This is a genomic window from Kitasatospora albolonga (assembly GCF_039535905.1).
Classification (GTDB): domain Bacteria; phylum Actinomycetota; class Actinomycetes; order Streptomycetales; family Streptomycetaceae; genus Kitasatospora; species Kitasatospora albolonga.
The window spans coordinates 1-55,287 of the sequence record NZ_BAAAYB010000036.1 but is presented as its reverse complement, the minus strand read 5'-3'; the positions used below and the strand labels follow the sequence as shown (position 1 = coordinate 55,287).

The window sequence follows — 55,287 nt, the reverse complement described above, 5'->3', positions numbered from 1 at the left end:
GGGCAGCGCCGACCACCGTGCGGTCCACGACCAGCCCCGGGCGCGGTGCGGCGGTGAAGTCCCCCGGCACGACGGGCTCGGTCCGGCCGCCCCGGGGCAGCTCCGCCGCCTCCCAGGCCGGCAGACCGCCGTCCAGCACCGCGACCCGGTCGAAGCCCATCGCCCGGAACATCCACCAGGCCCGGGCACTGGAGTAGATGCCGACACCGTCGTAGACCACCACCGTCGAGCGGTCGTTGACCCCCAACTCCCGCACTGCCGACGTGAACTGCTCCACCGACGGCATGGTGTGCGGCAGCGTGCCGGTGTGGTCGGAGAGCGCCCCCTCCAGGTCGAACTCCCCGGCCCCGCGGATCGGCCGGACCCCGTCCACCCGCTCGCCGACCGGCACGTCCAGCACCACCAGGTCCGGGTGGTCCAGGTGCCCGGCGAGCCAGTGCGCGTCGACCAGCGGTCCGGGCAGCGGGAGCGAAGTCATCGGCGTCGTCCTAACGTTCCGTTCGTGAGCGGGGGCCGCACGGCCCACCGCCCCGATTCTGGCCCACTCCCCGTCGCCCGCGCGCCTCACCCCTCCTTCGGTGCGTACCGCAGCAGCACCACGTCGCCGACCGTGCTCACCCCGAGCAGCCGCAGCCGCCGGGCGCTCCCGCCGGGGAAGCGCGCCGGGTACACGAACCGCGGTGCCTCCGCCTCCCCCACCAGCAGCGGCGCCACCGCCCACTGCACCTCGTCGGCGAGCCCCTCCGCGAGGAACTGCGTGTGGATCCGGCCCCCGCCCTCCACCATCAACCGCCGCACCCCACGGGCCCCGAGGTCGTCGAGCATCCGCCCGAAGTCCACCGTCCCGCCGAGCCCGACCACCTCGGCCAACCCCTCCAGCTCCCCCCGCAGCCGCGCCGCCCCGGCATCCGTCGTGTAGACCACCTTCCCGCCCCCGGTGTGCCAGAACTTCAGCTCCCGGTCCAGCTCCCCGCTCGCCGTGACCGCCACCTTCAACGGGTACGCGGGCTTCCCGGCCGCCACCCGGGCGGCCCGGCGCTCCTCGCTGTTGACGAGCAGGCGGGGGTTGTCGGTGCGGATGGTGTTGCCCCCGATCAGGATCGCGTCCGACTCCGCCCGCACCTGGTCCACCCGGTCGAAGTCCGCCGCGTTCGACAGCATCAGCCGCTGCGGCGAGGTGTCGTCGATGCATCCGTCGATCGACGTCGCGACGCTCAGCAGGACGTGGGGGCGCTCGGCCATCACGGGCTCCGTTCTTCCATGGGCGTAGGCTCTCGGCTGATCATCCGTCATACGAGGGGCAGGCAGGGGCACACCATGGGCCAGAAGATCATCAGGTTCTCGGACCTGACCGGCAAGCACGTCGAGGACGACGGCGCCTTGGTGCGGATCGTGGTGCGCCACCACCCCGACCTGGCGGACGGCCCGGTCGAGATCGAGGCGCTGGCGGAGGAGCTGTCCTCGGTGGCGGAGCTGGCCATCGACCTGGTGACGGTCGAGCTGCACCGGCCGGGCAGCGACGAGCCCGAGACCGTCGTGATGGAGGCCGGCGTCTTCGACCGACTGGCCGTCGCCACGCCGATGGCCGAGGTCCTCCGCGGCGCCAAGCGCGTCCCCACCCGTTCCGTCCCGGAGCAGGCCCCGGCCTCCTCCGCCAAGGAGCGGGTCAACTACGCGAGCCTCGAACACGCCGGCCGCCCCCACAAGGGCCGCACCACCGACGCCGAGAAGCACCTCGTCCAGCAGCACCTCGACGAGGTCAACGAACGCCTCGCCGCCGAGGGCGTCCGCACCATCGACCTCGCCAACGCCGACCACGTCACCCGCTACGGCCTGGAGTCCCTGGCCCGCGACCTCGGCGTCATGCACGGCTGACCCCCGCCACGGCGCGCTGCCCCCCGTTACCGTTTTGGTGGCCCCGCAACGGGGCTCCCGACCTCCGGCTCGGCATGACTGTTCCCCCCTGCAGTTCGCACGACCCGGGGGGGTGTCGCCGAGCCGGAGGCACCGGTAGACCGCTGATAGGGGCAGGACAACCAGCTCGCTGGGAGGCTCTTCGAAACGCGGATGCCGGCGACCGGTGCCACGCCAACGAGGCCGGGACAGCACGACCTCATGCGGGGCCGGCGTGATCGACACCGGAGATGTGGACGTCTTCCTCCGCCCGGACATCGGCAAGGGCGACACCACGGCACCGCCCTGACCCCGGCCGGCAAACGGGTCTTCGACAAGCGGCTACCAAACAGCGAACCCAAGATGCGGGCCATGCTGGACAAGCTCACCGCCAAGCACGGCACCGCCCGGGTCGTCGTCGACCAGCCCGCCTCCATCGGCGCCCTGCCACCGGCGGTCGCCCGAGACGCAGGTGCCGTGTCGCCTACCTGCCGGCTCCCTGCGGTCCCTCCTCGACCAGCGCAAGCTCCTGGAGAAGCGGATCCAGGAACTGCTGGACGAGCACCCCGGCGACGCGAGCGCGTTCCCGACCTCCGCGGCAAGAAGCAGCTGCAACGGGCGCTCTTCCTGGCCGCGTTCGCCTCACTCAGGGCAAGCGGCACACCCTTGCTCTTCTCCGCCTGGCCAGGCGCCGGGTCGACGTCCTGTTCGCCATGCTCCGCGACGGGACCTTCTACGAACCCCGGCCTGCTGGGTCAGGTGGCTGAACCGCCGAGAACCCGCCTTGCTTCAGCCCACAGCTTCTCGAACTCCTCCGCAGCGATCTCGGCTGCCTGGGGCTGGTCCTGCCAGCCCTCCGTGGGGCCCTCGGCGAGCACTCCGTACTGCCGTTCATAGCGGCCCATCGCGGCAAGGTCGGCGTGATCACGAAGGTGCATCACCTGCGCCAGGGAGGCAGCCACCACCGGACGGGAGTCTTCGCCCCGGACCTCGATCTGACGCGCAGCCAAGCCCTCATCATCGGCCTCGAAGTACAGCCACAGGTCTTCGTCGTCGTAGTAGGTGCGGAACCAGGTCGTCATGTCGCCATCCTGACCTACGAGCCTGACCAAACACATAGGGGCACCCCCGGGGGCATCACGCCCGGTCAGTCAGTGCCGAGGTGGATGGTCGCACCGTCCGGCGCCTCGTGAACCTTCTGTGCGACGGGACCGCGGATCCGCATGGCGAGTGCGGCATCCTTCACCGCAAGGTTCTCGAACTCGTACGTACCGCCCATGACGAAGAACCGCAGCGGAATCAACCGTTCGTTCGGTTCGAGCGGGCCGTTCTCCTTCTGGAACGCGTACGAGAAGGCATTGACCCCGTTGACGTCCGGATCGTCGAGCAGCCACGCCGCCCAGTCCTCGAGGCTGGTACCGATCACTCCCACCTCGGCCGTCTCGGGGTCGAACCGGACGACCTCCGTACCACCCATGACGGCGAACTGGGCACCGAAGAGGTCCTGGGCGAAGCAGAACAGGTCGTCCGCCAGTCCGTTGTAGGAGTCCTTCCACAGCTCCTCCGTGTTCCAGGCGAGCATGTCGTGGCCGAGTCCTTCGTCTCCCACCCGGAAGACCTGCACACCGCCGTTGAACAGGTAGAAGCCGTTCATCCGCGTGATCAGCCGACCGAGCTCGACCAGCGGTCCGTTCTCCACGCCGAAATCCAGATCGATCTCCGGACCCATCGGCCCACGGGCTCGGCCCATCAGCTGGTCGAGGGCGCTGTGCGTCATGCGTTCTTCTCCGCTGCTTCGGGGCCGATCGGCCTGGTCAGGTACTGCTCTCGTACCCGGTCCGAGACGACCAGGCGAAGGACCGGCTGGATGACCGGATCGTCGGGAATGGCATCCCACTTCATGTAGGGCCACCATCGGCCGCGCGCCGCCAGCAGCATCCTCTCACCGCGGACGAGGTCGCCACGCGTGGCGTACCAGCCCGCCATCCACAGGCACGGCGCGTAGCGATCCGGCACCTCACCTGTGGCCTCGACGATTCGGTGCGCCCGCCCGAAGTCGTTGGCCTTGGTCAGGGCCTGCCACAGGGCGTACTTACCCTGGTCGTCCAACGACCCGTAGTCGCATGCCACCAGCTGCTCTGCTTCCTCGTCCAGCGGCACCGACGGACCACCCCACGCGAAGTGGCTCGGCAGCAGTTCCTCGACCGGACGGTTCGTCAGCTCGCCTGCCAACCAGGACAGCTCGTCCGCGAGGACAGATCCCTCTGGAAGGCGGTCGACCGCCGCCAGGAGGCGGGGCCCAGCCGGCTGGCCCGCGTGCAGCTCGGCAGCCAGGAACACCGTTGTGAAAGGAACGTCCTGGTCGCACAACTCGGCCCCAAGCGGGCCGTCCTTGGCGATGAGCTGCTCGACCAGCGTCGCGGCCTCGGCGAAGCGGTCGTGCCAGGAGAGCACCTGGATCGCGGCGGCAGTAGCCTCCCAGGCCTCGGACCGGTCACCGTCCGGTTGCTTCGCCAGACTCATCAGGTCCGGCAGGACCTCGTCGAACCGCCCATGACGGGCTCGGGAGACCAGCTTCTCGGCAGCGTTCACGACGGTCCTCTCACTGGCTAACGTCTGGCCCTGATTCTGACCCGCGCTCCTTCGGGCAGACCGCGGACCGCGCTGCCCATGCTCGAGCCCGAACCCGTGTTGTCGCTGCTCGGTATGTACTTTACGCTGGCGCCCTTTCCTCCCTCCTTGTACATCGCCGGTGGGTACTCATCTCGGTCGTCCGGCGGACGCGTCGCTATTCCGCGTAGCGAGTCCTCCCGGTTGCCGTCGGCTCCTGGCCGGTCGATGGTCAGGATCGAAGGCTTCGGCTGCCCTTGTCGCGACCTGTCGCCCCGCCAGACCTGACCCTGCTGAGCTTCCTCGATGTGATCGGCCGACTCCGGATAACGGGAGCGCGGAATCACCATCTCGGCGTCGTAATCACCCTGAACTCCGAGGTGCCCCGCGATCTCGGTCCGCGCGGCCGCCTGCCTCTTGAGGCGCCCCCGGGCACCCGGCCCGATCTCGCCGTGGTTCTTTGCGATCTTCTCGGCCAGTGCGACGATCTCACGCTTGTGAGCGTCGTCGGCACCGACGATGTGCTCGACGACCTTCTGTGTTCCCTGGCCGGCCTGCCGGTACATGTCGCTCACCGCCCGGCCCGCCTCCTGGCTCAGCGTCCTCCCTATCCGCTGGGCCGCCTCTTCCAGAGCCCTGGCTATCGGATTGCTCAACTGAAGGACACCCCCGAGGCGGCAGCGGCGAAGACCCGGGCGTGACCGGCCACCTGATCGGCGTGCTCGTCGAGCAGCGCGGCGCAGCGCAGCAGTTCCTGCGGGTTGATCCTGAAGCCGCCGCCACCGGAAGCACCGCCACCGCCCGATGAGATCCCGTCCATGGCTGCCTGGACCCCACGGAACACCAAGCCGGTGAGAGCACGCTCCACCACGACTACCAACGGGTCGACCGCCTGCGCGACGAGCATGCCGATGATCTGCTCCTCAACCTCACGGAGGACGGCATTGACGATTCGTTTCTGCGCTTCGCTCAGGGCCACCTCGGCAGCAGCGGCGATGCCCAGGGTCGCCACCGACGCAGCCGTGGCCGCGGCAAGTTCTGCCGCAGCGATGCCCAGTTGCGTGATCACCGCGAGCTTCGCCGCCACAATGGCATCGGCTGCCACGTCCAGCACGATGGCTGAGGCGTTGCAGACCTCGACCAACTCGTCCATGTGGTCAGAGGACATCGTGGTCCAACGTTCCACGAGCCGCTGGTACGACTCGGCCTGGTAGTGCTCCGACATCTGCCGGACGACTGCTGTGGCCGCCTGGTGAGTGCTGTCGATGTCGGACGCGAACCGGCGGACCTGGTCGGCGAACTCCCGGACTCTGTCCTCGTTCACCTCAGGCCAGTTAAAACCGATCAGGTCCATCACCCAAACCAGTTCACCGGGCAGCTCGATCGCCACGGTTCCCCCGCTCTGTAGCCGCCACACGTGTTCGAGCACCCTAGCCTGACCGCCCGGCGAAGCATCAGTCGCCCCCGAACCGCCCCCGGCCGGCCGACGAAAGCAGCGGTGGAGCACGCCCGCGGATCGGCTCGCCGAATCGCGGATCCCTTCGCGGCGAGGCCGGGAGCGGGCATGCTGGTGGGCATGGCGAGCCAACCGACCATGACGGTCGACCAGGTCATCGAACGGATGCGGCAGTTGCGGACGGCGCTGCCCGAGGACGACGGGGTCGCGCGGTTCAACGCGATGTACCTGAGGGTCACGGAGCTGATCGGGGAGCGGCTGACCGCCGGGTTCTTCGACGATCCGGGGTTCATGGCCGAGTTGGACGCGCGGTTCGCCGCGCGGTACCTGGCGGCGGTGGACGCGGCGGCCACCGGCGGCCGGCCGGCGGCGTGCTGGCGGCCGCTGTTCGAGCTGCGGGGGCACCGGGGGATCCACCCGCTGCAGTTCGCCCTCGCCGGGATGAACGCGCACATCGAGAACGACCTGCCGCTCTCCTTGGTGGACACCTGCCGGGCGCTCGGCCGCGAGCCGGAGCGGGTCGAGCGGGACTACCTGCGGGTCAACACCCTGCTGGCCCAGGTCGAGGACCAGGTCCGGGACGAACTCCTCGGCGGCTCGGCCGAGTTGGACCTCGCCGACCCGCTGCTCCACGTCCTGGGCGTCTGGAGCGTCGACCGGGCCCGCGACGCCGCCTGGGCCAGCGCCCTGTCCCTCTGGGAGCTGCGCGGCATCCCCTTCGTCCGCGGCGCCTTCACCGACACCCTGTCCGGCTCGGTCGGCATGGTCAGCCGTGCCCTGCTCACCCCGCTGAACGGCCGCTAGTGCTGCGACCGGGAACGTTCGCCGGGTTGGCGGCGGCGGCACCTGAACCGGTTGGACGAGCGGACATCCAACGGGTGGGGGGCATGGTGGCGGAGCCGGTCAAGGTGCGGAGGCTGACCGACTAGGAGGGCCAGCAGTTACAGCGGATCGTGCGTCGGGGCAGCACGAGTTCGGTGCGCTACCGGCGGGCGATGATGCTGCTGGCGTCGGCCGGCGGGAACCTGGTCCCGGTGATCGCCCAGCTGGTGCGGGCGGACGAGGACACGGTGCGGGATGTCATTCACCGGTTCAATGAGATCGGGCTGGCCTGTCTGGACCCTCGGTGGGGGGAGGCCGTCCCCGCCTGCCCAGTCCTGACGACGAGGACTTCGTCGTCCAGAGGGCCATCACCCGCCCGACCAAGCTCAGGCAGCCCTTCACCCGCTGGTCGATCCGGAAACTGCTCGTCTACTTGTGCAGAGTCCACGGCCGGGTGATCCGGATCGGCTGCGAGGCCCTGCGCTGTCTGCTCGCCAGATGGGGGCACCTTCCAGCGCACCAGGACCTGGAAGGAGTCAACCGATCCTGAGTATGACGCCAAGCTCGACCGGATCGAGCACCTGGACCGCTTTCCCGACCGCACCTTCGCGTTCGACGAGTTCGGCCCGCTCGGAATCCGCCCCATCACAGGCAGCTGCTGGGCCGGGCAGGGCCGACCCGACCGGCTGCCGGCGACCCACCACCGCACCCATGGCGTCACCTACTTCCACGGCTGCTACTCGGTCGGCGACGACACTCTGTGGGGCGTCAACCACCGCCGCAAGGGCACCGCGAACACTCTGGTTGCCCTCGGGTCGATACGCGCCGCCCGCCCCGACGGCGCCCCGGTCTACGTGATCCTGGACAACCTCTCCGCCCACAACGGCAAGAAGATCCTGCGCTGGACGAAGAACAACAACGTCCACCTCTGCTTCACGCCCACCAACGCGTCCTGGGCCAACCCGATAGAGGCGCACCTCGGACCACTGCGGCAGTTCACCCTCGCCAACCCCAGCCATCCGAACCACCCGGTCCAGACCCGCGCGCTGCACGCCCACCTGCGCTGGCGCAATGCCAACGCCCGCCGCCCCGGCCTCCTGGCCGCCCAGCGCAAGGAGCGCGCCCGCGTCCGCAGCGAGAAGAACCTGCGCTGGGGCGGGCGGGCGGCGGCCTGATCAGCCCCCGACGTTCAGCGTCGCGCACTCCTCGACGCCCAGAGCGGCCAACACGCTCCGGAGCCGCTCCAAGGCCGCGTCCCGGTCCAGACCCGGCTCGATCTCCAAGTCGAGATGGCAACGTCCCATGCCGCCGCCGGCTCCCGTGATCTCGCCATCGGCGCCGAACGCGGCATCCAGCGCCTCCTCGACCTCGTCCCGGTCGATCGGCAGACCCACGAAGACGATCTCAATGAACACCGCAGTCCTCCGCTCCAATCCGGCGAACCATACCGGTCAGAGCACTAGGCGGCTTCTGGCCGCAGGAGCGCACCGGCAGCCGAACGGCCGGCCGCCCCCGCGAGGGGGTGACCGGCCGTCAGGATCGAGCGGGTCAGGCCCAGCTGGAGTGCAGCGGCTTGCCCTCGGCGTAGCCGGCGGCGCTCTGGACGCCGATGATCGCCTTCTCGTGGAAGTCCTCGAGGCTGCGGGCGCCGGCGTAGGTGCAGGAGCTGCGGACGCCGGCCACGATCGAGTCGATCAGGTCCTCGACGCCGGGGCGGGCCGGGTCGATGAACATCCGGGAGGTGGAGATGCCCTCCTCGAAGAGCGCCTTGCGGGCGCGGTCGTAGGCCGACTCCTCGGAGGTGCGGTTGCGCACGGCACGGGCCGAGGCCATGCCGAAGCTCTCCTTGTACTGGCGGCCGTCGGCGGCGGTGTGCAGGTCGCCCGGGGACTCGTAGGTCCCGGCGAACCAGGAGCCGATCATCACGTTGGAGGCACCGGCGGCCAGGGCCATCGCCACGTCGCGCGGGTGGCGGACGCCACCGTCGGCCCAGACGTGCTTGCCGAGCCTGCGCGCCTCGGCGGCGCACTCCAGCACGGCGGAGAACTGCGGGCGGCCCACGCCGGTCATCATCCGGGTGGTGCACATGGCGCCGGGGCCGACACCGACCTTGAGGATGTCCGCACCGGCCTCGACGAGGTCGCGGACGCCGGCGGCGGAGACCACGTTGCCCGCCACGATCGGGATCTGCGGGTCGAGGCCGCGGACCGCGCGCAGCGCGCTGATCATCGACTCCTGGTGGCCGTGCGCGGTGTCGACCACCAGCACGTCGGCCCCGGCCTCGATGAGCGCCTTGGCCTTGCCGGCCACGTCGCCGTTGATGCCGACGGTGGCGGCGATCCGCAGCTTGCCGGCGGCGTCGGCGGCGGGGGTGTAGAGGGTGGCGCGGAGCGCGTTCTTGCGGGTCAGGATGCCGACCAGGGTGCCGTCGGCGGCGACCACGGGGGCCAGCTTGCGGTGGGCCTCGTTGAGCTTCTCGAACGCGGCGCGCGGGTCGATGCCCTCCTCCAGCAGGAGCAGGTCACGGCTCATCACCTCGGAGAGGCTGGTGAACCGGTCCACGCCCTGGCAGTCGGACTCGGTGACCACGCCGACCGGCTTGCCCTGCTCGACCACCACGAGCGCGTTGTGCGCGCGCTTGGGGAGCAGGGAGAGGGCGTCGGCGACGGTGTCGCCGGGGCTCAGGGTGAGCGCGGTGTCGTGGACGAGGTGACGCTGCTTCACCCAGCCGATGACCTCGGAGATGACCTCGGTGGGGATGTCCTGCGGGATGGCGACCAGGCCGCCGCGGCGGGCGACGGTCTCGGCCATCCGGCGGCCGGCGATGGCGGTCATGTTGGCGACCACGAGCGGGATGGTGGTGCCGCTGCCGTCGTTCGAGGAGAGGTCCACGGCCTGCCGGGAGCCCACTGCGGAGCGACTGGGGACCATGAAGACGTCGTCGTACGTGAGGTCGTAGGCGGGCGACTGGTCGTTCAGGAAGCGCATGAAAGGGGCTCTCTGGCTGGGGGGAGGTACACCTCGGGTGCTGTAGCGGTCAGACCGCAGGGCGCCCTCGGGCGCCCCGCACCCAACCGTCAATGCTGACCGATACCCAGGTCGAAAGCCAGTTCACGCGGAATCGTTGAAGATCTCCACAAGCTCGCCCGGGAAGCGTAGTCACACCCTTGGAGGAACCTACAGACGGGCAGCTCGGGGCGGATCAGTAGCCGCGCCAGTGGCTCCCGTAGCCGCGGGCGCCGGCCATCTTGTCCATGCCGCCGTAGACCGCGTCGCAGTAGCGCGAGCTGGCGATCAGGTTGTCGACCGGGTTGTAGATGTCGGTGTGGCCGGGCAGCGCGTAGGCCTTGAAGGTCGGCTTGATCATCTGGGTCAGGCCGATCGAGGGGGTGCCGGCGGCGGCGTTGGAGTCCCAGCCGTTGGTGGCCTTCGGGTTGCCGGTGGACTCGGCCATGGCGGTGGCGTACATCGCGCGGTACGAGGGGACCGGCTTGCCGGCGGCGGCCAGCACGTCGCGGGCCTCCTTGATCCAGCCGTCCAGGTTGTTCGCGTACGTCGGCGCGGCGGGGGCGGCGGGCGCGGCCTGCTGCTGCGCCTCGGCCGGGGCCTGCTGGGCCTGGTCCTGGCCCTGCTGGTTCTGGTCCTGCGCCGGGGCGGCCTGCTCGGCCGGGCCGGCGGCGGGGGCGGGGGCGGCGACCAGCTGCGTGGCACCGGCGGGCGAGGCCACCGCCTGGGCCACCGGGGCGCCGATGCTCAGGGCCACCGCGCCGGCGATCCCGAGGCCGAGCACCTTGTTGGGCAGCCGGTCGTAGCGTATTCGGGTCCGGCGGTGGCGGTTCTGGGTGTTCGCGGACATGGCGGAGTACCTCCGGGAAGGGGTGGGTTTCGGGCGCCGCACCTCGGGGCGCTCTTCGAGACTGCGCGAGCCCCACCCGCCCGGGCAAGCTCCGCCGTCCCGCGTGACCCACTCCACAACGGGCCCCAACTCCCGCCCCCGAAGGGCAGGGTGACGCCCCCTCAGGCGACCTGACGGCCGGCCTGTGAAGGACGTCACCCGCGCCGAGGGGCCCCTTCCTCCGTGACCTTCGCCTCTCCCGGCCCTACTTCGTCACCCTGCGGTGAAGCGGCCACCACACCGCGTCCCCCAGGTCGCGGACCAGCGCCGGCACCAGCAGCGAGCGGACGAGCAGGGTGTCGAGCAGCACTCCGAAGGCGACGATGAACGCGATCTGGGCCAGGAAGGCGAGCGGGATCACGCCCAGCGCGGCGAAGGTCGCGGCCAGCACCACCCCGGCCGAGGTGATCACCCCGCCGGTCGCGGTCAGGCCACGCAGCACGCCCTCCCGGGTGCCGTGACGCAGCGACTCCTCCCGCACCCGGGTCATCAGGAAGATGTTGTAGTCCACCCCGAGGGCGACCAGGAAGACGTAGCCGTAGAGGGGGACGGAGGGGTCGGTGGCCTGGAAGCCGAAGACGTGCGGGAAGACCAGCGCGCTGACCCCCAGCGTGGCCAGGTAGGAGAGGAGGACGGTGGCGGCCAGCAGCACCGGGGCGAGCAGCGAGCGCAGCAGCAGGACCAGGACGACCAGGATGCAGAGCAGCACGGCCGGGACGATCACCCGGCGGTCGTGGGCGGCGGTGGTGCGGGTGTCGTACTGCTGGGCGGTGTAGCCGCCGACCCGGGCCGAGGCCTCCGGCACGGCGTGCACGGCGTCCCGCAGCTGCCGCACCGTGCGGACGGCGGCGTCGCTGTCGGCCGGGTCCGCGAGGGTGGCGTCCAGCCGGACCAGGCCGTCGACCTCCCGGACCGGACCGCCCGGACCGCCCGGACCGCCCGGCGCCCCGCCGGTGTACGGGCGGACGGCGGCGACGCCCGGCACGGTGCGGGCCGCGGCCGCGACCTGGTCCGCCCGGTCGGCGCGCACCGTGATCACGGCCGGATTGCCGGTGCCGCCGGGGAAGTGGGCGGAGAGCAGGCGCTGGGCGGCCACCGAGGGCTGCTCCTTGACGAAGAGCTCGGTCTGCGGGACGCCGCCGGCGTCGAGCAGCGGGGCGAAGGCGGCGCAGGCCGCGAGCGCCACCAGCGAGGCCGCCCAGACGGGCCGGGGACGGCGGCCGACCAACGCGGCCACCCGGTGCCAGACGGGGTGGGCCCCGTCGCCGGCGCGGGTCGGCCGGGCGGGCCAGTAGGCCGCGCGGCCGAGCAGCACCAAGGCGGCGGGCAGGAAGGTGAGCGCGGCGAACACGGCGCAGACGATGCCGATCGCGCCGACGGGACCGAGCGCCTGGTTGTTCGTCAGGTCCGAGAGCAGCAGCACCAGCAGTCCGAGCGCGACGGTCGCGCCGGAGGCCAGCACCGGTTCCAGCGAGCGTCGCCACGCGGTCCGCATCGCGGCGAACCGGTCGGCGTGGAGCGGGAGTTCCTCGCGGTAGCGGGCGGCGATCAGCAGCGCGTAGTCGGTGGCGGCGCCGATCACCAGGATCGACAGCAGACCCTGCACCTGGCCGTCCACCCGGACCACGCCGTGGTCGGCCAGCAGGTAGACCAGGGCACAGGCCACCGCCAGGGCGAACACCGCCGAGACGATCACCAGCAGCGGCAGCACCAGGCTGCGGTAGACCGCGAGCAGGATGACCAGCACCACGCCGAGGGCCACCGCGAGCAGCAGCCCGTCGATCCCGGCGAACGCGCCGGAGAGATCGGCCAGCACCGCGGCGGGCCCGGCCACGCCCGCCGTCGTGCCCGGTACGGCGTCGGCGAGCTCGCGGATCCGGGCGATGCTCTCCTTGGTCTCCTTGCCGAGGTCGGCGCGGAGCTGCACCACGCCCTGCACGGCCCGGCCGTCGGCCGAGTCCAGCAGGGGCGAGGCCTGCCCGGTGGCCCCGGGGACGGCAGCCGCGGCGGCGAGCGCGGAGGCGGCGGCGTCCCGGACGGGGCCCTCGACCCGCCCCTCGGGGGTGCGGGTCTCCCAGACCAGCACCACGGGGAGCGTGGTGCCGGTCTGGAAGCGTGCGGCCAGCCGGGCCACTTCGGTGGACTCGGCGGAGCGCGGCAGGAACGCCGCGCCGTCGTTGGTGGAGACCTCGGAGAGGCGGCCGGCGTAGGAGCCGAAGGCTCCGCCGAGGCCGAGCCAGCAGACCAGGAGCAGGACGGGGATCACGAGTCGTCGGTAGCGCACGGCGGGAGGATATCTCAATCATTGAGAGATATCACCGGCGGCCCGGCGGCTAGGGTGGGAGCCCCCGATCACGGAAGGCCGTCTTGTCCGAGCACGCCCCCTCCCCCGACAGCCGGGCCTTCGCCCTGCAACTCCAGGCGCTGGCCGCCGAGATGAACCTGCTGAGCCACGACTTCGCCGCCGCGCAGGGCCTGCACACCACCGACGTGCAGGCCCTGCTGGCGGTCGTCCGGGCCGCAGGCACCGAGGGGGACGCCGGCATGACGCCCGGGCGGCTGCGGACGGAGCTGGCGCTCACCTCCGGCGCGGTGAGCGCCTGCCTGGACCGGCTGGAGCGCGCCGGGCACGTCGAACGGAGCCGCGACGAGGCCGACGGCCGCCAGGTGAGGGTCCGCCACCGGCCGGGCGCGGCCAAGCTGGCGGGCAGCTGGTTCCGGCCAGTGGCGGAGCGCACCGAGCGGGTCCGGTCCGAGTTCGGGCCCGAGGAGCAGGCGGTGGTCTCCCGTTTCCTGGCCCGGATCACCGAGGAACTGGAGGACCTGCGGACCGAACGGCGCGCTCCCGGGCCGAGCTGAGCACGGCCCGGGGAGCGGACGTTCCGTCAGGAGGCGGGCATCAGCACGGTGTCGATGATGTAGACGGTGGCGTTGGCGGTCTGCACGTTGCCGCAGAGCACCTTGGCGTTGGAGTTGACGGTGAAGTCCTGGCCGCCGCCGCTGACCGTGAGGTCGGTGCCCTGGAGGGTCTTGTGCGTCCCGGCCAGGTTGGTCGGGGTCAGGCGGTCCGGGGTGACGTGGTAGGTCAGGATCGAGGTGAGCTTGGCCTTGTCGGCCAGCACCGCGTCCAGGGTCTCCTTCGGGATCTTGGCGAAGGCGTCGTTGGTGGGCGCGAAGACGGTGATGTTGCTCGCCGAGTTGAGGGTGTCCACGAGCCCGGCCTGCTTGACCGCCGTCACCAGGGTGGACAGCAGCGGGTTGTTGGAGGCGGCGGTGGCCACCGGGTCCTTCGCCATGCCGGTGAAGCTGCCCGCGCCGTCCTTCGGGACCGCCGCGCAGGCGGTGCCGAACGGGGCGTCCGCCGCCATCGCGGTGCTGCCGGACGACGATGATGCCGAACTGGACGGCGTGGTCGAGGACTTGACCGCCGAGTCGGAGTCGCTGCCGCAGGCGGTCAGGCCGAACATCAGGGTGCCGACGGCCAGCAGGGCGGCGACGGAGGTGAGGCGGGAGTTGGTGCGGATGGACATGGTCCTGGCTCCTTGGTTCATCGTGATGGGTCGTTGGATGGCATGGGGGTGCCGTCCGGCCGACTCGCCTTCCGGGCGGGCGGCCGCTGCGGCGGGGATCTTCAGGTGACCCGGACCACCGTGCTGTGCCAGCCGGTGGCGCCGGACGGATAGGGGGTGGCGCGGGCCTCCGGCTGCGTGGTGCCGGTGCCGTCGGTGGCCCGCACCTCCAGCCGGTGGGTGCCCGGACGGGCGTCGCGCCAGGTGTGGGACCACTGCCGCCAGAGGTCGGGCCCGCCGTCGGCGGCGAGCTCGGCCACGGCCCACGGGCCGCCGTCCACCCTCAACTCCACGGCGGCGACGCCCCGGTGGGTGGCCCAGGCGGTGCCGGCCACGGTGACGTCACCGGCCGGGACCTTGGCGAACGGGGCCGGGACCTCGATCCGGGAGGCGGTGCGGACCTCACCGGTGCGGTCCCATCCGCGCTTGGCCCAGTACGGGTCGCGGGCGGCGAAGGTGGTGACCTCCAGGTCCACCAGCCACTTGGTCGCGGAGGTGTAGCCGTAGAAGCCGGGCACCACCGTCCGGCACGGGAAGCCGTGCGCGAGCGGCAGCGGGGCACCGTCCATCGCCACCGCGAGCAGCGCCGGGCGGCCGTCGAGCACCTGGGCGAGCGGGGTACCGATGGTCATGCCCTCGCGTGAACGGCCGAGCAACTGGTCGGCGCCGGGCCGCACTCCGACGCGGCGCAGCAGGGCGGGCAGCGAGGCGCCGAGCCAACGGGTGGTGGAGACGTAGGGGCCGCCGACCTCGTTGGAGACGCAGGAGAGGGTGTGGTCGAGCTCCTCCAGGGGCAGGCGGAGCAGCTCCTCGTAGCTCAGCTCCAAGGGTCGGTCGACCAGCCCGTGCAGGCGCAGGCTCCAGCGGCGCGGGTCGATCCGGGGGACGGAGAGGGCGGTGTCGACGCGGTAGAAGTCCCGGGCGGGGGTGAGGAAGGAGGAGAGCCCGGGGACGTCGGGGTGCACCCCGGCGGGCAGCGGCCGGGCCCGGACGGCGGGGGCGGGCAGCCGTACGGCGTCCCTCAGCGCGGACACGTCGCCGCGCCGCCCACCGATCACCCGACCGCCGTACCCCGCCGTCAGGCCCACCAGCGCCGTCCCGGCGGTGGCCAGCAACACCGTCCGCCGCGACGGACCGCCGGGCCGGGGAGCCACCCCGGGCCCGGACGGACCGTCAGCACCGGGCGTGCCGTCGGTCCCGGACGGGCCGTCAGCACCGGACGGACCGTCGGTCCCGGACCGGCCGTCGAGCGCCGACATGCGGTCGGCCGGGCCCGAGGCCGACGGAGCGGGAGCCGATGCGGCAACCGTGGCAGAAGCCGCATCGACACCCTCCCCGCCGGTCCGGCCGTCTGCCGGAGCCCCGCCCGGGCCGGCGGCCGGACCGGCGCCCGTACCGCCGCCGTCCGCCGCACGGCCCCGGTCCCGGTCCCGGTCCGCCCCGGCCGGGCCGTCGGCATCCGCAGCCGGCCGCCCGGACCGCACCTCCCCCGGGACCTCCCCCGGCCCTCCGGCCGGGGTGCCGGCCGCAGCGACGGCGGAGCGGGCGCGCAGCAGTGTGCCCAACCAGTACACGGCCGCAGCACCCACCGCGCCCGCCGCCGCCGCGGGCAGGGCGTCGACCCCGGCGCTCTCCGGACGGGACAGCGCCGCCCAGGCGCCGACCGCGCCGAAGGCCGCGAAGACCGCGGCCCCCGCCGCCGGGCGGCGCACCGCGAGCAGGCCCGCCAGGACCGCCAGAGCGGCCACCGTGAGCAGGATCCCGCCGATCAGCACCGGTTTGTCGTTGGTGCCGAAGGTCCGCACGGCGTACTCCTTGAGCGGAGTCGGCGTCAGGTCGATCGCCGCCGATCCGACCGCGAGCACCGGCGCTCCGGCGGGTCCGGTGAACGCGGCCGTCAACTCGCCGGCGCCGACCGCCGCGCAGGCGGACGCGAGCCCGACCGCCCCGGCCGGGACGGCCCGGCGCACCGCGCCCGCCGTCGGCCGGCCGAAGCGGCGCCCGGCGTGGCGCCCGGGATGACCGCCGGGCCGGCGGTCACCGGGCCGACGGTCACCGGGTCGTCGTCCTGCTGCTCCTGTGCTCACATCCGGCATTCGGGGCCGCCCGTGCCCCGGATGGGTCACCGTTGCGGGCTTTCGCCCTCACGGGTGAACGGCTCGGCGTCACCGCAGGTCAGAACGCGTACCGGATCCGCAGCCAGGGCGCGTGACGCTCGATCAGCCCGCGCAGTTCGCCCAGCGCGATCGCCTTGGTCTCCACCCGGTAGCGCACGTTCCAGCTGCCGTTCTGGGAGAGCTTGGGCTCCTGGAGGCCGGGCCGCCAGAGCAGTTGCTCGGCCTTCGGGTGCCAGCCCAGGTTGACCCGGTGCAGGGCCTCGTTGTGGGTGAGCATGATGATCTCGGCGGCGGCCTGCCGCTTGACCGCGAGCGGGAGCAAGTCGTCCATCCGGTGCAGGAGTTCGGCCCAGTCGGCCTGCCATCCGGGGCGCAGCACCACCGGTGAGAGGTTGAAGTGCACCTCGTAGCCGGCCGCCAGGAAGTCCCCGGCGGCGGCGATCCGTTCGGGCACCGGGGTGGTGCTGATGTCCAGCAGCCGCGAATCGGCCGGTGGCATCAGGGAGAACCGGATCCGGGTCCGGCCGCGCGGATCGAGCTCCAACAGCTGCCGGTTGACCCACTTGGTGGCGAAGCTCGCCTTGGCGGTGGGCCAGTCGCGGAAGGCCCGGACCAGATCGGCGGTGTTGTCGCAGACCAGGGCGTCGACCGAGCAGTCGTTGTTCTCGCCGATGTCGTAGACCCAGGCGGCCGGATCGCACTGGTTGGGCTGGACCTTGGGACCCTGGCGGGCGACGTGCCGGCCGAGGTAGCCGACGATCCGGTCGATGTTGGTGAAGACCGTCACGGGGTTGGCGTAGCCCTTGCGGCGCGGCACGTAGCAGTAGGCGCAGGCCAGGGCGCAGCCGTTGGCGGAGCTGGGGGCGATCCAGTCGGCGGAGCGGCCGTTGGGGCGGGCGGAGAGCGCCTTCCGGACCCCGAGCACCAGGTCCTCCCGCTTGACCCTGGCCCACCGCCCGACGTTGCCGGCGTTGCCGTGCAGGTGCGGGATGTTCCAGTGCGAGGGCACCTGGATCACCTCCGCCTCGGGGAAGCGGGCCAGCACCTGGCGGCCGCGTTCGGAGGCCAGTGCCTCCGGTTCGGCGTGGATGCGGCGGATGTCCAGCGGCTGGAACGGCCGGGGCTGGCGCGGGACGACGGCTGACACGGGTGACCTCCGGACGGCGGGGACGTACACGGCACGTTCGGAGCCGCGGACGGTCCGGTTCGCTCCTCCGCCGGATTTCCCCCACCAATCCCCCACCGGGCCAATCCGACCGCCCGTCGGCACCGAAGGCTGGGTGTCGAGTACGTCCGCGTCCGGCCCGCGGCCCGAACCGCCGGCCGCCCAGGAGGTCAGTCCGCATGCACCACCCCGTCCGGTGCCACGCCAGGCACCACGCCCCGGAGGCGACCGGATGAGCACCGTCGTCCACCTCAGCGGTCCGCAGCGACGCGGACCCGACCTGCGCGAGCTGGTCGCCAAGGTCGCGTTCGGCGACCAGGACGCCTTCGGCCGGCTCTACGACGCCGTCGCCGCACCGGTGTTCGGGCTGGTCCGCCGGGTGCTGCGGGATCCCGCCCAGTCCGAGGAGGTCACCCAGGAGGTGATGCTGGAGCTGTGGCGGTTCGCCGCCCGGTACCAGCCGGAGCGCGGCGAGGTGCTCCCCTGGGTCCTGACCATCGCGCACCGCCGCGCCGTCGACCGGGTGCGCTCCGCGCAGGCGGCGGCCGAGCGGGAGCACGCGGTCGCCGCCCGCGACCACGTGCCCGGCTACGACGAGGTGGCCGAGCAGGTGGAGGGCCGGCTGGAGCGCGAGCAGGTCCGCCGCTGCCTCCAGGGCCTCACCGAGCTCCAGCGCGAGTCGGTCACCCTGGCCTACTACCGCGGGTACAGCTACCCGCAGGTGGCCGAGCTGCTGGCAGTGCCGCTCGGCACCGTGAAGACCCGGATGCGGGACGGCCTGATCCGCCTGCGCGACTGCCTGGGGGTGGGAGCATGACCAGCGCACCCGAGCTGCACACGCTCTCCGGAGCGTACGCCGCGCACGCCTTGGAGGAGCCCGAACGGGACGCCTTCGAGCGCCACCTGACGGACTGCCACGCCTGCGCCCGCGAGGTGGACGAGTTCCTCGCCACCCTGGCCCGGCTGGGCGCCGCCGAGGCGGCCGCCCCGCCGCCCGAGCTGCGCGAGCGGGTGCTGGCCCAGCTCCCCACGGTCCGTCAGCTCCCGCCGCTGACCACCGAGCGCGACACCCGTGCCCCCGCCGGCCGGGGCCGCCTGCCCCGTCTGGCGCTGGCCGCCTCCGTCGCCCTGGCCGCGCTCCTCGGCGGCGTGGCCGTCCAGCAGCACCAGCAGGCCGAGCGGGCCCGGACCGAGACCGCCCGGCTGGCGGAGCGTCAGGCCTCCTTCGCCGCGCTGCTCACCGCCCCCGACGCCAAGGTCACCAGCTCCTCCACCGGCGGGGCGACCGGCACCGTGGTCTGGTCGCGCAGCCGGGGGCAGGCCGGGTTCATCGCCTCCGGGATGCCGGCCCTGCCGCCGGACCGGACGTACGAGCTCTGGTACGACGACGCGGGCACCATGCGGCCCGCCGGGCTGATGCCGGGCTCCGGCTCGGGCTCGGGCGCGCTGCTGCTGAGCGGTGCGATCCAGGGCGCGAGCGGCGTCGGCGTCACCGTCGAGCCGGCCGGAGGCTCGGCGCACCCGAGCGGCGCCCCCGTGATGGTGCTCGCGTTCACCTGAAGTCCCGCGCGGCCGTGACCGGTTGACCTCCACCGGGGCCGCTCTCCGCGCCACCCTCCGGCCCGTCCCGAACGGTCCGCAGCGCCACCCTCCGGCCCGTCCCGAACGGTCCGCAGCGTCCCCCGATCGGAGCAATCCGGTCGGGGGACGGCTCCGAACCACCGGTGAACGCACGCCCCCGCGCCGCCCCGGCAGCGCGGCCGGACCCACCGGAGAGCACCCGTGACCGACACCCTCCCCACCTCCGACGGCATCCGCCGACAGCCGCCCGGCCACCGGGTGGCCGTCGTCGGCGCCGGGGTGGCCGGGCTGACCGCCGCGCACGAACTGGGCCGGGCCGGCGCCCTGGTCGAGCTGTTCGAGGCCGCGCCCCGGCTCGGCGGCCACGCCCACACCCAGACCGCCACCACCGCCGGCGGCCACCGCATCCCGCTCGACACCGGCTTCCTGGTGCACAACCGGCGCACCTACCCGGAGCTCACCCGGCTCTTCGACGAGCTCGGCGTGCGCACCCGGGAGAGCGAGATGAGCATGTCGGTCAGCTGCGCGGGCTGCGGCCTGGAGTACGCGGGGGCGCGCGGCCCGGCCGGGCTGCTGGCCCGCCCGGGCCTCGCCCTGCGCGGGCACTACCTGCGGATGCTGGCCGAGGTGCCACGCTTCCACCGGCTGGCCCGGCGGCTGCTGTCCGACGAGCGGGCGGGCGATCCGCCGCTGCGCCGGTGGCTGGAGCGGGCTGGCTTCTCGCCCTACTTCGTCCACCACTTCATGACCCCGCTGGTCTCCGCGGTCTGGTCCTGCGCTCCGGACCTGGCGGGCGACTACCCCGCCCGCTACCTCTTCACCTTCCTCGACAACCACGGCCTGCTCTCGGTGACCGGCTCGCCGACCTGGCGGACCGTCGTCGGCGGCTCCCGCACCTACGTCGAGAAGATCGCCGAACGCGTGCCCACCGTGCACCGCTCCGCTCCCGTCCGGGCGGTGCACCGCCACCCCGACGGGGTCACCGTGACCACCGGCGACGGGCGGCAGCACCGGGCCGACGCGGTGGTGATCGCCACCCACGCCGACCAGGCACTGCGCCTGCTGGCCGACCCGACCCCGGAGGAGACCGAGGTGCTCGGCGCCTTCCGCTACTCCCGCAACCCCACCGTGCTGCACCGCGACGTCTCCCGGCTGCCCCGCTCCACCTGGGCCCGCGGCTCGTGGAACTACTCGATGGCCAACTGCCGCGACGGCGCGGACCAGGTCCAGGTCAGCTACCACCTCAACCGGCTGCTCGGCCTGGACACCGCCGAGGACTTCCTGGTCACCCTCAACGACGACCGCCACCGCCCCGTCCCGGAGGCCCTGGTGATCTCCCGCACCGTCTACGAGCACCCCGTCTACACCGCCGCCACCGTCGCCGCCCAGGGCCGGCTGCCCGCCCTCACCCGCGGCCGCACCGCCTACGCCGGGGCGTACCACGGCTGGGGCTTCCACGAGGACGGCTGCCGCTCCGGGGTGATCGCCGCCCGGCGGCTGCTCGCGGCCGGGGTGCGGTCGTGAGCGGGCGGCCTCGGGTGGCGGCCCCGGCACCGGCACCGGCCCGGGCCGTGGAACTGCCCGGGCCGTGGGGCGCCTCGCTCTACGAGTGCCGGATCGCCCACGTCCGCACCGCACCGCTCCGGCACGCCTTCGCCCACCGGACCCACCTCTGGCTGGTCGACCTCGACCGGCTTCCCCCCGTCCCGAGGCCGCTGCGCCCGCTCGCCGCATTCCGGGCCGCCGACCACCCCGGGGCCCCGGGGCTGACCCTGCGACAGAACCTGGACGCCTACCTGGCCGGCCAGGGCGTCCTGCTCGACGGCGGCCAGGTGCTGATGCTCACCCAGGCCCGGGCGTTCGGCCACCTCTTCAACCCGCTCACCCTCTACTGGTGCCACGACACCGAGGGCACGCTGGTCTGCACGGTGGCCGAGGTGCACAACACCTATGGACAGCACCACCGTTACCTCCTCCCGGCCACCCCGGCCACCGTGCCCAAGGAGTTCTACGTCTCGCCGTTCTTCCCGGTCGACGCGCCTACCGATGCGGCTGCCCGTGCCGGGCGAGCGACTCGACCTGACCATCCACCTGGACCGGCCCGGCGGGCGGGCGTTCACCGCCACCGTCCGCGGCCTGCGCCGCCCGGCGGGCGCCCGGGAGCTGCTGCTGGCCACCCTCCGGCACCCGTTCGCCACCCTCGCCGTCAGCCTGCACATCCGCTACCAGGGCATCCGGCTGCTGCTGCGCGGCCTGCCCGTCCAACCCCGTGACCGCGGCGACCGCGGCGACCGCCGTACCCGCAAGACCCGCCGCACCTTCCGTCTTCGCCGCAGAGAGGCACCGACACCGTGACGTCCCTGGCCGACCTCCCCCTCTCCCACCCCACCGACGGCCCCGTCGGCGACTCCACCTCCGGCTCCGCCGGCGACACCGCGGTGGACCCGCGACGCTGGCCGGACGTGGCCCGGGTGCCGCGCGCACCGCTGCGCGCCGCCGTGGCGGGCCAGGTGCTGCGGCGGGCGGCCCGCCTCCGCGGCCTGCGGGTCGAACTCCCGGACGGCGGCCTCCTCGCCCCGGCACCTCCCGGAGCCCCGGTCCTGCGCCTGCACCGGCCCGGTTCCTTCCTCCGCCGGATCGGCTCCACCGGTCTGATCGGCTTCGGCGAGTCCTACCAGGCCGGCGAGTGGAGCTCCCCGGACCCTGGTCGCCCTGCTGGCGGCGCTCGCCACCGACCCGGCCGCCCTGGTGCCGCGCGGCACCGCCTGGATCCGCCCGCTGTGGGCCACCCGGCCGCCCGCCGCCGAACGCCCCGACGAGCAGCGGAGCCGGGAGAACATCCGGCGCCACTACGACCTCTCCAACGAGCTCTTCGCCCTCTTCCTCGACCCGACCCTCAGCTACTCCTCCGCCCTCTTCCCCACCACCGCCAACGGCACCCCGGACGCATCCTGGCCCGCCCTCCCCGCAGCCCAACACCGCAAGATCGACCGGCTGTTGGACCTGGCCGGGGTCGGCCCGGGCCGCACCGTGCTCGAAATCGGCACCGGCTGGGGAGAGTTGGCCATCCGGGCCGCCATCCGGGGCGCCCGGGTCGAGACCCTCACCCTCTCCACCGAGCAGCTCGACCTGGCCCGCCGCCGCATCGCCGCCGCCGGAGTGGCCGACCGGGTGACCGTCCGCCTCCTCGACTACCGCTCCGCGCAGGGCAGTTACGACGCCGTCGTCAGCGTGGAGATGGTCGAGGCGGTGGGCCGCCGGTACTGGCCCAGCTACTTCTCCACCATCGACCGGGTGCTCGCCCCCGGCGGCCGGGCCGCCGTCCAGGCCATCACCATGCCGCACCAGCGGATGCTCGCCAGCAGCGACACGTACACCTGGATCCTCAAGTACGTCTTCCCCGGCGGCCAGATCCCCTCCCGCGAGGGCCTCGCCGAGGCCGCCGCCCGCCACACCTCCCTCCGGGTCGGCGCCGACGAGGGCTTCGGCCCCCATTACGCCGAGACCCTGCGGCTGTGGCGGGAGCGGTTCACGGCCCGGGCCGAGGAGGTCGCGGAGCTCGGCTTCGACGCCGTCTTCCGTCGGATGTGGGAGCTCTACCTCGCCTACTCCGAGGCCGGGTTCCGCACCGGCTACCTCGACGTCCGGCACCTGGTCCTGACCCGCGACGGCGCCCGATGAGCCTGCCCCTCTCCCTGGCCGCCACCCTCGGTGCGGCGCTGGCCGTGATGCTGGCCGCCTTCGCGGTCGGCGTCCGGACCGGCCGCCACCGCGGCGTCGACGCCGCCTGGGGCCTCGGCTTCACCGCCGTCGCCCTCACCGGCTTCCTGCTGTCGGACGGTCAAGGGGACACCGGGCGCAGGCTGTTGGCGACCGTGCTGACCGTCGTCTGGGGCCTGCGCCTGTCCGCCCACATCTGGTGGCACGCCCGGGGCAAGGGCGAGGACCCGCGCTACGCCGCCATGCTCTCCCACGCCCCGGCCGGCCCCGCCCGCACCCGGCTCGCCCTGCGCAAGGTCTACCTGCTCCAGGCGGCCATCCTCTGGTTCGTCTCCCTCCCCGTCCAGATCGCCCAACGCCTCCCCGACCCGCCCGGTCTCCTCGCCCTCCTCGCCCTGGCCCTGTGGACCCTCGGCCTCACCTTCGAGACCGTCGGCGACCACCAGCTCGCCCGCTTCCGCGCCGACCCCGCCAACCGCGGCCGGGTCCTCACCACCGGCCTCTGGTCCTGGACCCGCCACCCCAACTACTTCGGCGACGCCTGCGTCTGGTGGGGCCTCTTCCTCCTCGCCGCCGACCACCCGGCCGGCTGGGCCACCCTGCTCAGCCCCCTCCTGATGACCTACCTCCTCGCCTTCGGCAGCGGCCGCCCGATGGCCGAACGCGGCACCACCTCCCGCAGCCCCGAATGGACCGCCTACGCCGCCCGCACCAGCTCCTTCATCCCGCGCCCGCCACGCTGACCCCCGTCGGCCTGACCGGCACTCAGGACGGCTTCGGCGTCAGCCCCGTGCACAGACCCGCCCGCTGGACACCCGCCGCCGCGAGCTCCTCGATCACCACGGCGATGACGGTGCGGCTCATGTGGGGCATGATCCCGTCCTTGCAGTCCATCTCGATCCGCGGCACCGGATCCCGCTCCACCGCAACGTAGTTCGGAGTGTAGAAGTAACCACCCGCTTCGTACTCGGCCTCCAACTCCGCATCCGACAACTCGCGACCGTCGTGGGCGATCCGCGTGATCCGCAGCTTGGCGGCCTCCAACGCCCGCACCACCGCCGCACGGTCCTCCGCGAAGGACCTGACCTCGATCTCCCAGTACTGGCTCTCCGGCTCACCGCGCCTCACGACGATCCGCAAGGTGCCGGGATGGACCTCGATCCCTCCCGGCACCCCCAAGGTCCGGACGGCCCGACGCATCCACTTGGCCGCCCGCACGTCGAACTCCTCCACATGCGGGTCGACGATCCGCCACAGCATCGCGGACCCGGCCAGGGCGACGGCCCGCTCGAACAGCTCCTGCGCCTCCTCACGCCCCTCGGCGAGTGCCCTGCACCCCTCCTCGAACAGCGCCTCGGCGTCCGGCGCCCCCGGTTCCGGCATCACGTACTCGATGTCCATCGCTTCCCTCCCGCCTCCAGGATGGCCCTCCCCAGTGACAGTCACGCGGGGATTCCCTTCAGGAAGCAGCCCGGCGCCGTGACAGCGGCCGACGGCTGGTGATCAGCGGGACGAAGTCGCGCCGGCGGGTGGACGGGTTGTGTGGCCAGGTGGACGGGTTGCATAGAGTTGCGGGCGGAGGACGACCGCGACCGCCCGGAGGAATGGATGAGTTCCCGCCCCGTGCCGCCCGACGGCCCGGAGGCCGGACCGGGCCCGGCGCCGCGGCCCGGCAGTGCGCAGCCGTGGAGCCGGCAGCGCCTGCGCAGCAACAACGAGTGGCTGCTGCTGGAGCGGCTGCGCACCGACGGACCGTCCTCCCGGGCCCAACTGGCCCGCGACACCGGGCTGTCCAAGCCCACCGTCTCGGCCGCGCTGGCCACGCTGGAGCAGGCCGGGCTGGTCCGCGAGGCCGGGCTGCTGGCCCCCGAACGCGGCCGGACCGCGGTGCTCTACGAGCCGGACCCGGAGGCGGGGCACGTGCTCGGCGTCGACATCGGCCGCGGCCGGCTGCGGATCGCCCTCGCCGACCTCGGCGGACGGATCGTCAGCCGCCAGGACGTGCCCAACCGGGGCCGTACGGCCAACGCCGTCGCCGACGCGGTGGTGGACGCCGCCCGCACCGCCACCGCCGAGGCCGGGCTGGAGCCCGCCGACGTGGTGCACGCCGTGATCGGCAGCCCGGGCGTCTGGGACGAGACCGAGCAGCGCGTCCAGTACGCCCCGAACCTGCCCGGCTGGGGACGGCGCGGCCTGTTCGAACGGATCGAGGCCGGGCTCGGTACGCGGATCAGCGTGCACAACGACGCCAACCTCGCCGCGCTCGGGGAGTACGCGGACGGCGCCGGAGCGGGCAGCCGCCTCTTCGTCTACCTGCTGATCGGCACCGGGCTCGGCATGGGCGTGGTGGCCGACGGCGTGCTGCAGCGCGGTGCCCGGGGCGCGGCCGGGGAGATCGGCCTGCTGCCGCTGCCCGGGGGCGGGAACCTGGAGGCCGCGGCCGCGGCGGAGTCGGTGGTGCGCACCGCCCGGGAGCTGGGCATGGCCGGCTCCCTGACGGCCAAACAGGTCTTCGACGCCGCCAGGAGCGGCGACCCGCTGGCCGCCGCCGCGGTGCTCCGGGAGGCCGAGCAGCTCGCCTACTCGCTGGCGGTCGTCGCGGCGGTCCTCGACCCCGACCTGGTGGTGCTCGGCGGCGGCCTCGGCCAGGGCGCCGACCTGCTGCTGGGGCCGGTCGAGCAGGCCATGCACCGGCTCACCCCGCTGCGCCCCCGGCTGGCCGCCAGCCTGCTGGGCGAGGAGGCGGTCCTGCGGGGCGCCCTTTCCACCGCCCTCGCCACCGCCCGCCCCGAGGTCTTCGGACGCCGGACGGCGGGCCTGGGCTGACCACCCCACCGTCACGGCCGGGGCCGTGACGGTGGGTCGGCGCGGTCAGGAGGCCGCAGGGGCCTCGGCGGCCGGCAGGTACTCCTCCCGGACCTCGGCCGGGCCGAACGGCCAGACCTTCTCGGCCTTCGACCAGACCAGGAAGGCCAGGACGCCCACCACCACCCACACCAGCGACCACTCGATCGGGTGGAGCCCCGGCGCGTTGCGGTCGGCGTAGCCGTAGATGACCAGCCAGCCGACGGCGGCCAGGATGCTCGGCGCGGGGTAGAGCCACATCCGGTACGGCCGCGGCAGCGCGGGCTGACGGCGCCTCAGCACCGTGACGGCCAGGATCTGGGCGAAGGCCTGGACGATCACCATGACGGTGGTGAGCAGGCCGATCAGGGTGGCCAGGTTGGTGTGCCGGCCGATCAGGAAGCCGACCGCGGTCATCACGCCCATGGCGACCAGGCCGAGGACCGGGAAGTGGTGGCGGCTGTGCAGCCGGCCGAAGGAGCGGAAGAAGACCCGGTCCCGGGCGGCGTCGAAGGGCACCCGGGAGCCGCCGAGCAGTCCGGCGAGCACCGAGGCGAAGGCGGTGACCAGGATGAGCACCGTCACCACGTCGGCGGCCGCGTGGCCCCAGACCCGCTCCAGCACGGCGGAGGCGACGGACTTGGAGGCCACCGAGTCGGGGTCGAGCATCTCGTGCCAGTCGATCACGCCGAGCACGCCGATCTGCAGCAGCAGGTAGATCGCCATGATGCCGATGATCGAGAAGACGATCGCCCGCGGCAGTACCCGCCCCGGCTCCTTGACCTCCGCGCCCAGGTAGGCGGCGGTGTTGTAGCCGAGGTAGTCGTAGATCCCGATGGTCAGGCCGGCGGCGAAGCCCAGCCAGAACTGACCGTGGGTCAGGTCGATCGCGTGGGCGGGCCAGGTGAAGGCCATCGAGGGCGAGAAGTCGGCGTAGGCCGCGACGATCACCGCGCCGACCGCGACGATCATGATTCCCCACATCACGGTGGTGAGCCGGGCGATGTTCTCGACCTTGCGCCAGAGCAGCAGCACCACCAGGGCCACCACCGCGAGGCCGACCAGGTCGCCCTGGCCCTGGCCCATCGACGGCCAGAGGTAGCCGAGGTACTGGACGAAGCCGACCACGCCGGTGGACATGATCAGCGGGATGAAGAGCATGGCCGTCCAGACGAACAGGAACGGCATCAGCCGGCCGGTGCGGTACTGGAAGGCCTCGCGGAGGTAGACGTAGGAACCGCCGGAGCCGGGGAGCGAGGCCCCGAGCTCGGCCCAGACCAGCCCGTCCACCAGGGCGAGCACCGCGCCGGCGATCCAGCCGATCACGGCCTGCGGGCCGCCGAAGGCCGCGACCATCAGCGGGATGGTGACGAACGGTCCGATGCCGCACATCTGGCTCATGTTGATGGCGGTGGCCTGGAACAGGCCGATCCGTCTGCTGAGCGTCCCGGACATGGGAACTCCGTGGGGGTGAGAGGGAGCGGGAGCACGAGAGGGTCCATAAGTTAAGTTTCCTAACTTGATGCGTCAAGACGTGGTCCCGGAACAGCCCCCGCCGCCCCGGCCGGAGCCGGAAGCACCGGGGTCGCCGCATGACCGCGGAAGTTGACGTCCCGTCGGTCCGGGCGGGCCCGACAGTGGCCGTCCGACACGGCGGACGCACGGCCGGGGCCCGCTCCGACCCCCACCCCCCTCGTGGTGGGGGTCGGAGCGGGCCCCGGCCGTGCCGACGGGAGAGAGCATGCCAACGCGGACGGCCGGATGGCCATGCATTAGCCTCGGGGCCTAATAGTCGACGACGCGGCAGGTCATGAGGGCTGCGGGGAGCCTGGGGAGGGTTTCGTGATCGAGCTGAGGTTCGGGGTCGCGGACCTCGCGCGGACCCGGTTCGTCATATCCCCGCTCGACCACCTGCTGGCCGGCGCCGCCCGGGCCGGCGTCCACCAGAACGCCGGGTCGCGCAGCGACCGGTGGTGGCGCGACGTCCGCCGCCACGTGCCCCACCGGGCCGCACGGTTCCTCCAGGTGGTCAACGCGAGCCCGATCGGCGTCCCCGACTTCATGGTGGCCGACCTCGACGCCGTGCGCCGGCAGCTGTCCGACGAACTCGACGCGATGCTCTCCGTCCCCGAGCAGGCCGTCGAGGAGGGCGTCGCGATGTTCGGTGGTGACGCCGAACTCCCGTCCGCCCTGGCCCGGTTGCGCGAGGACGGCAGCCGGGGCCTGCGCGAGGTCAGCGACGGCGCCTGGGCCCTGTTCCGGGACTGCCTCGCCCCGGACTGGCCCGACATCCGCCGTGCCCTGGAGGCCGACATCGCCGTCCGGGCCCGCACCGCCGCCCGCGGCGGCATCGGCGAGATGCTCAACTCGCTCCACCCGAAGGCGGTCTGGCGGGACGAAGGCGTCCTGGAGTGCACCCTCGGCCAGCTGGAGGGCTCCTTCGAACTCGGCGGCCGGGGCCTGGAGCTGCGGCCCAACTACTTCGTCGAAGAGAGCATCAGCCTGCTGCCCGGCCCCGACCGCCAGAGCCTGCTGCTCCACCCGATCGCCGCCCCGACCGCGGAGCCCGCCGCCCGTACGCCCGACACCGACGGACTCGCCGCCGTGCTCGGCCCCGCCCGCTCTCGCGTCCTGCGCGCCATCGCCGCCGGTGGCTGCTCCACCACCGAACTCGCCCAACGCCTGGGCGTCACCCCGCCCTCCGCCTCCGCCCACGCCGCGGCCCTGCGCGCGGCCGGCCTGATCACGACCCGCCGCGAGGGCAAGCAAGTCCGCCACACCCCCACCGACGTCGGCCACGACCTCCTCCACGACAACCCACCGCCCCTGCCCGCGCCCTGACCGAGCGGGCCCCCGCCAACACTCCTCCTCCTGCGTACCCATAGGGTCTGATCGCACATCAGCACGGAGAGAGCAGGGCATGGTCATGAAGACGCAGCGGCAACGACCGGGGTACCGACGCACGGTGGCGGCGGTGGGGCTGCTGGTGGCGGGCGGCCTCCTGACCTGCGCCGGGGTGCTCGGCACGGCCCTCCTCGCCTCCACCAAGGTCATGCCGACCGGTCACATGGATCCGACCCATCCGACCGGCAGCCGGGTGACCTTCAACCTGCTGGCCTCCGAGGTGAACCGCGGCCAGGTCGTGCTCTTCGAGGGCTCGGCCTGGGAGGATCCGAGCCTCCACGTGGAACGGGTGGTCGCGGTCGGCGGCGACCACATCGCCTACAAGCACGGAGACCGTACGCTCACGCTGAACGGCAAGCCGCTGGACGAGCCGTACGTGCTGAACGGCGACCCGGTGGCGGGGTCACGCGGCGCCTTCAGCGTCAAGGTGCCCGAAGGCCGCCTGTTCGTGCTGGGCGACAACCGCCAGAACTCCGCCGACTCCCGGTACCACTTCGACGAATCCGAGGGCGGCACCATCCCCCTGTCCGCGGTGAAGGGCCCGCTCCTCACCTTCGACGACCCGCTCGCCGTCCTCCTGGGCTCCTCTCTCGTCACCGGTCTCGGCCTCCTCCTGCTGAGCGCGGTCTCCGGCATCGCCGCCCGGCTTGCACGCCGCCGGGCCCTGACCGCCTGGACCACCGGCGCGGCGACGGTCAGCGGAGTTCCACGGTGACGCCGACCCGGGCGAGTTGGTCGAGGACCGCGTCGAGGTAGGGCGTCTCTCCGGCCGTGTCGACGGTGTGGCCCGCGAGCGCGCTCCGGGCCACCTCCGGGTCCTGCCAGACCAGGGTGAACGGCACGGGCACCCGGTCCCCGCCACAGGGGCAGCCGCGCAGCGCGTGCCAGCACTGGGGGAAGTGGCCGCCGGGGCCGGCCACCGCCTCACCGATCGCGCACAGCAGGCCCGGGGCGTCGGTGACGTGCCGGCCGTCGAGCCGCCGCACCGGGTCGGTGAGCTGGCCGGGGTCGACGGCGTTCCAGCGGGCGGCGGCGAACGCGGCCCACTCGGCCCGGCCCTCCGCACCGTACGCGGCCCAGCCGCCGAGCCCGGCCGGCGGGCCCTCGAACCAGGCCTCCCAGACCGGCCGGGCCTCCGGCCCCGGCCGGACGGCCGGGCCCTCGGCCAGCCACAGGTCGACCAGCGTCCCGCCGAGCGCGGACGGGCGCGAGGCCACCACGTCCAACGGCATCGGGTCGAACCCCCGCATGACCCGGCCTCGCCGGTCCACGGCCAGCAGGCGGACCCGGTCGCCGTCGGACCGCCGCCGCACCAGGTGGCGCAGCAGCGGTCCAACAGGCTCGCACCCGCGCAGCACCAGCGGGGGCGACACCAGCGAGCCCGGATCCCCGTAGAGCCCCTCCACCCGGTGGCACTCGCCCAGGCGACCCCCGCCGGCGCCGTTGAAGAGGCCCCACTCGATGTCCACCGGCTCGGGGCGCCAGGCGGGGCCGTCGATCTCGGCCTCGACGACCAGGTCGAACAGCGCCCCGCCGAGGGAGGAGGGCCTGCAGTCGGTCAGGACGGGGCGGTCGAAGTACCAGTGATCGTCCTGAAGGGCCCCGTACGGATCGGTCTCGGGGTCGACCCCCGGCACCGGGAAGTCCGAGACGACGCCGAGCGCCCCGAGCTCGACGCCCTCGCCCGGCCGCCCGAGCGCGCGCTCGACCGCCTTGAGCAGCCGGCCGGTCGGCGCGCAGCCGAGCACCGTGACCCGCTTCCGGCGCCGGGCGGGGTCGACGAAGAGGCCGTCGGCCTCGGCGCAGCGCGCCCACACGGTGGGCTCGCCGTCCCACTCCTCGCTGACCAGCAGGTACTTGAGCGGCAGCGCCCGCCCCCAGCCCCACTGCCGGTGCTCCGCGCCCACGACCTCCACCGCGCCCCCGTTCCGTCGTACCCCGGCGTGGTCCGACCGGCCCCCGCACCCGCCGAGTCTCCCACCCGGGCGGCCCGGCTCCGCCGCCCGAGGGTCGGCCGGGGAGCGGGACGGCCACCGGGGAGTTGACCGGCCGTCAGAGGACGGCCGCCACCAGGGAGTCGTCGACGGAGCGCCAGGGGATGCCGGCCTCGCGGAAGCCGGCGGCGACGAGCGACGCGGTGTGCCAGGCGGCCGGGTGGACCTCGCCGTCCTTGTGGTCGCGGTAGAGCTCGGAGCGGGCCACGACGTGCTCGGCCAGCAGCGGATCGGCGCCGGCGGCGGCCCACCACTCCTTCCAGTCGAGCACGCCCTCCGCCTTCTCCCGGGCCTGGCGGCCCTCCTGGAAGGCGGCGTCGGCCGCGCGCAGCAGCGGGATGTCCTCCTCCGGGGTGTGGTCGGCGTTGAGGAAGATCCCGCCGGGGCGGAGCACCTTCGCCAGGTCCCCGTAGAGCCGGAGCAGGTCGTCCGTGGCGAGCCAGTGCAGGGCGGTGGCGGTGACGACCGCGTCGTACGGGCCGGCGGGCAGGTGCGAGGCCCAGTCGGGGTCGCGCAGGTCGGCGGTGACCAGGGTCAGCCGGGGCTCGTCGGCGAAGTGGCCGCGGGCGATGGCGAGCAGGGCGGGGTCGAGGTCGACGCCCACGGAGGTGGCCTGCGGGAGGCGGGCGAGCAGGCGCTCGCTGATGCTGCCGGTGCCGCAGGCCAGGTCGAGCACGCGCGGAGCCGGCCCGGCCACGGCCTCGACGAGGTCGAGCATCACGCGGAAGCGCTCCTCGCGGTCGGGGAGGTACCACTCCTGCTGCCGGTCCCAGCTGCGCTGCCAGTCGTTCCAGGTGTTCATGTCCGCTCCCTCGGTAATGACTACATCCCGCTGCTGTCTGTTACATCTCACCCTAGGGCGGAGCAGTAATGGATGCAAGGCCAATCAGACACTTACACCCGATCGGAGGTTTGGCCCTCCGCCCGCCACTCCGTAAAGTTCACGGGGTATCCAGGTAGGGCAGCGAAGGAAGCAGTGCGGGCAATGACGGGCGACACCACCCAGGGCATCGGCCCGGACACCACGCAGGACGAGGACGAGACCGACTTCGGCCCCGGCATCGACCCCGAGCGCCTCTCGCTCTGCCTCGAGATCCTGGCCGAGCTGGACGAGATCCACGTGGACCACCCGGACGCGATCACCGTCCGCCAGGCCGTCGGCGGCATCTTCCGGACGCTCAAGCAGCGCCGCCGCCAGGAGACCCGGGCCCGCAAGACCGCCAACGACCGCGCCGTGACCGCCGCCACCGCGACCGGCGCGCCGACCCGGATCGACGACGAGACGGCCGGGGCGTTCGGCCTCACCACGACCACCACCACCGAGATCGCCGGGATACTCGAGCGCCCGCGCTCCTGCTACATCTGCAAGCAGCGCTACGTCGAGGTGGACGCGTTCTACCACCAGCTCTGCCAGTCCTGCGCCAAGGACAGCCACTCCCGCCGCGACGCCCGCACCGACCTGACGGGCCGTCGGGCGCTGCTCACCGGCGGCCGCGCCAAGATCGGGATGTACATCGCCCTGCGCCTGCTCCGGGACGGCGCGCACACCACCATCACCACCCGCTTCCCCAACGACGCGATCCGCCGCTTCAAGGCGATGCCGGACAGCGACGAGTGGATCCACCGCCTGAAGATCGTCGGGATCGACCTGCGCGACCCCGGCCAGGTCGTCGCGCTGGCCGAGGAGGTCGCCGCCGAGGGTCCGCTGGACATCCTGATCAACAACGCCGCGCAGACCGTGCGCCGATCGCCCGCCGCCTACCGCGAGCTGGTGCTGGCGGAGAACGCCCCGCTGCCCGCCGGCGAGCTCCCCGCCGCCACCGTGATCGGCACCTTCGGCAGCGGCAGCGTGGACCGCCCGGCACTCCCGGGCCAGACCCGCGAGCTGATCAGCGCCGAGGACGTCACCGCGCTGGCCCTGGTCTCCGGCTCCGCCACGCCGGACCGGATCGCCGCCGGGACCGCGATCGACGCGGGCGGCCTGGTGCCGGACCTGCACGACACCAACAGCTGGGTGCAGACCGTCAGCGAGGTCGACCCGATCGAGCTGCTGGAGGTCCAACTCTGCAACTCCACCGCGCCGTTCATCCTGGTCAGCAAGCTCCGCCCGGCGATGGCCGCCTCCACGGCCCGGCGCAAGTACGTGGTCAACGTCTCCGCGATGGAGGGCCAGTTCAGCCGCGGCTACAAGGGCGCCGGCCACCCGCACACCAACATGGCCAAGGCCGCGCTCAACATGCTCACCCGGACCAGCGCCAAGGAGATGCTGGAGACCGACGGCATCCTGATGACCGCGGTGGACACCGGCTGGATCACCGACGAGCGCCCGCACCCCGACAAGATGCGCCTGGCCGAGGAGGGCTTCCACGCCCCGCTCGACCTGGTGGACGGCGCCGCCCGGGTCTACGACCCGATCGTCCGCGGCGAGGCCGGTGAGGACCTCTACGGCTGCTTCCTCAAGGACTACGAGCCGTCCCCGTGGTAAACCGCCTCCGCTGACCGGGAGTTCAGCTTGAGTCACCGCCCGATGCTGGGTGCCGGCGTGATCGTGCCGGGCCCGGACGGCACCGTCCTGATCGGCCGCCGCACCACCGCCGGCGAGCCGCCGACCTGGAGCCTGCCCGGCGGCAAGGTGGACCCGGGCGAGTCCTTCGAGCAGACGGCCGCCCGGGAGCTCGCCGAGGAGACCGGCATCGTGCTGCCCGCCGAGGAGATGCGGGTGCTGGCGCTGCTGCTCGACCACGACCTGGGCCGCCCCCGGCTGACCGCCGCCGTCCTGGCGCCGCCGAGCGACGCGCCCGCCCTGGTGCTGGAGCCCCACTCCTGCGCGGGCTGGGAGCGGGTGCCGGTCGGTGAGCTGCCGGAGCCCATGTTCCTGCCCTCCGCGATGGTGCTCGGCCGCTGGCTGGCGGACTACCGGGCGCCGGACGCCGGGTTCGTCTACCCGGTACTGCCCGTCGGCTGACCTGCCGTCAGACGGCCCCGTCCGATGCCGGTTTGCCGTACCCGGCGCCCGGTTGCCGCGCGCCCCATGCGCACCCCATCCGCGCGACTTGACGCCAGGCAGGGCGACTTGATGGCGGGGGCGGGAATCCGACCACATCCGTGAGAGGCTCTTGACCGGCGAGCGGAGGACTGGCTTCATATCCCTTGGGAGCGCTCCCACGCTCCGTCCCCCACCCAGGCAGAAGGGCCCCACCCCCATGTCGCCCGTCACGTCCCGCCTCCACCTGCGCGCTGCCGCCGCCCTGGTGACCGGCCTCGCGCTGCTCGCCCCCGGCACCGCGACGCTCGCGGCGCACGCCGCCGAACCCGCCGCCTCCGTCCGCGTCAACCAGCTCGGCTACCTGCCGGACGGCCCCAAGCGCGCCACCGTGGTCAGCGCCGCCACCGCCCCGCTGCCCTGGCAGCTGCGCGACTCGACCGGCCGCACCGTGGCCTCCGGCACCACCACCGTGCGCGGCGCCGACCGCGCCTCCGGCGAGTCGCTCCACACCGCCGACTTCTCCTCCTACTCCGGCACGGGCACCGGCTACACCCTGGTGGTGGACGGGCAGGCCGGCCACCCCTTCGACCTCTCCCCCGCCCTCTACGACGGCCTGCGCTCGGACAGCCTCGCCTTCTTCCACCACCAGCGCAGCGGCATCGCCATCGACGCCTCCCTGGTCGGCTCCGCGTACGCCCGCCCGGCCGGGCACCTCGGGGTGGCACCGAACAAGGGCGACACCTCGGTGCCCTGCCAGTCCGGGGTCTGCGACTACCGGCAGGACGTGCGCGGCGGCTGGTACGACGCCGGCGACCAGGGCAAGTACGTGGTCAACGGCGGCATCGCCACCTGGCAGCTGGTCAACTCCTTCGAGCGGGCCCGCCGTTCGGGCACCGAGGCCGCCCTCGGCGACTCCACGCTGAGGGTCCCCGAGCGGGGCAACGGCGTGCCGGACGTGCTCGACGAGGCCCGCTGGGAGCTCGACTTCCTGCTCCGGATGCAGGTGCCGGAGGGCAGGCCGCAGGCCGGCATGGCCTTCCACAAGGTGCACGACGCGCAGTGGACGGCCCTGCCGACCAGGCCCGAACTCGACTCCGAGCAGCGCGAGTTGCACCGCCCGTCGACCGCCGCCACACTCAACCTGGCCGCCACCGCCGCCCAGGCCGCCCGGGTCTACGCCCCCTACGACGCCGCCTTCGCGGCCCGCGCGCTGACCGCGGCCAAGCGGGCCTGGTCGGCCGCCCAGGCCAACCCGGCGGTCTACGCACCGGCCACCGACTCCACCGGCGGCGGGGCGTACGAGGACTCGGCCCTCTCGGACGAGTTCTACTGGGCCGCCGCCGAGCTCCTCGCCACCACCGGGGAGTCCCAGTACCGCGACGCGGTGGTCAACTCCCCGGTCCAGGCGGCCCCGGCCACCCCGTTCTGGTGGGGCGACACCGGGACGCTGGGCCGGATCACCCTGGCCACGGTGCCGGGGGTTGCGCTGCCCGCCGCCGAACTGGCCAAGGTGCGGGCCTCGTTGACCACCGTCGCGGACGCGCAGCTGACCACTCAGAACGGCCAGGGCTACGCGGTGCCGCTCGCACCCGACGGCTACGTCTGGGGCTCCAACAGCGCGGTGGCGGGCAACGGCGCCCTGATGGCCGTGGCCTACGAGCTGACCGGCCAACAGCGCTACCGCGCAGGCGCGTTGGAGTCGCTGGACTACCTGCTGGGCCGCAATGCGCTCGACCTCTCCTACGTCACCGGCTACGGCGAGCGCGCGGTGGAGAACCAGCACCACCGCTTCTGGGCCCACCAGTACGACGCCTCGCTGCCGCACCCGCCGGCCGGCTCCTTCGCGGGCGGCCCGAACGCCGGGCTCCAGGACCCGGTGGCGCAGGCCAAGTTGGCCGAGTGCGCGCCCGCCAAGTGCTACGTCGACGACATCGGCTCGTACTCCACCAACGAGGTGGCGATCAACTGGAACGCCGCGCTGGCCTGGCTGGTCTCCTTCGCCGCCGACCGGCCGACCGGCACGCCCACCACCCCGAAGGTGCTGGCCTCCCCGACCGTCACCGTCCCCGAGGGCGGTTCGGCCACGGTCGGCGTCCGGCTCTCGGCCGCCCCCGCCCAGAACGTCACCGTGACCGCGACCCGTACCTCGGGCGACCAGGACCTCGGTGCCTCGGGCTCGCTGCTCTTCACCGCCGCCAACTGGTCCACCGCGCAGAACCTGACCCTGACCGCCGCCCCCGACGCCGACACCGCCAACGGCTCCGCCGTCTTCACCCTCGCCGGCCCGGGCGTGGAGGCCGCCACCCTCACCGCCACCGAGGCGGACAGCACCACCCAGCCGCCCGCCGCCTCCTGCGCCGTCACCTACAGGGTGGCCAGCGACTGGGGCACCGGCTTCACCGCCGACGTCACCCTGAAGAACACCGGCACCACCCCGCTCAACGGCTGGACCCTGACCTGGTCCTTCCCCGGCGCCCAGCGCCTCACCAACGCCTGGAACGCCGCCGCGACGCAGTCCGGCACCACCGTCACCGCCAAGGACCTCGGCTGGAACTCCACCGTGGCCCCGGGCAGTTCGGTCTCCTTCGGCTTCCAGGCGACCAATACCGGCAGCAACCAGCCCCCGGCCCAGTTCCGCCTCAACGGCTCCCCCTGCGGCTGACCCACCGACGGACGGGGCCCCCGACCCGTGGTGGGTCGGGGGCACCGTCCGGCGGTCAGTGCCCCTCGACGACCGCGAAGGCGCCGCTGCGCCAGTACACGGTCGCCTCCTCGGCACCGGTCGGCCGGTCGCTGTGCAGATGGCGGCGGTCTGCTCCCAGCGCCCCCACCTGGTGCGGGGTCAACCGCCCCGCCACCAGGTCCTCCGCCTCGGCATCCGTGATCGGCAGCACCGTGCGGTACTGCGCGTCGTTCGAGCCGGCCCAGTCGACGAACTCGGTGAACACGCTCACGAAGGCCTGCGAGCACAGGACGCACCGCTTGACGGAGACGATGAAATGCGAGTCGTCCTGGATGTAGCTCTCGAGCCGGACCCCGTCACGGTTGTGGTGGTGCGCCTGCGCCACCGCAGCGTCCTCGGCGAAGCACGCCGCGCACCCGAAACCCGCACGGTCACTGCCGTCCTGCGAACTCATGGATCCCCACCCCTCGGCCGTTCTTGATCGACCATCACCCTAACAATCCACGGTGACGCCCGGCCGCCGAACCGACGATCATGCGCCGCCCGGCCCGCTGGTTCCGTGCCGGGACGAGGCCGACGGTCACCGCGTCGGGGCGCTCGTCGAGCCCGCGGCCGCTCAGCGCGTGCCCGGCGTGCCCGTCGGGGCGGCGGGGGCCGGGCAGTTGACGGCGCCGGGGCGGACGGTGATGCGCAGGCCCGGGGTGGAGAGCAGCCCGGGGAGCTGGAGGTCGTGGACGGTGGCGGTGACGCGGTCGAACTTGGCGTAGCCGGCCTGGATGCCGAAGCGGTGCTCGGGGCTGCCGAGGGGGTTGGGGACCGGCGGGCTGCCGTCCGGGGCCATCACGGTGTCCGGGCCGTTGATGTTGAGGTCGACCAGGCCGTCCATGTCGAGTTCGCCGGTCGCGCTGCGCAGGTCGAGCACGGTGTTCTCGGTGACGATCTCCCAGGTGGCCGGGTCGTTGTCGCCGAGCGAGAACATCAAGGTGTAGGTGGCGCCCATGATCTGCTGCTGCTGGGCGAGGCAGAGTCCGTTGATCACACCCTTGGCGAAGCCCATCCGCAGCGGGTGGACGGTCGTGGTGGTGCCGTCCGCCCGGACCGAGGTCTGGTCGACCACGGCCGCCGCGTACCGGGTGCCGTAGAGGCTGCTGGTGGTCAGCTGGACGGTGCCGGACTGGATCTGGAGCCCGCCCGCCAGCGCGCCGTTCGCCATCGCACCGCCGAGCGAGCCCGCCGCCACCAGGGCGGGGAGCGCGATCAGCGCACTGCGCCGCCAATGGGTGCGCCCCGTCTCGCCGTTCACGGGCCGGTCACCGAGATCGTGCCGGGCAGGTGGACCGGGTTGTTGGTGTTGCTGAGGTCGGAGTGGTCGTCGATGGTCCGGATCCCGTAGACATCGGCGTCGAAGTTGGTGGCCCCGGCGGTGAGTTGGATGAAGGAGCCGAAGAAGTTCAGCAGGCCCTGGATGCCGCAGATCGGGATCAGCAGGATCGGGACGCAGATCTGCCTGATGTCGCCCCACATCACGGTGGTCTCCGGCTGGCCGGCCTTGTCGATGCCGCCGAGCGAGCCGGTGTCGGGCACCGAGATGGAGATCGCGGTGCCGTCGGGTGCGGTGTGGCGGACCTGCATGTTGTCGCGGATCTGCAGCTTGGTGAAGGTGTACTGGGTGGTGACCCGGGTGGTGCCGTCGGAGAGCCGGATGGTGACGTTGTTCTTCACCGTCAGGCCGACCGCGACCATGCTGTCGATGGTGACGCGCATGGGCGTGGGCGTGGGGAGGAACGGCATTCCGAGCGGCTGCGGCTCACCCGGCAGCACGGCGGCGGGCGCGGCGAGCCGCGGCGGCCCGGCGGCACCCGCCGACCGGTCGGGGACGAGGGCCGTCCCGACCAGGGCCGCGAAGGCGGCGCCGACTCCGGTGGCCCCGGCGGCTCCTGATCCTCCGGCTCCCCGGCTCTCACCGGATGTTCCCGCTCCTCCCCGGTCGGCTCCGGCGGCAGGTGCCCGGCCGCGCCGCGGCCCCCAACCCGCCGTCATCGCCCCGCCGAGCACCCCCAGCACCATCCCGAGCAGGAAGCCGCCCAGGTTGGACACCACCAGCGACACCACCGCCAGCACGGTGCCGATCAGCCCGAAGGTGACCCGCTGGCGCGGCGCGGCGATCGGGATCAGCCCGCAGAGCATCATCCCGCCGCCGACCAGGTACCCGGCCACCGCGTTGAAGCCGACCGCGGTGACCAGTTGGATCGCGCCGAGCGAGAACTTCAGCACCGTCCAGCCACCGGCGACCAGCCAGAGCCCGCCCCAGAACGGCCTGGTCCGGCGGAAGGCGGTGAACCAGCGCCAGCCGGCCCCGGTGGCGGCGCGCGTCCTGGCGGCGGCGCGCGTCCCGGTCAGCACGTGTTCGCCGATCCGGCGACGACCCGGATGTTGAGGGCGGGGAGGGTGAGCGAACCGGCGATCTCGGCGGTGTACGCGTTGGCGTTCAGCCCGGCCAGGTTGACGGTCGAGCCGTTCGGTCCGGACCCGGCCGAGCCCAGGCCGAAGCCGCCCGCCTGGGCTCCCGTCAGCGGCTGTCCGGCGACCATCACCTGGTCGGCGGACATGCCGAGCACCGCGTTCTGCAGCGTGGTGTTGCCCGAAGCGGTGAGCGTCGGCGCCTCGATGTAGAGGTTCGAGGCGTTGATGTCGGTGGTGACGGTGGCCGGCGGGGTCGCGGCCACCGGCTGACCGGCCGTCAGGAGCAGCGAGTACGGCACGCCGGCGATCGACTGGTGGACGATCCCGCACAGCCCGGCCAGCCCGGCGCTGGCGAAGCCGACCCGGGCCATCGCGGTGCTGGTGGAGGTGGAGCCGTTGGCGTTCTCGATGGTCGGGGTGTTGAGGATCGCGCCGAAGCCGGTGCCGGAGACGCCGTTGGAGGTGAGGGTGAACGGGGTGTTGGTGACGTTGAAGCCCGCCGCGAGCGCGCCGTGGGCCAGGGCCGCGCCGAGCGCGCCGACGGTCAGGGTGGCCGGCAGCAGGACGGCGGCGGAGCGGGCCCAGCGGGTGCCGTGCACGCTGCCGTCGGCGGCCTCGCTGCGCATCGTCCGGTTCCAGTCGACCGCCGACTCGCGCAGGCGCCGCGGGAGTTGACGCAGGTTCATGATCACCGTCTCAGGCCTCCGCCGTCTCGGGCGCCGACGGGACGAGCCCCTTGCCGGTGCGGCGGCGGAGGAGTCCGGGCCGGCGGGCGGGCTTCTCCGGGAGCCAGCCGACCGCCATCGAGCCGCCCAGCACGGAGAGGAACATGCCGACGAAGAACCCGCCCAGGTTGCTCAGCGGGAACGAGGCGACGCCGACGATCACGGCCACCACTCCGGCGGTGTGCCGCTGGCCCGGGAGCAGCAGCATCAGCCCGGCCAGCGCCATCAGGATGGCGCCGCCCGCCATGCCGGTGATGCCGCCGACGCCGACGTGCAGGATCTGGCCGATCGGGGCGAGCGGCAGGTAGAGGATCACGAAGCCGCCGAGTGCGGTCCACACCGCGGCCCAGAACGGACGGGTGCGGCGCCAGCGGCGGAGCGCGAGCCGTGCGCGGGTGGGCGCGGCGGGCCGGGTCTGCCCGGGCGGGGCTTCCGGGGCCGACGGGCCGGAGACGTCGGCCGAGTGGTCGGGGGCGGCGGGGGTGGTTGCCATCGGGGTCCTCGCTGGGGTCTTCGGAGGTCGGGCGTCGAAGGTTCGGGGGTGGGTGGAGCGCCGTCCGTGCACGGCGCTCCACCCCGGGTGCGGGCGGTACCGGCGGACCGAGGGTCCGTCAGCAGTCGCCGCCGCCCGCGCCCTTCCCGGCGGTGTCCCCGTTGGCCAGGTTGATCGCCAGGTTCGGCAGGGTGATGGCGCCGCCGATGGTGGCGCCGTTGGCGTTGGCCTTGAGGCCGAGGATGTCGGTCTGGCCGCCGGTGGCGTCCAGGCCGAACTGGCCCGCGGTGCCGTCGGTGATGCCGGTGCCCTTGATGTTGGCGCTGTCGGCCGCCGCACCGATCTGGTTGGGGGTGGCGGCGGTGGCGTTGAGGGTCGCGGTGGCGCCCTTCACCGACTGGGCGTCCAGGATCAGGTTGTTCGCCTGGATGCCCTGCCCGGCGGCGAGTTGGGCGGTGGTGAGGGGGGTGGCCGCGGCCGGTGAGGAGATGTTCATCGACCAGGTGCCGATCGTGCCGACGACCGGCAGGTTGACCGACTGGACGGCGTGGATGCAGATGCCGTCCAGACCCGCCTTGGGCAGACCGACCTCGGCCGCGGCGGTGGGGCTGCCCGCGGTCACGGTGGTCATGACCGCGCCGAGGCCCTTGGAGGCCGCGACGGTGTTCGAGGACAGGGTGAACGGAACGCTGGTGAGCGAGAGGTTCGCGGCGAGCACGCCCTGGGCCATCGCCAGCGTCATCGCGGCGACGGCGGCCGTGGCCGGCACCGCGATCAGCGCGGATCTGCGCCAGCGCGTGACACCTCTGGATTCTTCCTGCATGGGGTCTCCATCCGTCGTCCCGCGCCGCTGAGGGTGTGCGCGGGTACCTGAGGCGCGGCCGGCTCCGGGAGCGCCCATCCCGACACCCCCGGAGCGCTTTACATATTTCGGCTGCGTGTCCAGAAAGTAAGCAGGAGGTGAGTAGGTGTCAATAGCGTTGGCACGGACCGGTACAGGTGTCTGCTCAGCTGACCTGCGGCGTGGCTATAGTCGGCGGATGGCATGGATCAGGGAGACCGTCAGGTCACTGCTGCGGGACCGGCTGCTCGACACCGCCCGGGACCTGGTCGCCGCCGACGGCTTCGACCGGCTGCGGATGACCCAGGTCGCCGCCGTCGCGGGGGTCAGCCGGCAGACCGTCTACAACGAGTTCGGCTCCAAGGACGCGCTCGGCGAAGCGCTCTTCAACCGCGAGCTCGAACTCTGCCTCGGCGGCATCGAGCAGCAGCTCGACGAGCACCCCGAGGACCCGCGGGCCGCGGCCGAGGCCGCCGCCCTCTTCACCCTCCGGCTCGCGGGGCGCAACCCGCTGGTCAAGGCCATGCTCACCGCCACCCGGGACGGCGAGGACGGCCTGCTCTCCTACCTCACCACCCGCGCCGAGTCGGCCTTCACCACCGCCACGGCCATGCTCGACGGTTACGCCGCCGCGGCCTGGCCAGCGATCGACCCCGACTCGCGCGAGCTCGCCGTCGACACGGCCGTGCGCCTGACCGCCAGTCACATCGTCCAGGGCGCGGACGACCCCGGCGCCTCCGCCCGCCGGATCGCCGAGGTCTTCGTCCGGGTCGCCCGCGCCTGAGGCGGGCGCCGCACGTCAGTCGGTCGGCGCCGGGACCTCGGTGAGGGTCGGCGCGGCGTCGAGCCCGCCGAACGCGGCCGGGGGCCAGACCCGCAGGCCGACCCGGCCCGAGACGGTGGCGAGGTCGCCCCAGCCGAAGGTGCGCGAGTCCTCCGAGCCGTCCGGGTTGTCCCCGAGGAAGAACAGCCGCCCCGGTGGCACCGTCTGCGTGGCCGGCCCCGCCGTCCGGGTGCCGTCCGGGGTACAGCAGCTGACGGTCCGGTGCGCCTGCGCCGTCCAGGCGGGGAGGCCGACCCGGAACCACGGGCCGCTGCCGCCCGGCTGCACCAGCACCGCGAACGTGTCCTGCGGCGTCGAGGAGATCTCCACCCGGTCGCCGGGCAGTCCGATCACCCGCTTGACGATCACTTCGTCCCGGCCGGGCCGCTTCAGCAGCACCACGTCCAGCCGGTGCACGTCCGTCCCGTCGCTGCCGGGCACGGTCAGCAGCCGCTGACCGTCGGCCAGCGTCGGCCGCATGCTGGACCCGTCCACCCGCACCGCGAGCGCGGCGACCGCCACCGCCGCCAGGACGCAGGCGACGAGCAGTCCCACCAGCACGCCGGACAGCACCCGGGCGAGGAGGCGACGCGGCGGCGCGGACTCGGCGTCCACGGCAACACCCGTGGCGGGCTGGGCAGTCGACATCGGGCGCTCCTGAGGGGAGAGGGCCAGTGGACGGTGCGGATGCGCATGCGGATGCGGATGCGGATGCGAGCACGGACGCGGATGCCGGGCACGGCTCGCCGATCACCGCTCGCCGGTGTGGGACGGTAGCCGGGCCACCGGCCGTTCGGGAAGACCCGGGACCGCCCCGGATTCAGGGCCGGTGGTCGAGGGCCGCCCGGATCTCCCGCCAGCGGTGCGGGTCGTCGACGGCCACCGCGACCAGCTGGTAGGCGCTGCGCTCGCACAGATCGGCGAGCTCGGCGGCGGTCAGCTCGGTCCCGTCCAGCCAGCCGACCAGCAGCTCCTCCATGTACGCGAGCCAGCCGTGCACGGTGGCGGTGACGGCGGGAGTCCGGGGCGTCCCGGCGCCGACCAGAGCGGCCAGGATCCACTCCGCGAACCGGGCCCGGAGGTCGCGGTGCAGCGTGGCCATGGTGCCCGTGCCGCCGCGCTCCACCTGCCGGACCACCGCCAGGTAGAGCGTGGGGTGGCGTCCGACGAAGGCGATGAACGTCTCGATCCCGCCGCGCAGTTGCTCCGCCCCGCTGAGCGTCGGGTCCGGCGCGACCTGCCCGAGCAGCTCCTCCGCCACCAGCTGCACCACCGCGGACCGGAACCCGCGCTGGGAGCCGAAGTAGTGGAACAGCAGCCCGGGCGAGACCCCCGCCGAACGGGCCGCCGACTCGACGGAGAGCGTCTCCAGCCCGCTGGAGTGCACCAACTCCCGGGCGGAGTCCAGGATCTGGCGGCGACGCTGGTCCGCCGAGAGCCGCCGTCCGGCGCGGGGTGGGGGAAGCATCTGCGCATCCTATTGACTTCACCGCACTCATGGCTACTTTTGAGTACTACTCAACAAGCTCCGTCCGGCCGACCCGCGAGGCGAGGTACCCGCCATGCCCAGCAGCCCCCTCCGGTCGCCCGGCACGGCCCCGGCCCGCACCCGGGGTCCGGCGCTGCCCTACGAGGAGTCGGACCTCGACCGCTACCGCGACCTGCAGCAACTCGCCTACCGGGTGGCCGAACGGGCTGCGGGGCAACTGCGTTCGGGGATGTGGGAGTCCGAGGCGGCCGAGTGGCTGCGGCAGTCCCTGCGGGCGGCCGGCCTCGGCGGCTTCGTCCGGCGGCCGGCGGCCCGGTTCGGACGGCGGACGGCCGCCGGGCCGACGGGCGTCGGACTGGCGCGCACGGGAGGTCGGTTCCTCTCCCTGCTGCGCGAACCGGAGCGCCTCCGGGACGGCACGCCCTACCTCCTCGACGCGGTCGTCACCGCGCAGGGCTGCACCATCGGCATCGCGCTCGCCGGGCACCTCGGCGGCAACCCCGTCTGGGACGCCCTCCGGGCCGACCTGCCCGCCTACCGCGACCTCGTCCTCCACGAAGTCCGGTGCGGCAGCCCGCTGTTCCGCATCCGCCGGGCCGTCGACGTCCTCGCCGCCCGGCACGGCTACGCCGCCGTCGACCGGGCGCTGCCCGGCGGCGTCGTCGTGCACCCGGCCCGGCCCCTCCCGGACGGCCAGCGGCTGCCGCCCGGCCTGTGGTCGATCGCCCCCCGGGTCGCCTTCCGCGGTGTCGGCGTCGCCTTCGAGGAGCTGCTGCTGGTCACCGAGGACGCCGCCTGCTGGCTCGACGACGAACTCCCACACGCCCGTCCCACGGCCTGACGGGGCACCAACTGCCGTACACGGCGGGCCGTTCACGGGGTTACCCGGACGAAACGGCGCGGGCACCACGGCTTCACACGGCGTCCCTAGCCTCACCGGTCATCTGCCTCCGACTCCCAGGAGTGGCGATGACCGAGATCAGCAGTCCGCCCGCCCAAGCAGCGAGCGAAGCGACGGCAGGCGCCCCGACACCGGGCCCCCGGCGCTCCTACGCCAAGTCGGCCGCGGACGAGAGCCTCGAGGACTACTCGCTCCGGTACGCCCCGCACTCCTTCCGCCGCTGGTCGCCCGCGGCGGTCGCCTCCACCGCCCTGGGCGGGATCGCCTACCTCGCGGACTACGCGATCGGCGCGGGCATCGTCATGTCCTACGGCTTCACCAACGCGCTGGCCTCGATCCTCACCGCCGCGGTGGTGATCTTCCTGACCGGCATCCCGATCGCCCGGGCCTGTGCGGCCAACGGGGTCGACATGGACCTCCTCACCCGGGGTTCCGGCTTCGGCTACTTCGGCTCGACCCTGACCTCACTGGTCTACGCGAGCTTCACCTTCATCTTCTTCGCCCTCGAAGGCTCGATCATGGCGCAGGCCTTCCACGAGGTGCTGGGCCTGCCGCTGCCCCTCGGCTACCTGCTGACCACGGTGATCGTCGTCCCGATCGTCTTCAAGGGAATGGCGTGGATCGCCCGGATGCAGTCCTGGACACAGCCGGTGTGGATCGTCGGCCTGGTCGCCCCCTTCGTCATCCTGGCTGTCGAATCACCCTCCTCCTTCCGGGAGTTCACCTCCTTCGGCGGTACCCACGGGGTAGGTTCGGGCTTCACCCTGCTGGGCTTCGGCCTCGGCACCGGCGTCGCCCTGTCGCTGATCGCGCAGATCGGCGAGCAGGCCGACTACCTGCGCTTCATGCCGGCCCGGACGCCCGCCAACGCCCGGCGCTGGGACCTCGCCGTGCTCGCCGCCGGCCCGGGCTGGGTGGTGATCGGCGCCCTGAAGCAACTGGGCGGCGCACTGCTGGCGTTCGCGGCGCTCGGCGCCGTCGGCGAGGCCAAGGCGCTGGAGCCGATCGCCCCGTACGTGGAGTCGTTGCGTCCCTGGCTGGGCGGCGCCGCCCTGCCGCTGGCCGGGCTCTTCGTGGTGGTCTCCCAGATCAAGATCAACTCGACCAACGCCTACTCGGGCTCGCTCTCCTGGTCGAACTTCTTCTCCCGGATCACCCACCGCCACCCCGGCCGGGTCTGGTACATCTTCCTCAACTGCGGTGTCGCACTGCTGCTGATGGAACTCGACATGTTCAGCGCGCTCGGCTCCCTGCTCGGCTTCTACTCCAACGTCGCCATCGCCTGGATCGGCGCCGTCACCGCCGACCTGGTGATCAACAAGCCGCTGGGCCTGAGCCCGAAGCACATCGAGTTCAAGCGCGCCCACCTGCACCCCGTCAACCCGGCCGGGTTCGGCGCCATGTGCGTGGCCGCCGCCGTCTCCATCGCCGCCTTCTTCGGGCTGTTCGGCACCTACGCCGAGGCGTTCAGCCCGTTCATCGCCCTCGCGCTGGCCATGGCGCTCTGCCCGCTGATCGCCTGGGCCACCAAGGGGCGCTACTACCTCGCCCGGCCCAACCCCGAAGCGGGGATGAACGATTCGACCGAGACCCGGCAGTGCGTGGTCTGCGAGGGCCACTACGAGATCCCCGACACCGCCTCGTGCCCCTTCCACAGCGGGACGATCTGCTCCCTCTGCTGCAGCCTCGACGCCGACTGCCACGACGTCTGCACCCGGCCCGCCGCCGGACCGGTCCCCCTGGGCCTGCCGGCCGTGCGGGGTTAGCCGTTCTCCACCTGCCGGGACGACAGCTCCCGCAGCAGGGCGAACGCCGGTCCGTCGACCGAGTTCTGGGTGCTGGTCAGCACCACGACGCCGGTGCCGCGCTCCGGGGCGAGGCCGACGAAGGAGGAGAAGCCGCCCGTGCCGCCGTTGTGCCAGAGCTCGGTGCCGCCGCCCAGCTTGGCGTGCAGGTCCTGGCCGAACCAGCCGAGATGGGCCCGGGCGAACGGGGTCAGCGGGTGGCGGACGCTCCGGGTGAGGGCGATCGCCTCGGGCAGGGCGCTGCTCTCCGGTGCGAGCTGGGCCCCGAGGAAGGAGGCCAGCTCCCCGGCGGTGGCGCGCAGCGCTCCCGCCCCGGCCAGCGCGGCCAGGTTCCAGGCCGGGACGGGACGGCGGCGGCGGTCGTGGCCCTGGGTCTGAGGCCGTTCGGTGACCACCCGCACCCCGGGCAGGCCCAGCGGCCCGGTCACCAGGCGGGCCAGCATCGACTCGTAGTCGGTACCGGTGTGCCGGGCCAGGGCCAGACCGAGCAGTCCGGCGCCGAGGTTGGAGTAGCGGTGGCGCTTGCCGGGCACCGCGCCCAGCCGGGTCCTGGCCAGGGTGCCGAGGAGCACCGGCTCGGTCAGTCCGGCGTACGGGTCGGGCGTGGAGGGGCGGAGCAGCGCGCGCAGCATCATGCCGTGCGGCAGGCGCGGCAGGCCGGAGGTGTGCTGGGCCAGCTGACCGAGCGTCACCGCGACCCCGTCCCGCTGCAAGTGGCCCGCCTCCGGGAGGAGTTCGGCCAGCGGCTGGTCGAGCCGGAGCTCACCGTCCACCACCAGGGCCGCCAGTGCCAGCGCGGTGAACAGCTTGGTCACCGAGCCGATCTCGAAGACGTCGTCGACCCCCACCGCCCCGGCGGCCCGGACCTCCACCGCCCCGCCGGCCAGCGCGGCCACCACCACTCCGACCCGTTCCCGCGCCAGTCCGTCCGCCGTCTGCTGCGCCGCCGCGCCGAGGTCATCCGCCATGCCGACACCCTAACCACAGCCCGGAACTCCGGCGCAGGCTCCCCCGTTGGGGCGGAAAGGAGGGATGCGTACGATGCGGACGAGGCAGCAGGACCGGGAGGCGCCGGGGCCGGAGCAGCCGTGGAACGAGATCGTTCCCGGGCTCTGGATGGGCGGTCACGTCTGGACCGACCGAACCGGGGAGTTACATCTCGCGGTGGTCGGTGGCGAGTTCGATCTGGTGGCGAGCCTGTACCGCAGCCCGGGGCACGGCCCCGCCCCGGGGGTGGAGCACCTGGTGGCCGAGATGCCGGACGCCCGGCTGACGGGTGCTCAGCTGCGGGCGGCGGAGCGCCTCGCGGCCTCGGTGACGTGCGCCGTCCGGAGCGGCCGCACCGTGCTGGTGCGGTGCCACTCCGGCTACAACCGCTCGGGGCTGGTGACCGCGCAGGCCCTGGTGGGGCTGGGCCACCGGGTGCCCGACGCGATCGACCTGATCCGGCGGCAGCGTTCGCCCTGGGCGCTGAACAACGAGGTGTTCGTGCACTACCTCACCACCGGCCTGGGGGTGTCCGCACTGCTCAGCGAACTCGACGCCATCGCCTGAACTCCCTTCGCCACCTCGGCGGTCAGCGCCGTCCGAGCACCTCGGCGAGCCGGCTGACGCCGTCCGCGCCGTGCCCGAGGGCGATGGTGCGGCGGGTGAGCCCCTCGGCGGCGCGCATCACTCCGGAGTCGATGCCGTGCGCCTCGGCGGTGTGCACCACGTGCGCCATGGTGGAGACGCCGGAGGTGAGCGGGTTGATCGCGCCGGAGTAGCTCCCGCTGTCGAAGTCCTCGGCGAACTCCGCGAACAGCGGCGGCAGGATGGCCCCGATGCCCTGGGCGAACGGCGCCAGCTCCCGTCCGCTGATGCCCTCCGCCTTGGCCAGCGCCAACGCGTGCACGTAGCCGGCCATCGCGGTCCAGAAGATGTCCAGCAGGGCGATGTCGAAGCCCGCCGCCCGACCGATGGACTCGCCGAGGTGGGTGTGGGTGCCACCGAGCACCGCCAGCACCGGCGCGTAGCGCTCGTACAGGGCGGCCGGTCCGCTGTGGATGAAGACCGCCTCCGGGCCGCCGATGCTCGGGGCCGGGGTCATGATGGCGCCGTCCAGGTAGTCGATGCCGTGCCCGGCCGCCCAGGCGCCGGTGTCGCGGGCGCGGTCCGGGGAGTCGGCGGTGAGGTTGACCAGGGTGCGGCCCTTGAGCGCGGCCTCGACCTCGGGGCGGCGCAGCACCGCGTCCGAGGCGTCGTAGTTGACCAGGCAGACGACGGTCAACTCGCTCGCCGCCACCGCCTCTTCGGCCGTCGCCGCACTCGCGGCCCCGGATACGAGCAGCTCGGCGTCGCGGCCGGGGGTGCGGTTCCAGACGGTGGTGCGGACGCCCGCCGCCAGGAAGGCGGCGGCCAGGGCGCGGCCCATCGGGCCGAGGCCGAGCACGGTGACGGACGGGAAGGCGTGGTTGGTGGACATACGGCGTCTCCTGTAGACATGGTGGTGGACAACGAAGAACCTCGGGGGAAGAGATGACGCGCAGTCAGGCCGTGGACCCGAACGTGTGCGGGGTCACCGCCGCGATCGCCGTGATCGACGGCAAGTGGAAGACGTCCCTGCTCTGGCTGCTGGAGGCCGGCCCGCACCGCCCCGCCGAAATCCGCCGACGGCTGCCCGGCCTGAGCGAGAAGGTCCTCACCCAGGCGCTGCGCGAGATGGAGGCCGACGGCCTGGTGCACCGCGAGGTGCACGACGTGCTGCCGCTGAAGACGGTCTACTCCCTCACCGACTTCGGCCGGCGCCTCTCGGTCGCCCTCGGCCCGGTCTCCGACCTGGGCCACGAGCGCCTCGACCTGCTGGCCGCCGAAGCGGCGGCCGAACGTCCGGCCTCCTGACCCGCTGTCATCTCCCCTCTGCCCACAAGTCTGCGCGCCCCGCCCCGCCCTGCCCAGTACGCACAATTAAGTGGGTACTCCCGGCGCCGGCTCGGCCCCCGCCACGGCGGACGGACCGGGCTACGGGCGGCGGGCGACGGTGACGATCTCGCGGCTGTCGGGGGTGATCGGGCCGCGGTGCCAGTCGCCGTAGTGGGCCTCGACCTGGAGGCCGGCGGCGGTCAGGAAGGCCCCGAGGGCGGGGACGTCGAGGAAGCGGAGGCTCGCGCGGTCGGTGCGGACGACCCGTCCGGCCTCGGCGGTGGTCTCGGTGAAGGTGACCACGTCGCCGGTGACGGACTCGACGTGGTGCTCGACCCGGAGGCTGCGGCCGGTGGCGGTGGTGAGCTCGGAGGCGTTGGCGGGGTTCCAGGCCTCCCAGGCGCGGGCCCGGGGGTGGCGGGTCTCGAAGACGAAGCGGCCGCCCGGGCGCAGGGCGGTCCGGACGGCGGCCAGCGAGGCGGTCACCTCCTGGTCGGTGACCAGGCACTGGAAGGCGTGGCCGGTCATGGTGGCGAGGTCGAACTCGGCGTCCCAGGCCGACTGCTCCGCCGTCCCCTCGACCCATTCCACGTCGGTGCGGCGGCGGGCCCGCGCCAGTGAGGCCCGGTCCGGGTCGATCCCGGCGAGCCGACCGGTGTGGCCGCGTTCGCGGGCGCGGTGGAGCATCTGCCCCGTCCCGCACCCGACGTCCAGGACGGAGGGTGCGGCCGCCACCAGGCCGTCGTAGAAGGCGTCACCCGGCCAGCGGTCCGGGTCCCAGGGGTTCAGCTGGTCGTAGAGCGCGGCCGCTTCGGCGTCGGTGAACATCGCGTCAGTATCGTCGGCCGACCACCGCGTCCCAAGTGAATTTCCGTCCTCCACAAGGGTGTTGAGGGCCCGGCATGCGGAAGGGCCCGCACCGCGTCGCGACGGTGCGGGCCCTGGCTCACGCCACTCAGGCGACGGTGACCACGATCTTGCCGCGGGTGTGGCCCTCGGCGTTCAGCCGCTGGGCCTCGGCCGCCCGCTCCAGCGGGAAGGTGGCGGCCACCTCGACGGTGAGCAGGCCCTTGTCCGCCAGCTCGGCGAGCTCGGTCAGCCCGGCCGTGTCGGGGCGGACGAAGACGTACCGGCCGCCCAGGGCCAGCACCGCGCCGTCGGCGATGGAGGCCAGCCGGCCGCCCTCGGCCAGCAGCGACGGGGAGACGGTCAGGGCGTCACCGCCGACCAGGTCGAGCACGGCGTCCACGCCCTGCGGGGCGAGCGCGCGGACCCGCTCGGCCAGGCCCTCGCCGTAGGCGACCGGCTCGGCGCCGAGGCCGCGCAGGAACTCGTGGTTGCGCTCGCTGGCGGTGCCGATCACGTTGGCGCCCAGGGCGACCGCGATCTGGACGGCGAGCGAGCCGACGCCACCGGCGGCGGCATGCACCAGGACGGTCTCGCCGGCCCGGACGGCCAGCGCCTGGGTCAGCGCCTGGTGCGCGGTGAGCCCGGCCAGCGGCAGACCGGCCGCCTGCTCGAAGCTCAGCGCGGCGGGCTTGTGCGCCAGCGTCCGGACCGGGGCGGCCACGTACTCCGCGAAGGTGCCGCGGCTGACCATGTCCTCCCGCACGTACCCCATCACCTCGTCGCCGACGGCGTACTCGGTCACCCCGACGCCGACCTGCTCGACCACACCGGCCACGTCCCAGCCCGGAATGACCGGGAAGACCGCGTCCAGGAACCCGTCGAGGTAGCCGGCCTGGATCTTCCAGTCCACCGGGTTCACCGCGGCGGCGCGGACCTTGACGAGCACCGCGTCCGGGCCGACCTTCGGCGTCGGGACCTCGCCGTACTCGAGGACGTCGGCTCCGCCGTAGGCACGGTAGGTGATGGCCTTCATGGTGACACTCCTGTGCATAAAGATTTGAGGCACTAGATGTTTCAGTTCCTCAAGTACTTCACCGACCGTAGACCTGAATGGTTGAGAGTGTCAAGTAACTGCCGCCCCTACCGCCGCGCCCATCAGCGGTAGAGGCCGGGGACGTCGGTGGGGTCGAGGGCGCGGACGGCGGAGCTCCAGGCCTCGGCCAGGGCGGTTTCGAGGGCACCGTCCCGGTCGGGGTGGAGGGGGGTGCCGAAGTGGACGTGGACGCGGGGGCGGCGCAGCGGGGCGGTGACCCAGCCGGCGAGCTGTTTGGCGGTGCCGCCGGAGGCGACGCGGCGGGCACCGGCGTGGCCGATCGGGAGCAGGCGGGCGCCGGTGGCCTCGGCGAGGCGGACCGCGCCGGACTTCAGCGGGCGCGGCGGCCGGTCGGCCGAGGCCCGGTAGCGGGGCAGGCCGCCCTCGGGGTAGAGCAGTACGCAGCGTCCGGCCGCCAGCGCCGCCCCGGCGGCGACCAGTGCGTCCCCCGCGCGGGCGGTGCCCCGGTGGACCGGGACGTGGCCCTCCCGGACGAGGGCCCGGCCCAGGACCGGGACCTTCCAGAGCCCGGCGGTGGCCAGCACCACCGGCCGTACGCCCAGCCGCCCCAGCACGCCGAGCATCAGCACCGGGTCGGCGAGCGAGGTGTGATTGGCCGTCAGGATGAGGCCGCGCCCGCCGCCCTCCGCGAGCTGCTCGGCCCCGCTGACGGTGATCCGCCCCAGTGCCGGGAGCAGTGCCCCGGCCGCCCCCGTGAGCATCCCGCCGGCGGGCCGGGCCCTGTGATCGTTCATGCGGCCCACGGTAGCGCGGCGGAGCGACACCGCCCGGCAGCCCGGCGGGTGCGCACCTCCCGGGAGGCGGCGCGGTTCAGCGTGCGACCACGGACCCGGCGCCCGGCTGCCCGTACCAGAACTGCGCCAGCGCGCCCTCCTTGTAGGGCGCCGGGCTGACGCTCAGTTCGCCGGAGAACGGGCGGTCGAGCACCAGGGTGAGCAGCAGGCTGAAGCCCACCAGCGCGGCCACCGTACCGACGAAGAGGAGCTGCATCCGCCGGCTGCGGACGCCGTAGAGGAAGGTCAGCGGGATGATCACCAGCGCCCCGCCGAAGACCAGCACCTGGAGCAGCAGCGGGAGTTGCTGGGTGGCCATGGTGATCCTGGCCCGGCGCTGGGCGACCACCTCGTTGAGGTTGCCGGCCGCCAGCTCGTAGAAGGTCTGCTGGGTCTCGGTCTGCGGCTCGTAGGACTGGAGCGCGTCGTAGACCGCGTCCAGACTCCGGGCCGTGGACTCGTAGTTGGGCTCGCCCTCGCGCATCAGCGGCCACTGCACGTCCACCACCGCGTGCAGGTATCCGCTCATCGCGGCGTTCACCCGGTCCTGCTCCTGCGGGGGAAGGGCGCGGACGTTGCGCACCAGCGAGGCGGCGGCGGTGGACTCGGAGGCGACGATGGAGTTGGTGGTCTCCAGCTGGGTCCAGAGGGTGACGATGACGAACGCCAGGATGATGCCGTAGATCGCGCCGAACATGCCGAGCACCACACCGACCATCTCGTTGTGCTCACCGTGCACGGTCTGCGGGAAGCGGCGCCTGGTCAGCAGCGCGCCCGCCACGGCCAGCAGGACGATCCCGCCGACCACCACCAGGCTCAACGCCGCGGTGTCCAGCCCGTTCAGCAGCCACAGCTCCACGGCGGCACCCCTCTCCCGGTCCTCGTCCCCGGGGGAGCGTAGGCCATCCGGCACGCGCCCCTGGGCGCCGCTCACCCGTACGGATGAAGCGTTCACTCCCCCGGGCGGGAACGCGGCAGTGGGCCGCCTCCGCGCTGCGCGGGGACGGCCCACCGGGTCGGACGACGGCCCCCGGCTGCGGGGCTGGGCATCCGTCAGATCTTCACGGGCTGGACGGGGGCCTCCGGCCGGGCCGGCTGCTCGACCTCGGGCGCCGCGGCGCTGCCCTGCATCCGGTCGGCGAGCTTGAGCCAGATCACGCCGACGATGATGACGGCCAGCCAGACGCCCTGCACCACGGTGAGGTGCTCGTCGAAGACCACCGGCCCGAGCAGGGCGGCGCCGACCGAACCGATGCCGGCCCAGACCGCGTAGCCGATGCTGACGTCGATGGTGCGCAGCGCGGCGCTCAGCGCCCAGAGGGTCAGCAGGAAGAACACCACCGCGACCAGCGACCACCAGAGCTTGGTGAAGCCGTCACTGCCGCCGACCGAGAGCGCGTAGCCGACCTCGAACGCGCCGGCGAGGAGGAGCATCAGCCACGAGTTGGCCGATCCGGAAGTGGAGCTGGTGTTGGACATGTGCGCGGTCCCTTCTTGGTGGATCGGAGTGGGGTGCGGGGGCTCAGACGCCGCTGAGCTGGAGGCCGACCACGCCGGCGATGATGACGAGGATGCCGAGCGCCTTCTGCCAGCTGAGCTTCTGGCCGAACAGCGCGGCGCCAGCAGGGTGATGCCGATGCCGGAGACGGAGGTCCAGATGGCGTAGCCGACACCGACGTTGAAGGTCTGCAGTGCCTTGCTGAGGAAGTAGGTGCCGATCGCGCCGCTGATCAGGGTGGCGGCGGTCCACGGGCGGTTCTTGAAGCCTTCGGCCTTGCCGGCCGCGATGGCTACCGCGATCTCGAAGATGACCGCGATGCCGAGGTAGAGCCACTGCATGGCTGATGCCCTTCGCTGCTGGGGAGTTGGGGTCGAACCGGTGGCGCGGGGTGGAGCACGGGCGGAGACGGGGATCGGGTGCCGGTCAGCAGCCGTCGATGCCGCAGGCCGCTCCGCTCGCGACGGCCTGCTCGGCCTGGACGTCGAGCACGGCCTTGCGGATCTGGGCCGCCGTGGCGACGCCCTCGATCCGGTGGCGCTCGCCGATGATCAGGGTGGGGGCGACGGAGATGCGGTACGCCTCCGCGGTCCGCAGCGCCTCCCGGTGGGTCTCGGTGTAGCTGCCTCGGCCAGGGCGCGGGTGAACCCCTCGGCGTCCAGGCCGAGTTCGGCGGCGATGTCGGCGAGCACCTCGGTCCGGCCGATGTCCCGGTTCTCCTGGAAGAAGGCCCGGAGGAGGCGCGGGGTGTACTCGGCCGCCCGGCCGTGCTCGGCGGCGTACTGGTAGCCCTCGAAGGCCAGCCGGGTGTACGGCTGCGGCGAGACGGTGGGCAGCGTGATGTCCACGCCCATCCGACGGGCCATCGGGTAGACGGACCTGGCCCACACGGCCGGCAGGTAGGCGTCCTCGGGGCGCAGCGTCGGGGTGGGGTGGGGCCGCAGCTCGAAGGGCATCCACTCGATCTCGACGTCGAGGTCGTGGGTGGCCTCGTGCAGCGGGCCCTCGGCCAGCATGCAGAACGGACAGACGTAGTCGGACCAGACCTTGATCCGGACCTTCTCGGCCGCGGGTTCGTTCTCCAGCTCGTTCACGGTCGCTCCGGTCGGCGGTACGGGTGGTGGTGTGCTCGGCGGTGCGCAGGTCGGTGCGGTCCAGGCGGAGGAAGTCCGTGAAGGGCTCGGTGTCGCCCGGGGTGCGCAGCGAGGTGACGCGCAGCGGCCAGCTCTCCGGGTCGTCCGCGAAGATCGAGTACGAGCCGGTGTAGTCGAAGCCGTACCGGGCGGCGGTCAGACGGTCCACGGCGTGCACGATGTGGGACACGTTGAAGTAGAGCGAGGCCATGTAGCAGAGGGCGCAGGGTTCGCCGGAGGCGATCAGCGTGGCCCCGGCGGTGGCGTGCAGGCCGTAGGTGGCGGCCGCCTGGCGTAGTGCCACCACCTCGGCGTGCGCGGTGGGGTCGTTGTCCTCCCGCACCCGGTTGAAGCCGGTGCCGAGGATGCGGCCGTGGTTGACGACGACCCCGGAGAACGGAATGCCGCCCCTGGCCACGTGTTCACGACTGATCCGGACCGCCTCGCGACGTACTCGGTCAGCTCGCTCTCCGAGATCTCGGAGTGACGCATGCTTCCCCCTGGTCATAGCCGAAGCACTTGCATGTATATGCATCTTCATCTCTCGCACAGGGCCCCATGACTGGGGCCTGGCGATGAATAAAGCTTGCATGAGCAAGCATCTGACTGTCAAGCACCGAGCTCAGGCGGCCCGGAGGACGTCCTCGGAGGCCTCGGCGACGGGGGCGGCGGCGAGCCTGCTGTAGGCGAAGGCAGCAGCCACCAGCGTCATGTGGTGGTGCCAGCCCGGATAGGAGCGCCCTTCGAAGTCCCTTAACCCGAAGCCCCGTTGGAGCTGGGCGAGGGTCTCCTCGGCCGCCGGCCGGCGCTCCGCGTAGGCCAGCAGCTCTCCGGCCGGACGGGTCACCATGTTGGTGATCCACAGCCGGTCCTGCTCCTTGGCGCGCAGCGCGGGCTGGGCGAACACGCGGTGCAGCCGGGCCCGGCCGGCGGCCGCGGTGACTCCGGGCACCTGCACCAGACCGCCCCGCTCCCCCACCCGCCCCGGCGCGGCCTGATCGCCTCCGCCGCAGTCGGAGAGGATCCGCACCGCGGGCATCACGGCCCGTCCGGAATTGCAGGCGCGGACGTCCCAGCGGGGCCAGCGGGAATCCGTCCGGAATCGCCAGCAGGAATTCCAGACCGCGCCGGTTCAGCCCTTCCGCGATCGGGGCCGGATCCAGGTATCCGTCGAGGTCCACCACCAGCGGCACGGCCGCGTGGCGCGAGCGGCCCACCGTCAGGTCGACCAGCCGCAGGA

53 protein-coding genes and 7 pseudogenes (1 of these 60 only partly in view) are annotated in these 55,287 nt (G+C 73.2%); 23 read left to right on the top strand and 37 right to left on the bottom strand.

Annotated features, from left to right (window positions below; genetic code table 11):
- Both ABD946_RS09375 and ABD946_RS09370 read right to left on the bottom strand, forming a co-directional pair.
- On the bottom strand, positions 1-478 hold the 5' portion of the coding sequence (locus tag ABD946_RS09375) for a sulfurtransferase (protein ID WP_345281893.1). The gene continues 353 nt to the left of window position 1, outside the view; only the first 478 of its 831 coding nucleotides appear in the window; it begins with the start codon at positions 476-478; its stop codon lies beyond the left edge, outside the window.
- Between the two features lie 86 nt (positions 479-564).
- Positions 565-1,242 carry a RibD family protein gene (locus ABD946_RS09370; RefSeq protein ID WP_345281892.1) on the bottom strand — a complete coding sequence of 226 codons (678 nt, stop codon included), beginning with the start codon at positions 1,240-1,242 and terminating at the stop codon, positions 565-567.
- A 75-nt stretch (positions 1,243-1,317) separates the two neighbouring features.
- Between ABD946_RS09370 and ABD946_RS09365 the strand changes: the two genes are divergently transcribed.
- The 3 genes and pseudogenes from ABD946_RS09365 to ABD946_RS09355 all read left to right on the top strand — a co-directional run.
- Positions 1,318-1,875, top strand: coding sequence for a hypothetical protein (locus tag ABD946_RS09365; protein ID WP_345281890.1), 558 nt, complete (start codon positions 1,318-1,320; stop codon positions 1,873-1,875).
- A gap of 253 nt (positions 1,876-2,128) precedes the next feature.
- Positions 2,129-2,387: pseudogene (locus tag ABD946_RS09360) on the top strand (IS110 family transposase); the annotation flags it as partial.
- A gap of 91 nt (positions 2,388-2,478) precedes the next feature.
- Positions 2,479-2,660 (top strand): annotated as a pseudogene (locus ABD946_RS09355) (IS110 family transposase); the annotation flags it as partial.
- On the opposite strand, the gene ABD946_RS09350 reads toward ABD946_RS09355, so the two are convergent.
- From ABD946_RS09350 to ABD946_RS09330, 5 genes are all read right to left on the bottom strand, one after another.
- Positions 2,649-2,975: a hypothetical protein gene (locus ABD946_RS09350; RefSeq protein ID WP_345281888.1), complete on the bottom strand. Its 327-nt coding sequence runs from the start codon at positions 2,973-2,975 to the stop codon at positions 2,649-2,651. The pseudogene ABD946_RS09355 and the gene ABD946_RS09350 overlap by 12 nt on opposite strands.
- 65 nt (positions 2,976-3,040) lie before the next feature.
- Positions 3,041-3,670 (bottom strand): SMI1/KNR4 family protein, encoded by a 630-nt coding sequence (locus ABD946_RS09345; protein WP_345281886.1) that lies wholly within the window; start codon positions 3,668-3,670, stop codon positions 3,041-3,043.
- Positions 3,667-4,485, bottom strand: a complete 819-nt coding sequence (locus tag ABD946_RS09340; protein WP_345281884.1) for a hypothetical protein — start codon at positions 4,483-4,485, stop codon at positions 3,667-3,669. The genes ABD946_RS09345 and ABD946_RS09340 overlap by 4 nt, the downstream gene beginning before the upstream one ends.
- 17 nt (positions 4,486-4,502) lie before the next feature.
- Positions 4,503-5,159 (bottom strand): NucA/NucB deoxyribonuclease domain-containing protein, encoded by a 657-nt coding sequence (locus tag ABD946_RS09335; protein WP_345281882.1) that lies wholly within the window; start codon positions 5,157-5,159, stop codon positions 4,503-4,505.
- Positions 5,156-5,893, bottom strand: a complete 738-nt coding sequence (locus ABD946_RS09330; RefSeq protein WP_345281880.1) for a WXG100-like domain-containing protein — start codon at positions 5,891-5,893, stop codon at positions 5,156-5,158. The genes ABD946_RS09335 and ABD946_RS09330 overlap by 4 nt, the downstream gene beginning before the upstream one ends.
- A 186-nt stretch (positions 5,894-6,079) precedes the next feature.
- Here ABD946_RS09330 and ABD946_RS09325 point away from each other — a divergent pair, with 186 nt between their 5' ends.
- Both ABD946_RS09325 and ABD946_RS09320 read left to right on the top strand, forming a co-directional pair.
- A complete protein-coding gene (locus ABD946_RS09325; protein WP_345281878.1) occupies positions 6,080-6,763 on the top strand; it encodes a DUF5995 family protein in 684 nt (227 codons plus the stop codon).
- Positions 6,764-6,909: 146 nt separating this feature from the next.
- Positions 6,910-7,956: pseudogene (locus ABD946_RS09320) on the top strand (IS630 family transposase).
- On the opposite strand, the gene ABD946_RS09315 reads toward ABD946_RS09320, so the two are convergent.
- The 4 genes from ABD946_RS09315 to ABD946_RS09300 form a co-directional block, all read right to left on the bottom strand.
- Positions 7,957-8,196, bottom strand: coding sequence for a hypothetical protein (locus ABD946_RS09315; RefSeq protein ID WP_345281876.1), 240 nt, complete (start codon positions 8,194-8,196; stop codon positions 7,957-7,959).
- A gap of 133 nt (positions 8,197-8,329) precedes the next feature.
- Positions 8,330-9,769: a GuaB1 family IMP dehydrogenase-related protein gene (locus ABD946_RS09310; RefSeq protein WP_345281874.1), complete on the bottom strand. Its 1,440-nt coding sequence runs from the start codon at positions 9,767-9,769 to the stop codon at positions 8,330-8,332.
- Between the two features lie 214 nt (positions 9,770-9,983).
- Entirely contained in the window at positions 9,984-10,637 is a 654-nt protein-coding gene (locus tag ABD946_RS09305; RefSeq protein ID WP_345281872.1) for a transglycosylase SLT domain-containing protein, read from the bottom strand.
- A 244-nt stretch (positions 10,638-10,881) separates the two neighbouring features.
- The gene (locus tag ABD946_RS09300) at positions 10,882-12,960 is read right to left on the bottom strand and encodes an MMPL family transporter (protein ID WP_345281870.1); all 2,079 of its coding nucleotides are present in this window, start codon (positions 12,958-12,960) and stop codon (positions 10,882-10,884) included.
- An 83-nt stretch (positions 12,961-13,043) separates the two neighbouring features.
- Between ABD946_RS09300 and ABD946_RS09295 the strand changes: the two genes are divergently transcribed.
- Positions 13,044-13,535, top strand: coding sequence for a MarR family winged helix-turn-helix transcriptional regulator (locus ABD946_RS09295; protein ID WP_345281868.1), 492 nt, complete (start codon positions 13,044-13,046; stop codon positions 13,533-13,535).
- A 26-nt stretch (positions 13,536-13,561) separates the two neighbouring features.
- On the opposite strand, the gene ABD946_RS09290 is transcribed toward ABD946_RS09295, so the two are convergent.
- The 3 genes from ABD946_RS09290 to ABD946_RS09280 form a co-directional block, all read right to left on the bottom strand.
- Positions 13,562-14,206, bottom strand: a complete 645-nt coding sequence (locus tag ABD946_RS09290; RefSeq protein ID WP_380150309.1) for a fasciclin domain-containing protein — start codon at positions 14,204-14,206, stop codon at positions 13,562-13,564.
- A 101-nt stretch (positions 14,207-14,307) separates the two neighbouring features.
- The gene (locus ABD946_RS09285) at positions 14,308-16,215 is read right to left on the bottom strand and encodes a molybdopterin-dependent oxidoreductase (protein ID WP_345281866.1); all 1,908 of its coding nucleotides are present in this window, start codon (positions 16,213-16,215) and stop codon (positions 14,308-14,310) included.
- Between the two features lie 205 nt (positions 16,216-16,420).
- Positions 16,421-17,509, bottom strand: coding sequence for a spore photoproduct lyase family protein (locus tag ABD946_RS09280; RefSeq protein WP_345281864.1), 1,089 nt, complete (start codon positions 17,507-17,509; stop codon positions 16,421-16,423).
- A 250-nt stretch (positions 17,510-17,759) separates the two neighbouring features.
- Between ABD946_RS09280 and ABD946_RS09275 the strand changes: the two genes are divergently transcribed.
- From ABD946_RS09275 to ABD946_RS09250, 6 genes and pseudogenes are all read left to right on the top strand, one after another.
- On the top strand, positions 17,760-18,344 hold the full coding sequence (locus ABD946_RS09275; protein WP_345281862.1) for a sigma-70 family RNA polymerase sigma factor: 585 nt from the start codon (positions 17,760-17,762) through the stop codon (positions 18,342-18,344).
- Entirely contained in the window at positions 18,341-19,087 is a 747-nt protein-coding gene (locus ABD946_RS09270; RefSeq protein WP_345281860.1) for an anti-sigma factor, read from the top strand. The genes ABD946_RS09275 and ABD946_RS09270 overlap by 4 nt, the downstream gene beginning before the upstream one ends.
- A gap of 222 nt (positions 19,088-19,309) precedes the next feature.
- Positions 19,310-20,632 carry an NAD(P)/FAD-dependent oxidoreductase gene (locus tag ABD946_RS09265; protein ID WP_345281858.1) on the top strand — a complete coding sequence of 441 codons (1,323 nt, stop codon included), beginning with the start codon at positions 19,310-19,312 and terminating at the stop codon, positions 20,630-20,632.
- Between the two features lie 53 nt (positions 20,633-20,685).
- Positions 20,686-21,463 (top strand): annotated as a pseudogene (locus ABD946_RS09260) (DUF1365 domain-containing protein).
- Positions 21,464-21,546: 83 nt separating this feature from the next.
- Positions 21,547-22,789, top strand: a pseudogene (locus ABD946_RS09255) (class I SAM-dependent methyltransferase).
- The gene (locus ABD946_RS09250) at positions 22,786-23,571 is read left to right on the top strand and encodes a DUF1295 domain-containing protein (RefSeq protein WP_345281856.1); all 786 of its coding nucleotides are present in this window, start codon (positions 22,786-22,788) and stop codon (positions 23,569-23,571) included. The pseudogene ABD946_RS09255 and the gene ABD946_RS09250 overlap by 4 nt, the downstream one beginning before the upstream one ends.
- A gap of 22 nt (positions 23,572-23,593) precedes the next feature.
- Here the strand turns inward: ABD946_RS09250 and ABD946_RS09245 are convergent, their stop codons facing one another.
- The gene (locus tag ABD946_RS09245) at positions 23,594-24,229 is read right to left on the bottom strand and encodes a hypothetical protein (protein WP_345281855.1); all 636 of its coding nucleotides are present in this window, start codon (positions 24,227-24,229) and stop codon (positions 23,594-23,596) included.
- Positions 24,230-24,436: 207 nt separating this feature from the next.
- Between ABD946_RS09245 and ABD946_RS09240 the strand changes: the two genes are divergently transcribed.
- Positions 24,437-25,654 carry an ROK family transcriptional regulator gene (locus ABD946_RS09240; protein WP_345281853.1) on the top strand — a complete coding sequence of 406 codons (1,218 nt, stop codon included), beginning with the start codon at positions 24,437-24,439 and terminating at the stop codon, positions 25,652-25,654.
- Between the two features lie 45 nt (positions 25,655-25,699).
- Here ABD946_RS09240 and ABD946_RS09235 read toward each other — a convergent pair whose 3' ends face one another.
- Complete coding sequence (locus ABD946_RS09235) at positions 25,700-27,127, bottom strand: APC family permease (protein ID WP_345281851.1); 1,428 nt, start codon at positions 27,125-27,127, stop codon at positions 25,700-25,702.
- Between the two features lie 387 nt (positions 27,128-27,514).
- On the opposite strand from ABD946_RS09235, the gene ABD946_RS09230 reads away from it, so the two are divergent.
- Together ABD946_RS09230 and lepB (ABD946_RS09225) are read left to right on the top strand one after the other, a co-directional pair.
- Entirely contained in the window at positions 27,515-28,513 is a 999-nt protein-coding gene (locus ABD946_RS09230; RefSeq protein ID WP_345281849.1) for an ArsR/SmtB family transcription factor, read from the top strand.
- Between the two features lie 79 nt (positions 28,514-28,592).
- Complete coding sequence (gene lepB / locus ABD946_RS09225) at positions 28,593-29,291, top strand: signal peptidase I (RefSeq protein ID WP_345281848.1); 699 nt, start codon at positions 28,593-28,595, stop codon at positions 29,289-29,291.
- Here the strand turns inward: lepB (ABD946_RS09225) and ABD946_RS09220 are convergent.
- Together ABD946_RS09220 and ABD946_RS09215 are read right to left on the bottom strand one after the other, a co-directional pair.
- Complete coding sequence (locus ABD946_RS09220; RefSeq protein WP_345281846.1) at positions 29,272-30,492, bottom strand: barstar family protein; 1,221 nt, start codon at positions 30,490-30,492, stop codon at positions 29,272-29,274. The two genes, lepB (ABD946_RS09225) and ABD946_RS09220, sit on opposite strands and share 20 nt — an antisense overlap.
- A gap of 136 nt (positions 30,493-30,628) precedes the next feature.
- Positions 30,629-31,390, bottom strand: a complete 762-nt coding sequence (locus ABD946_RS09215; RefSeq protein WP_380150383.1) for a class I SAM-dependent methyltransferase — start codon at positions 31,388-31,390, stop codon at positions 30,629-30,631.
- A gap of 165 nt (positions 31,391-31,555) precedes the next feature.
- Here ABD946_RS09215 and ABD946_RS09210 point away from each other — a divergent pair, with 165 nt between their 5' ends.
- The 3 genes from ABD946_RS09210 to ABD946_RS09200 all read left to right on the top strand — a co-directional run bounded on the left by ABD946_RS09210 (position 31,556) and on the right by ABD946_RS09200 (position 36,218).
- Complete coding sequence (locus ABD946_RS09210) at positions 31,556-33,055, top strand: SDR family NAD(P)-dependent oxidoreductase (RefSeq protein WP_345281842.1); 1,500 nt, start codon at positions 31,556-31,558, stop codon at positions 33,053-33,055.
- Positions 33,056-33,082: 27 nt separating this feature from the next.
- On the top strand, positions 33,083-33,535 hold the full coding sequence (locus ABD946_RS09205; protein ID WP_345281840.1) for a nucleotide triphosphate diphosphatase NUDT15: 453 nt from the start codon (positions 33,083-33,085) through the stop codon (positions 33,533-33,535).
- A gap of 238 nt (positions 33,536-33,773) precedes the next feature.
- On the top strand, positions 33,774-36,218 hold the full coding sequence (locus ABD946_RS09200) for a glycoside hydrolase family 9 protein (protein ID WP_345281838.1): 2,445 nt from the start codon (positions 33,774-33,776) through the stop codon (positions 36,216-36,218).
- 55 nt (positions 36,219-36,273) lie between these two features.
- Here the strand turns inward: ABD946_RS09200 and ABD946_RS09195 are convergent, their stop codons facing one another.
- From ABD946_RS09195 to ABD946_RS09170, 6 genes are all read right to left on the bottom strand, one after another.
- On the bottom strand, positions 36,274-36,693 hold the full coding sequence (locus ABD946_RS09195) for a hypothetical protein (RefSeq protein ID WP_345281836.1): 420 nt from the start codon (positions 36,691-36,693) through the stop codon (positions 36,274-36,276).
- A gap of 162 nt (positions 36,694-36,855) precedes the next feature.
- Positions 36,856-37,542 carry a DUF6230 family protein gene (locus ABD946_RS09190; protein ID WP_345281834.1) on the bottom strand — a complete coding sequence of 229 codons (687 nt, stop codon included), beginning with the start codon at positions 37,540-37,542 and terminating at the stop codon, positions 36,856-36,858.
- The gene (locus ABD946_RS09185; protein ID WP_345281832.1) at positions 37,539-38,642 is read right to left on the bottom strand and encodes a DUF6114 domain-containing protein; all 1,104 of its coding nucleotides are present in this window, start codon (positions 38,640-38,642) and stop codon (positions 37,539-37,541) included. Before ABD946_RS09185 ends, ABD946_RS09190 begins: the two co-directional genes overlap by 4 nt.
- Entirely contained in the window at positions 38,636-39,388 is a 753-nt protein-coding gene (locus ABD946_RS09180) for a DUF6230 family protein (RefSeq protein ID WP_345281911.1), read from the bottom strand. Before ABD946_RS09180 ends, ABD946_RS09185 begins: the two co-directional genes overlap by 7 nt.
- A gap of 10 nt (positions 39,389-39,398) precedes the next feature.
- Positions 39,399-39,920, bottom strand: coding sequence for a DUF6114 domain-containing protein (locus ABD946_RS09175; RefSeq protein ID WP_345281830.1), 522 nt, complete (start codon positions 39,918-39,920; stop codon positions 39,399-39,401).
- 118 nt (positions 39,921-40,038) lie between these two features.
- Positions 40,039-40,743 (bottom strand): DUF6230 family protein, encoded by a 705-nt coding sequence (locus tag ABD946_RS09170; RefSeq protein WP_345281829.1) that lies wholly within the window; start codon positions 40,741-40,743, stop codon positions 40,039-40,041.
- A 217-nt stretch (positions 40,744-40,960) separates the two neighbouring features.
- On the opposite strand from ABD946_RS09170, the gene ABD946_RS09165 reads away from it, so the two are divergent.
- On the top strand, positions 40,961-41,545 hold the full coding sequence (locus ABD946_RS09165) for a TetR/AcrR family transcriptional regulator (protein ID WP_345281828.1): 585 nt from the start codon (positions 40,961-40,963) through the stop codon (positions 41,543-41,545).
- A 15-nt stretch (positions 41,546-41,560) separates the two neighbouring features.
- On the opposite strand, the gene lepB (ABD946_RS09160) is transcribed toward ABD946_RS09165, so the two are convergent.
- Both lepB (ABD946_RS09160) and ABD946_RS09155 read right to left on the bottom strand, forming a co-directional pair.
- Complete coding sequence (gene lepB, locus ABD946_RS09160; protein WP_345281826.1) at positions 41,561-42,232, bottom strand: signal peptidase I; 672 nt, start codon at positions 42,230-42,232, stop codon at positions 41,561-41,563.
- A gap of 172 nt (positions 42,233-42,404) precedes the next feature.
- A complete protein-coding gene (locus ABD946_RS09155) occupies positions 42,405-43,052 on the bottom strand; it encodes a TetR/AcrR family transcriptional regulator (protein ID WP_345281824.1) in 648 nt (215 codons plus the stop codon).
- Positions 43,053-43,146: 94 nt separating this feature from the next.
- Here ABD946_RS09155 and ABD946_RS09150 point away from each other — a divergent pair, with 94 nt between their 5' ends.
- Together ABD946_RS09150 and ABD946_RS09145 are read left to right on the top strand one after the other, a co-directional pair.
- Complete coding sequence (locus ABD946_RS09150; RefSeq protein ID WP_345281822.1) at positions 43,147-43,914, top strand: M24 family metallopeptidase; 768 nt, start codon at positions 43,147-43,149, stop codon at positions 43,912-43,914.
- 128 nt (positions 43,915-44,042) lie between these two features.
- Positions 44,043-45,740 (top strand): purine-cytosine permease family protein, encoded by a 1,698-nt coding sequence (locus tag ABD946_RS09145; RefSeq protein WP_345281820.1) that lies wholly within the window; start codon positions 44,043-44,045, stop codon positions 45,738-45,740.
- On the opposite strand, the gene ABD946_RS09140 is transcribed toward ABD946_RS09145, so the two are convergent.
- Entirely contained in the window at positions 45,737-46,747 is a 1,011-nt protein-coding gene (locus ABD946_RS09140; RefSeq protein ID WP_345281818.1) for a serine hydrolase domain-containing protein, read from the bottom strand. The two genes, ABD946_RS09145 and ABD946_RS09140, sit on opposite strands and share 4 nt — an antisense overlap.
- Before the next feature lie 73 nt (positions 46,748-46,820).
- Here ABD946_RS09140 and ABD946_RS09135 point away from each other — a divergent pair, with 73 nt between their 5' ends.
- A complete protein-coding gene (locus ABD946_RS09135; RefSeq protein ID WP_345281816.1) occupies positions 46,821-47,333 on the top strand; it encodes a protein-tyrosine phosphatase family protein in 513 nt (170 codons plus the stop codon).
- A gap of 22 nt (positions 47,334-47,355) precedes the next feature.
- Here the strand turns inward: ABD946_RS09135 and ABD946_RS09130 are convergent, their stop codons facing one another.
- Positions 47,356-48,243, bottom strand: a complete 888-nt coding sequence (locus tag ABD946_RS09130; protein ID WP_345281814.1) for an NAD(P)-dependent oxidoreductase — start codon at positions 48,241-48,243, stop codon at positions 47,356-47,358.
- A 53-nt stretch (positions 48,244-48,296) separates the two neighbouring features.
- Here ABD946_RS09130 and ABD946_RS09125 point away from each other — a divergent pair, with 53 nt between their 5' ends.
- Positions 48,297-48,659 (top strand): winged helix-turn-helix transcriptional regulator, encoded by a 363-nt coding sequence (locus ABD946_RS09125; RefSeq protein ID WP_345281812.1) that lies wholly within the window; start codon positions 48,297-48,299, stop codon positions 48,657-48,659.
- A gap of 120 nt (positions 48,660-48,779) precedes the next feature.
- On the opposite strand, the gene ABD946_RS09120 is transcribed toward ABD946_RS09125, so the two are convergent.
- The 9 genes and pseudogenes from ABD946_RS09120 to ABD946_RS09080 form a co-directional block, all read right to left on the bottom strand.
- On the bottom strand, positions 48,780-49,508 hold the full coding sequence (locus tag ABD946_RS09120; protein ID WP_345281810.1) for a class I SAM-dependent methyltransferase: 729 nt from the start codon (positions 49,506-49,508) through the stop codon (positions 48,780-48,782).
- A gap of 127 nt (positions 49,509-49,635) precedes the next feature.
- On the bottom strand, positions 49,636-50,562 hold the full coding sequence (locus ABD946_RS09115) for an NADP-dependent oxidoreductase (RefSeq protein WP_345281809.1): 927 nt from the start codon (positions 50,560-50,562) through the stop codon (positions 49,636-49,638).
- Between the two features lie 122 nt (positions 50,563-50,684).
- Positions 50,685-51,377 (bottom strand): lysophospholipid acyltransferase family protein, encoded by a 693-nt coding sequence (locus ABD946_RS09110; protein ID WP_345281808.1) that lies wholly within the window; start codon positions 51,375-51,377, stop codon positions 50,685-50,687.
- A 76-nt stretch (positions 51,378-51,453) separates the two neighbouring features.
- The gene (locus ABD946_RS09105) at positions 51,454-52,275 is read right to left on the bottom strand and encodes a bestrophin-like domain (RefSeq protein WP_345281807.1); all 822 of its coding nucleotides are present in this window, start codon (positions 52,273-52,275) and stop codon (positions 51,454-51,456) included.
- A 194-nt stretch (positions 52,276-52,469) separates the two neighbouring features.
- Complete coding sequence (locus tag ABD946_RS09100) at positions 52,470-52,895, bottom strand: DMT family transporter (protein ID WP_345281806.1); 426 nt, start codon at positions 52,893-52,895, stop codon at positions 52,470-52,472.
- Between the two features lie 43 nt (positions 52,896-52,938).
- Positions 52,939-53,255, bottom strand: a pseudogene (locus tag ABD946_RS09095) (DMT family transporter).
- 210 nt (positions 53,256-53,465) lie between these two features.
- Positions 53,466-54,008 (bottom strand): DsbA family oxidoreductase, encoded by a 543-nt coding sequence (locus ABD946_RS09090; protein ID WP_345281805.1) that lies wholly within the window; start codon positions 54,006-54,008, stop codon positions 53,466-53,468.
- A 262-nt stretch (positions 54,009-54,270) separates the two neighbouring features.
- Positions 54,271-54,555, bottom strand: a pseudogene (locus tag ABD946_RS09085) (nucleoside deaminase); the annotation flags it as partial.
- Between the two features lie 114 nt (positions 54,556-54,669).
- On the bottom strand, positions 54,670-55,077 hold the full coding sequence (locus ABD946_RS09080; RefSeq protein ID WP_345281804.1) for a hypothetical protein: 408 nt from the start codon (positions 55,075-55,077) through the stop codon (positions 54,670-54,672).
- Between the last annotated feature and the right edge of the window lie 210 nt (positions 55,078-55,287).

Bases quoted from the DNA above. Each gene is read 5' to 3' on its own strand.
- ABD946_RS09145 (WP_345281820.1), top strand. From the start codon at position 44,043: ATGACCGAGATCAGCAGTCCGCCCGCCCAAGCAGCGAGCGAAGCGACG.
- ABD946_RS09325 (WP_345281878.1), top strand. From the start codon at position 6,080: ATGGCGAGCCAACCGACCATGACGGTCGACCAGGTCATCGAACGGATG.
- lepB (WP_345281826.1), bottom strand. From the start codon at position 42,232: ATGTCGACTGCCCAGCCCGCCACGGGTGTTGCCGTGGACGCCGAGTCC.
- ABD946_RS09155 (WP_345281824.1), bottom strand. From the start codon at position 43,052: ATGCTTCCCCCACCCCGCGCCGGACGGCGGCTCTCGGCGGACCAGCGT.
- ABD946_RS09350 (WP_345281888.1), bottom strand. From the start codon at position 2,975: ATGACGACCTGGTTCCGCACCTACTACGACGACGAAGACCTGTGGCTG.
- ABD946_RS09305 (WP_345281872.1), bottom strand. From the start codon at position 10,637: ATGTCCGCGAACACCCAGAACCGCCACCGCCGGACCCGAATACGCTAC.
- ABD946_RS09170 (WP_345281829.1), bottom strand. From the start codon at position 40,743: ATGCAGGAAGAATCCAGAGGTGTCACGCGCTGGCGCAGATCCGCGCTG.
- ABD946_RS09345 (WP_345281886.1), bottom strand. From the start codon at position 3,670: ATGACGCACAGCGCCCTCGACCAGCTGATGGGCCGAGCCCGTGGGCCG.
- ABD946_RS09135 (WP_345281816.1), top strand. From the start codon at position 46,821: ATGCGGACGAGGCAGCAGGACCGGGAGGCGCCGGGGCCGGAGCAGCCG.
- ABD946_RS09235 (WP_345281851.1), bottom strand. From the start codon at position 27,127: ATGTCCGGGACGCTCAGCAGACGGATCGGCCTGTTCCAGGCCACCGCC.
- ABD946_RS09110 (WP_345281808.1), bottom strand. From the start codon at position 51,377: ATGAACGATCACAGGGCCCGGCCCGCCGGCGGGATGCTCACGGGGGCG.
- ABD946_RS09210 (WP_345281842.1), top strand. From the start codon at position 31,556: ATGACGGGCGACACCACCCAGGGCATCGGCCCGGACACCACGCAGGAC.
- lepB (WP_345281848.1), top strand. From the start codon at position 28,593: ATGGTCATGAAGACGCAGCGGCAACGACCGGGGTACCGACGCACGGTG.
- ABD946_RS09310 (WP_345281874.1), bottom strand. From the start codon at position 9,769: ATGCGCTTCCTGAACGACCAGTCGCCCGCCTACGACCTCACGTACGAC.
- ABD946_RS09370 (WP_345281892.1), bottom strand. From the start codon at position 1,242: ATGGCCGAGCGCCCCCACGTCCTGCTGAGCGTCGCGACGTCGATCGAC.
- ABD946_RS09115 (WP_345281809.1), bottom strand. From the start codon at position 50,562: ATGAAGGCCATCACCTACCGTGCCTACGGCGGAGCCGACGTCCTCGAG.
- ABD946_RS09365 (WP_345281890.1), top strand. From the start codon at position 1,318: ATGGGCCAGAAGATCATCAGGTTCTCGGACCTGACCGGCAAGCACGTC.
- ABD946_RS09275 (WP_345281862.1), top strand. From the start codon at position 17,760: ATGAGCACCGTCGTCCACCTCAGCGGTCCGCAGCGACGCGGACCCGAC.
- ABD946_RS09130 (WP_345281814.1), bottom strand. From the start codon at position 48,243: ATGTCCACCAACCACGCCTTCCCGTCCGTCACCGTGCTCGGCCTCGGC.
- ABD946_RS09250 (WP_345281856.1), top strand. From the start codon at position 22,786: ATGAGCCTGCCCCTCTCCCTGGCCGCCACCCTCGGTGCGGCGCTGGCC.
- ABD946_RS09165 (WP_345281828.1), top strand. From the start codon at position 40,961: ATGGCATGGATCAGGGAGACCGTCAGGTCACTGCTGCGGGACCGGCTG.
- ABD946_RS09290 (WP_380150309.1), bottom strand. From the start codon at position 14,206: ATGTCCATCCGCACCAACTCCCGCCTCACCTCCGTCGCCGCCCTGCTG.
- ABD946_RS09175 (WP_345281830.1), bottom strand. From the start codon at position 39,920: ATGGCAACCACCCCCGCCGCCCCCGACCACTCGGCCGACGTCTCCGGC.
- ABD946_RS09245 (WP_345281855.1), bottom strand. From the start codon at position 24,229: ATGGACATCGAGTACGTGATGCCGGAACCGGGGGCGCCGGACGCCGAG.
- ABD946_RS09150 (WP_345281822.1), top strand. From the start codon at position 43,147: ATGCCCAGCAGCCCCCTCCGGTCGCCCGGCACGGCCCCGGCCCGCACC.
- ABD946_RS09270 (WP_345281860.1), top strand. From the start codon at position 18,341: ATGACCAGCGCACCCGAGCTGCACACGCTCTCCGGAGCGTACGCCGCG.
- ABD946_RS09200 (WP_345281838.1), top strand. From the start codon at position 33,774: ATGTCGCCCGTCACGTCCCGCCTCCACCTGCGCGCTGCCGCCGCCCTG.
- ABD946_RS09125 (WP_345281812.1), top strand. From the start codon at position 48,297: ATGACGCGCAGTCAGGCCGTGGACCCGAACGTGTGCGGGGTCACCGCC.
- ABD946_RS09100 (WP_345281806.1), bottom strand. From the start codon at position 52,895: ATGTCCAACACCAGCTCCACTTCCGGATCGGCCAACTCGTGGCTGATG.
- ABD946_RS09195 (WP_345281836.1), bottom strand. From the start codon at position 36,693: ATGAGTTCGCAGGACGGCAGTGACCGTGCGGGTTTCGGGTGCGCGGCG.
- ABD946_RS09240 (WP_345281853.1), top strand. From the start codon at position 24,437: ATGAGTTCCCGCCCCGTGCCGCCCGACGGCCCGGAGGCCGGACCGGGC.
- ABD946_RS09180 (WP_345281911.1), bottom strand. From the start codon at position 39,388: ATGAACCTGCGTCAACTCCCGCGGCGCCTGCGCGAGTCGGCGGTCGAC.
- ABD946_RS09120 (WP_345281810.1), bottom strand. From the start codon at position 49,508: ATGTTCACCGACGCCGAAGCGGCCGCGCTCTACGACCAGCTGAACCCC.
- ABD946_RS09140 (WP_345281818.1), bottom strand. From the start codon at position 46,747: ATGGCGGATGACCTCGGCGCGGCGGCGCAGCAGACGGCGGACGGACTG.